Raw genomic sequence first — 56,353 nt, forward strand, 5'->3', positions numbered from 1 at the left:
TGAGCCGACGCATAATCCGAGATGAGGAGTCCTTGTCGTGCACAGACTGGACTTCCTCATTCCTTCCGAAAGATGCCTCGATAAGCCGCCGCTATCACGCGTTTTCTCGCTTAACTAAAGACGGATGGACCCCAATTCAGGGACTATCAGTGGAGGAGACGCAGAATGCCCGCAGTGTGAGGTTGTTACTGAAAGGTCGGATATTGTAGAGATATTTAAGGATGGGGAATATGAGTTCGAGGTTTGCGGGGTACGATATGAGGAAAGTATTGGGGGAAGCAAGTACCATTCGCCTACAAAGGAGGACCTCGTCGCTGTAGAGAAAGCACGGGAAGAGGTGGATTCAGACCTCCGACTCTCGACTATATTGTCGACAGAGCGGTTTGAAGGATATTATGACCGGGCGGTCCCTTACGGAGTTGAGCAATGGAGGGATGTCTATAGTCCACGTCAACTTCTGACTCACGCAACTTATCTAGAAGCTTTCGATGAAGTTTCTGACTCAATTCAGTCCGAATACACGGAAGAGAAAGCTGAGTTGATTATGACCCTACTCTCTTTCATCCCAGTGAAGTTGGTGAGTAGGAATTCAAGATTGAATCCGATGTCACCAGACTACGGGTCACCCAGCGATATGCTTGGGGACAATAACTTCTCCTTCAAGTGGCATTTTGCAGAGAGCAATCAGATGGTGGGAACCTATAGCTATCAGTCTGAAGCGAAGAATATCATTGAGAGTTACGAGGAGACTGTCGGATACGTCGAGCACGTCGATGAACCTGCTACAGTATATCAGGGTGACGCCGCAGACCTTCCTTCGGAAGACTCCTCGGTACAGAGTGTAGTTGTTGACCCCCCGTACGGAGATAACATCGTATATTCGGAAATATCTGATGCGTTCTACGTCTGGCTGAGAGAGTATCTTGGCGACACGTTCCCGACGACATTCAGCGACGTGGAAACCAATAAACAAGACGAAGCAGTCGAGAATCCGGCATTAGTAGAGGAAAGCGAAGGCGAGTCTACGTCAATAGTTGCACGACGCAGCTACGAGGCGAAAATGAGTGAGATATTCTCTGAGGTGTACCGGGTTCTGGAACCGGGGGGCACTCTAACAATCTACTTCACGGACAAGGAGATTGATGCATGGGACTCTCTTACTATGTCTATCATTCAATCTGGGTTCGTTATATCAGCTACCCATACAATCACTAGTGAAATCCCGAGCAGAATTGGGGTACAGGAAGACGCGTCGGCCGACAGCACGTTGCTGTTGACCTGTAGGAAGCCTGCTAAAGAGTCGGAAGAACGTGTACCAACTCTCTGGCGAGATATTCAACAGGAGACGAAACAAGTTGCGAGAGAAGAAGCAGAGAAACTCTTAGATTCTCAGCACAACCTCACAAAGACAGACATGATAATCAGCGCCTTCGGGCCAACTCTTCGGGTGTTCACACAGGAGTTCCCGGTGGTGGATGACAAGGATAACGAGGTGAGACCGAAGCAAGCTCTCGCAGAGGCGAGAACTGCAGTGACAGAAGTTCTAGTGGAACGAGAATTGTCGGAGGGACTTGACGGTGTAGACTCCTTGACGAAATGGTATATCCTGTCTTGGCTGGTATACGAAAGCGACAGTATACCGTACGATGAAGCGAGACAACTTGGTCTCGGTGTGGGTGTGGAGATTGATGAACTGAAGAGAGACACCAAGATATGGGGTCAGAGCAAGGATACACTGCTACTCAAGGGTCAGTCTGACCGTGTGCGTGACTACACCGCTCTTGAATCTGGTGAGAAGAGACGAAAGAGGGCGTATCCGGTGAACCCACGAGACCAGACGTTCGATTATAACATCGATGCAATTCACGCAGCCCTAAATGTGCTCCAAACTAAGGGAGGTGATTTCACGTGGAACTGGCTCCAAGACCGTGACCTCCAAAATTCGTCGTGGTTCTCCCGAATAGTCAAAAGTCTACTTCAGGTTATGCCGCAGACCCATCCAGACCATGAACTCTTAATCAACCTTGCATCGGGCGAGACGGGGGGATTACTCGAAATCAATACAGATTTTCTGAGTGATAGGGATGAGAATGGGAGCCCGCGTACTACGCTTCAGGACTTCGAATAATACATGGGATTTCGAGATTGGGATTGGAATCGGGTTTACGAGAGCGACTTCGGAGGTAGACAAACCTTAGTGGGTGCTTTTTATCGCCCGATGCTCTCTGAGGCAGTCCAATATGACCGCCTCGCCGGCTACCTGAGTCTCCAGAATCTCGCTGACGCGCTACAAGGCATCGAATCTGCATTCGAATCCGATGGCGAAATCAGAATAATTGCCTCGAAGCGTCTGAGTCAAGAAAACAAACCGGTTCTCACGGATTACGCTCCCCTATCCGAGGAAGGCGAGTCACGTCTCGCGCTCATCGCCCAGATGCTGGACGAGGGGCGACTCCAGCTCAAAATTGGAGAACCCCGGAATAACTCCGATTCGGGCATCTTCCACCCTAAGCTCGGCATCGCGACTGACGCCGACGGGAACCGAATCACGTTCGAGGGCAGCATCAACGAGACGTACAACGCGTGGTACCGCAACTACGAGCGATTCAAAGTCCACCGCTCGTGGGACGAGGTCGAGAACGAGTACGTTACAGAGGACGTAAAGACCTTCGAGCGGCTCTGGAACGAGGAGCACGAGGATGTCGAGGTCACGGATATCGACGACGCCATCGAACGGGATATCCTCGACTGGCAGCCTGAGTCCGATGAGGAGGTCGAGGAGCACGTCGAGCGCCTGAAGAAGTCGAGCGAGCCCCCGGCCACTGAAGCGACAGTTACCCGCATTGCCAACGAGCGTGGGCTCCTCCCCGGCGCGATGCACATCGCCGAGGACATCAGCTCGATTGAGCCGTGGCCCCACCAGCGTGTCATCGCCGACACGGCGGCGAGCATCTATCCCGAGAGCCTCCTGTTCTGTGACGAGGTCGGCCTCGGGAAGACTATTGAGGCCGGACTCACCATCTCTCGACTCCTCACCATCGGTGAGGTGACCGACGCCCTGTTGCTCGTGCCGGCTACGGTCCAGCCACAGTGGCAAGAGGAGCTTTTGGAGAAGTTCAACATTAACGCCTACTCCTACGAGTATAGTGGCGCACAGCGCGTCCTGCGCGACGCCTACGGTATCGAACATTCCCTTTCGGACTACGAGACCATCGACGCGTGGGAAGACTCGCACATCGGTGAGTTCGTCTCCGACCGAGACGAGCCAACGGTCATCCTCGCCTCGTGGCACACTGCACGGCGCTCGGGAAATATGGGGATGTTCTCCCCGTCGGTCCACTGGCAAGAGGAGCATCCCGGCGACCCACCGAAGGATAGCTTCGAGTGGGACCTGACGCTCGTCGACGAGGCACACCACGGTCGCGAGGGAACGAACCTCTACGAGCTACTCACGGAATTACAGAACGATACGCTGTGTAACTACGTGCTGACGGCAACGCCGATGCAGCTCGAAATCACCGAGCTGTTCGACCTCCTGCGTCTCTGCGACCTCCCAGACGGGTGGAACGACCGCGAGTCGTTCGACACGTACTTTCAGATGCAACAGGACCTCGCGGAGGCACTCGATGAAATCGATGCTGACAGTTCGGCGACTGTCGAGGAGATTCTCCCAGACCTCGCCTCGAAGTGGAACTACGAGCCGTACGAAGGCATCACGCATCTCCGCACGTGGGCAGGGATGATTCAGTCGTTCGTACAGGAGCACGAGGACGTTGCCGAGTGGGTCGGCGAACGGGTCGACGATAGCGACTTCGGGCTGAGCGAACGTCGTCGGCTGAATCGGGTGCTGGGTACTGGGAGGCTTGGCGCACGCGACTGGGAAGATAAGTTCTCGAACCTGTCTGTCGAGGCCCTTCGGTTTCTCCTTGACCTCGGTGACGAGACGACGCCCGTCAAGTCACGTGTTTTCCGGAATACACGACAGACACTCCGGATGTGCAAGGAGGCAGACCTCCTTGATGAGAACATACCACGACGCGAAATCGAGACTCGGTCCGTCGAGCTGGGAGACGCCGAGCCGCTCTACGACCGTGTTGAGACCTACATCAGCGACGTGTACGACCAGTCGAAGAAGCTGCTGGAGGGGAAGGAAAAGACTGCTCTCGGGTTCGTGATGACGACCTATCGGCAGCGGCTCACCTCCAGTCTCCACGCAATCGAGGAGTCACTCAAGCGTCGACGTGAGAACCTCCGTTCTGGGCTGACCGATGCGTCGGACGTATCGGAGAGCGACCTCCAGACTGGGGCCATTACCGACCGGGAGGAGGTGCTCCGGCGTGAATACGGGCTGCGTGTCGACCAGATTGGGGCGAACAGCTCCGCGGGGGAACGAGTTCGAGAGTTCGAACTGAGCGAGCTGGAGGACTTCATCTCCCAACTCTACGACGTTCCAGAGGACCCGAAGTTGGAGCAGTTGATGCAGGACCTGAAGGAGTTGAGTGCAAGAGCTCGGGATACGGTCATCATCTTCACACAGTACAAGGATACACTCGACGCTATCAAAGAGAAGGTCTGCCTCAGTCACAGCGACGTAGGCACCTACTCGGGAAGCGGTGGTGAAATCTACGACCCGGAGGGTCAGGAATGGAAAAACGTGTCTAAGGAGCGTGTGAAGCGAGAATTCACGGACCCAGATGGAGACCTCTCCATCCTCGTTTGTACTGACTCGGCGAGTGAAGGACTGAACCTCCAGCGTTGTAGCTCACTAATTAATTATGAGATGCCGTGGAATCCTCAAGTAGTAGAGCAAAGGATTGGGCGGATTGACCGCATCGGTCAGATGAATGATAGAGTGCTCATCTGGAACTATATCTACGACGAGACGGTTGAAGAGGACATCTACGAGCGACTTGGCGAGCGTATCAACCTCTTCGAGCAGGCGGTCGGGCCCTTGCGTCCCATCCTCGAAGGACTGGAAGGCGAGGTTCAAAATATCGCAATGGGTGAGTCGAGAAAATCTGGCGAGGATGTGGCTACCGAGGCGGAGGAGCACTCGAAGGAGGCGGAGCAGAAGGTCCGGCAGGTCGGCTTAGCACAGGACCTCGACGAGGTCCGCCCAGAGGACATTATCGAGGAAGCCAAGCTCTATGGCTGGAACACGTCGCATCCCGACGTAGGCCGTATCGGGTACCCCGACAGGCCATTCGACTCACTCGTGGACCCGGACGTGGTGAAGCGACTCTTCACTCAGAGTCAGGTTCTCAGAAACAGGGGCTGGACGTTCAAGATGCTTGACCGTCAGTTGACGGAAGACGAAGACGCCCCCTATCAGAAGCTGTATCGCCTGAGTATCCCTGAGAGCGCAGACCCGCCAATTTCCCGCAACCCTCCGGATGACACGGTGCAATCGATGTATGCTGATGACGATGAGGTGTTGGTGTCATTCGACCCCGAGGTGTTGGAGTGGTATCCCTCGGTCGTGATTCCGCTCCCGCAGCAGGAGTTGTTCGAGTACCTCCTCAAAGAGCTCTTAGCGGAACTTGACGAGACAACTGAGGACGAGGTCGTCCGTGTCGCAGGCGACTTCGACGAAAACGGTACTCGTGTCTGGACCGAATCATCTGCCGCTTCCGATGCTCGTGTCGCCACCTATGCGACAGAGGCCCAGCGCCGGCTAACGCTCGATGTACCGTTACCCGATGAAGAAGCTGGCCGGCAGGAAGTCAGCGAATGGCTGGAGAAGTACGAGGAATTAGTCCAGTAGACCGTCGGATTTGGGGTGTGTATGGCGAACTTCGACCCGGTCGCTTCTGGATTTGAGAGATTGCATAGCCTCTTGGGTGTCGGAACGCCGGGCGAGGTCGAAATTCGCGAAGACGAGACAGTACGTGTCGACGTGGGCAGGAAGGCTATCCAGCCGGTCGATATCATCGGCAATCAGGTTGTATCGCTCGGAGCCCTCACGGAGGTACTTCGCGTTCTTGATGTACTTGAACTCGACCGCTGTCACGAGGTCTTCGACCCGGAACTTCTTGCTCCCGCCCTCTAGTGAGAGGTTCACTTCGTCATCGAAAAGTACGAGGTCAAGCTTCATTTGCTGGCTTCCAAGCCCGAAATTGCTGCCACTCGCCTCGCAATGTGCTCGGTCGATATCTGCCGTCGAGATGATTTCATCAGCGTACTCGCTATGGTCTGGGGTGTCCCCACGAGCACCTCCTGAATCGTGGCTTCCTGTGAGACGAGCGGGCTGGAGCTGGTCGTTGAGAAGTTGCTTCAACTCGAACGCGAGCTCAGCTTCGACGAGATAGTTTGCTGGCCTCTCCACGAAGTGCCGTTCGAGCTGGTCGATTGAAGCAGAAATATCGGCCATTACGGATTCACCTGTATCATTGTATAGCGTGCGCAAAAACCATATCCACGACCACGGTTCGTAAGTCAACTCCAAGAGGTTGTGCGGGCTAAGACGATTTTGCAAACCAAACGCAATCTAAACATATTGCCAACACCCCCTCTAAACGGGCGACGTGGCTCCCTAAACGCCGATATTCTTCGAATTATCCTCAGTCGAAATACGCTTCTCCCCCATAGAACGGGGCACCTCAGGGTTCTGTTCTGAATTCTTTGTTAGCGGCTTAACGACTAAGGGGGTATTGCAAGCGAAGGGAATTGAGTGAAACGGTCCGAATACTGAAATGGCCGAATTCTCCCGGCAGTTACACCGTCGATGCCCCCGAAACCACATATTCGAGAGTTACTGTATTTCTGGACAACTGAGGGAGAGAGACAGCACATCTACATACAGAAGAAGAGAGAGTACGCGTGTAGTAGTATGGTACGATTTGAGAAATCTACCATGTACCCCCAACTCGATGAGTAAAAACCGAGATAAAGACGATAGAATTGGGTGAGCTACAGCTCTATACCGGGGTGTTCACGAGCTGAGTTCCGCCGCTAGTCGATTCCACCGTCTGTCATAGCTGGACGGTTCCAAAGTCGTCCCATTCGCCGGCCTCCATTCGCTTGCGGGCTTCTTCGAAAACTTCTTCGAGTCCGGCTCGAACGTCGTCCTCAAGCATGTCGTTACTGGAGATATCAATGAAGTCGTCGTTATTTTCGTCGACTTCTTCTTCGGGTTCCTCTTCAATTTCCTCGGACTCGTCGTCGTTATTTTCGTCGACTTCTTCCTCGGGTTCCTCTTCAATTTCCTCGGACTCGTCGTCTTCACCGGCGCGGGCAGCGACTTTGGACTCCGCGCGTTTTTTGATATCGTTGAGAACCCTCTTCGGGTCGAAAAAGTTGCGGAGCCATTCTCGGACGCGCTCGAAGGCGGCTTGACTGGCCCACCGGACGAAGATGCAGCCATCGTTTATCTTGTGGAGGATTCTGGCGTCGGTGAGTTTTGTAACGTTCCGTTGAACGGAGCTGTAGGAGAGGCCGGTCTTCTCTTGAAGATATTTGTAGGTGACGGAGGTCCCCTGATGTTCGGGGTCGAACATGAGGATGTTGAGTATGTCCTTGTACGACTCGGTGTTTGAATGGAGGATGAACCCTTCAAGTTTGCGTCGGGCGTCTTCTCCCTCCCACGCTTTCCGAAGTGAGACGATGCGACCTGTGGGTGCGTGATACTCGCGGGACTCGAAAGTCTCGTCGTTCTCAGGTTCTCCGTTCTTGTCGATGGGCCGGAAGTAATCGTCCGCGACGAGGTCCTCCTCACCGATTGCGGCCATATCGAGGTGGTGGAGGAGGATGGAATCAAGCCGGTCGATGACTTCACCCCATGCGCTCGCGTGGAGTTTACCTTTCACCGCCTTTGTCTCTGTCTTCGGGTGGTGACGATAATTGGCCTCAGAGTGTCGGTTCGCGTTCTTCGCTCTGTAGGTCTTGATTTTGTCCTTCTTGACGGCGAGTTTCCCGTCGCGTCGCGGCCCGATGGTGTATCCGAGGTGCTCGAATTCAGTCGAGGAGACGGAGAAGAGGGAGTGGTCACCGTGTCGAATGTCTTCCTCGATGGTTCCTTCTTCGCCTTCGTTGCCAGTGTGAATGAGACGGGAGGTGTTTCTTTCCGTGTGGATGATGCGACCCATAGACCCGAGGTTGTGGCGGACGTAGCGTTCGAGGCCGGAGAAGTAGAGAGTCTCCGCGATGGGGTCCCAATGGGTCATTAACGACGTACCGAGTTCGTCGTCGAGATGTTGGAAGTATTCGCTAATCCAGTCGAGGACTTCATCGAGGTCTTGTGCGTAGGAGATTTGAGCTTTAATGTACGTCCCGGCATAGCGATGACCGTCGACGGCCTTCGGGTAGCCAAAGGAGTCTTTCTGCTTGTTGACAAGATGGGGCCCACGGGGTTCGAGCGTGAGGGTACACTTCGCGGCGGTGGTAGCACCTTTCCCGTCGTTAATATCCTCAAAGAGTCGGAGTCGCTGGTCGTCGTAGCCAACGAAGTCTCGGTTCTTGTTGAGGTGGCCGATTCCTGTCGAACTGGAGTAAAAGCCGACGTGGTGTTCGTCGTCGTCGGGTGTCCATGAGGGAGAAATATCGCCGACGTGGTGGGGGTGGTCGCTTCGACCATTGTAGCCGACCTCGGTGCAGAGTTTACACTGTAGGTCAGCGAGAGCGTCGTAGAGACGATTTTCGTCCCGAAGCTGGAAAAATACGTCCACGCCGTGCGTTCGAGGTGTGTAATTGGCGTGTTCAGTCGAGGTATTGGTGCGGTTTTCGCGGGATTCAGGCGTGTTCTCGCTAGATTTATGCGGGTTCGAGTTGTTCCTTTCCATGGTTATCCAGACCAACCCGCGGCGACGCCGATTCGGGAGAGTCGAGTTGGAGCCTCGATTCTCCTTCCTTACCGAATAATTGCCGACTGGAAGGTCTAGCCTGTGGAGATGGTACATCCGACTAAAGCCGTGACGCCAGACCAAATGGTTGACAAAGGAATTCAGTCTTCTTCAGCCCACCAACGGTGTCTCCGATTGGGCGTGGAAATCGGCCTATTTCCAAGTGTGTAGGTGTGAACCGCGAGCTCATCGACTTCCCACGCTCTGCGATATTCATCATCTACGGGAAATGGGACTGAAAGTATCGCTCTGACTCCCCCTCTCTTTGTCGGGTCATCGCACTCAGGATGCCGTCGTAGTACCGAAGAAATCTCACTGCCACGACTAATCACATCCAGACCGAGCATCTGGTAGATTCGTGTGATATCCTCAACTTTGCCAACTTCGACATAGTGGCCTCTCGGAACACACGCGACATCTGCTATTCGCGCACTCTCGGGGTACTTCTGCTCGTAGGTGACTACCTCACAATCTTTCCGTTGTAGAAACCATGTTGCAACTGCCTTCAGGTCGGCATGTAGAGGAGTGATGATTGCAGCCTCTGCTACTTTGCGACGGGCCTCTGCGAATTCTGTGGTTGAAATCTCTTCGAACTCAAAGGTGACTGTTTCGAGCGAGAGATAGCGTTTCGCAACGAGATACTTCAGCCGCTCATTCTCATGTCTTCCGGGAGAAGGAATCGATAGAGTGGCTTCCGGGCTTCGCTTCTTCGATTTCATTTCACTCCCTCGCGAGTCTAAGCTTCTCCTCACTGAGATTCATCAACATCTCTGCCTTCGGACCTGCCCGCCAAATTGAACTCCCTTCTGAGGACCGCTGGAGCCAATCGTAAGCCTCTGCCTCTCGGCACACGCGGCGAACGGTTGAACGTTCGTTTTCCTTGAATGGGAGGTCGGTGAGTTTGAATTTGCCTGTGCGAACGGTCTGTTCAAGTGTGGCATTCCAAGCCGCGTCACGTAAGGTCATGATGCTCGACTCTAGTAGGGTGGCTACGTATTTGAATCAGGAACTTTATTTCCTACCTATTTCCGGGAACAAACCATAGCAGTTTGCCTGTGTTCTGGAGGATATGCCGTCCTACCCTCCAACTTTGACAGATGGTACTCATCGCTATCTGCATGAAGAAGGTGAATTCTATATTTGCCAATCGTGTGGTCGCAAAACGAGCGCTCGTGCCATCCGTGAACGACTGCACTTCCATCGCTGTAAATCCGGAAGACGTTGAGAAGTCAGTCTAAGTCGACTGCAAGTCCTAGACGACGATATTATCCGACCGCACAATCCGGGCAAAGCTGAGTTCGACGGTCAGCGACCCGTTTGCAATCGAAGTGATGCGTCAGTAGAACGTCGACGTACTCGATATACCCGTGAATGACCGTCTCGAACATCGCGCACGCCATTTTCATGGCCTCGGTATACCGGGGGGTAAGCATTCGTCACAGTAGGAGACGAATCCTGAGCCAGTCGGCGGTCCTTGGCCGTCGTACGCCCACCACCTGCATTGTATGATAGTCGCATCAGGGGATATCATAGTGCCGCAGTTGTTACACTGCGTCTCGACGAGCTTGCGCTTCCCCCGGTCTTCACGGAGCATCCTTGTAGCCCGTTTGTTTTTGTCTTCGTCGCTCATCGGTGTTCGGCGAAAGCAGTTACTCGTTCCTTCGTTCGGAGCCACTTCCACTCGTTGTGAGCAGCGGTAACTACGTCTTTGAGATTATCTTCGTGACCTCCGCTCACGAGGACGATTGTTCCGTCGTTTTGTAGGAGACATTGTCTCTCCATACGAAGCGGAGGGGTCCATCGAGAAATAAGAGCGAGAGTTTAGTCCATACTCGTAACTAGACCATGAAAAGAAGGATGTACCACTATTGGTCAGGTTCTACCCATCCCCATAACCCGGTATTTGTATTAGGGATTACACAGGCCGTAGCGAATTTGGCGGGACATTCAGGGTCTCAGCCTTAGAAGGCTGAGAGGTAAATCTAAAGTGCCGAATTCGGCAGGTAGAAGCTTAGGTCCGGGTGCGAGAATCGAACCCGCGTCTCAGCCTCCACAAGGCTGAAGGATAGTCCACTACCCTAACCCGGACACGCACCAGAACGTACCCGGGTCGAACTAAAATACGTTACGACTCGATTGAGGCTCCGTCATGCGGTGTCACGGTCCGAACCGCGACGCTTTTGCCCGTCACGACGCTATCGTGGGCCAAGCGTGGCCATCACGGACAAGATCTACGTCAAGAACCACCGGCAGCTGAGCTCGCAGCTCGACACGAACATCCCGAAAGGCGTGTTCAAGGGCGCGACGCTCGACATGCTGTTCAACGGTGGTGAGGCGCTGGAGAAGCTCGACGAGACGACGCGCGAGCGCATCCTCGACTTCTCGAAGGACTTCATGGACTGCGGCTGCGACAACAGCCCGTACTGTGGCCACCCCGAGGAGAAGTTCGTGCGGTACCTCCTCGAACTTCGCGCCCAGGGCCTTCGCCCGTCGGCCATCGTCGACGTGATGGGTGACGACTACATGGTGTACGCCTACGAGGGGGACGTCCTCTCGTTCCTCGACAACTCGGTCCGTACGCTGGAGGCGATGGAGGAACTGGCCCGGGTCGACGGCGACGAGGACGCCCGGAAGGCGGCGAAACGCGAGAAGGAGACGCTGTCGGGTTAGCCGAGCTGGTACGGTTCGTCGTCCTCGTCCTCGGCCCCGTCGAGGTCCTCGAGGTGGATGACCTCCTCGTCGTTCTCGTCGTCGACGCGCTCGCGGAGATAGGTGACGTACTGCTTGTACTCGTCGAGCTGGTCCCGCAGATGCTCGGCTTCGAGTTCGAGCCGCTCGTGCTCGCGGACGAAGCTCTTCGGTACTTCGACCTTCGGCGGCCACGCCTCGTCGACCGACGCCTCCTCCGGCGCTTCGTGCTCGGGCACCACCGCGACCTGCCCGTCGTGGGCGACGAGCATGTCGACGTAGTCACGGAACACCGCCGACAGCGAGATGTCTCGCTCCTCCGCGATCTCCTGTAGCGTCTCGAACGCGTCCTCGTTGACGCGGAACGAGACCGTCTTGTTCTTGTTGCCCATGCTACCCGTAACTGTCACACAGCCACTTGAACGTTCGTCAGACGCTAGACGCGGTCCTCGAAAAAACGGTGTTCGTCAGCTCAGGCCGTCGCTTCCGGCTCGTCCTCGGCGACGCCGTCGAGGCTCTCCAGCGCGGTCAGGACCTCCTCGCGGTAGCTGTCGAGCAGGCTCGCGTCGTAGCGTTCGGTCGCCATCGCGGCGTACTCGTTGGTGTCGTCGTCGAACGCCTCGATGCGGTCGAGAGTCCGGTCGGCCGTCTCGACGACCCAGCGGTCCCGGGTTCCCTCGTCGACGGCGGTGATGGACTCCGGCCGCAGCGAGACGTTGATGCTGCCGTCGTCGGTCTCGAACGTCCGGGGCTTGCCGACGACCGAGACGTACGCCGGCGGCTCCGTGTCCCGCAGGAACGCCGCTGCCTCGGGCTGGTACTGCCCGGCGTAGATGAAGAACGTGCCCGTGGGGTCGACCACGCGGCCGCGCCAGTACTCCGAGTCGTCGCCGATGTCCTCGGTCTCGGTGAGCGTGCCGACGACGAACACGCGGTTCGCGCGGTCGCCCGTCGGCAGGAGCGCGAAGTTCGGGGCGCGCTCCTCGTCGGACTCCTTGAACGTGTACGTCGCGTCGTTGAACTCGCGTGCGAAGACGCGCTTGGCGACTTCGCGGGTGGGTGCCTGGCTCATGTCACATCGACCTCGCTCGGATGAGCGTCGCCTCGGTGTCCGGACGCTCGGTAAGTTCCTCGACGGAGTCGGCCAGCACGTAGCGGCCGAACGTCGGGCCCGTCACGCGGTAGTACACTCCCATGACCTCGTCGGCGATCTCCTCGGCGACGACGGTCGTGTCGAGTGCGTCCATGGCCATGTCCTTGGCCTCCTCCAGCGAGATCTCCGCGACGTCCTCCGTCGCGGCCTCGTTGAAGATGACCTCGTGGGCGTCGACGCCGTCGTCGACGACCGCCTTGATGCGCAGGTCGAAGGTCCCCTCGACCTCGCCGTGTTCCGCACAGCGCCCGTTCTGCAGGACGCGCGTGCAGTCCTCCTCCGGACAGCGCTTGATGAGGCCCGAGCCGGACTGGATGTCGACGAGCGCGCCCTCGATGGTCACGTCGTCGTCGCCGACCTCGATCTCCTCGTCGAGCTCCTCGATGGTCGTGGTCCGGTTGAGCTTCACGGAGTACTGGCCCTCGTACTCGTCGGTGACGACGTTCGAGAGGCGGTAGACCGTGCCCTCCTCCAGTTCGGGTAGCTCGGAGGTGGTGAAGGAGACGAACTTCTTGGTGCCGGACTCGTCGCCGACCAGCCCGACCTGGGCGATGGAATCGGAACGGGGCTCCCAGAGCTGGGTGACCTTCACCGTCAGGTCGACCCACTGCTCGTCCTGGTCGATGTCGCCCAGTTCGACCGCCTGGCTGGAGCCGCCCGCGAGCTCGTCGCGGTCGACACCGGTCTCGTCGACGTAGTGGCTCCGGACGCTGCGCGTTGCCTCGTCCATCGGCACCTTGAACTCGTCGACCAGCCGTTCCAGCCGCTCCTCGATTTCGTCGACGGACACGTCCGCGTGTCCGGAGAACTGTTCGTGTAAGTCTTCGGCGTGCTGTCGCACATCGGTCATGGTTGGCTCTGTCTCCGCGTGTGTTCAGTGGGAGACGTATCGACGTTGGGCCGCGATGGTATTTAAACTGTGCCAAGCGCGGTGAAAGTGAAACGGGTGTCGAGACGCCAGACCGGGACATTCGGGCCGGAGCCGTCGGAATACGCCGGTTCGACGCGGGCGGAGGTGGACGACCGACGCGACTTTGTGGCCCGCCACGTTACGGTCGTCCATGTCAACGGGCTCGTGTCGACCCCGCGCCGGAACGCCCGCCACCTGGCGGTGGTCACGGTGAGCGACGACTCCGGCATCGGCGGCTACCTCCGGCGGGCCATCCGCTCGGCCGGCCGGCAGCACGAGGAGTCCCGCGAGCAGTTCACCGCGGGCCGGACGGTGAACCGGCTCCCGGCCGACGAGCACGGCCGGGCGAAGATCGTCTGCCGTCGTCACGCCGACAAACGCGCCGTCATGCTCTCCGAGGAGGGCGTCCCGCCGTGTTTCGACGGCGAGAACCGCGACTGCCAGGGCTGTCTGGAGGACATCCGCGAGGGAGTGATAGAGACGTGGTGACGACGGTCGCGCTGGTACTCGCCGGCGGCACCGGCACCCGGCTCTACCCCGCCAGCAGGGCAGACCGCCCGAAGCAGTTCCTCGACTTCGGCGGCGACCGCTCGCTGCTCGCCCGCACGGTCGACCGCGTCGCCTTCGCCGACGAGACGTACGTGCTCACGGGCGAGCGCTACGCCGACGCGGTCCGCGAGCACGCCCCCCGCGCCGGCGTGCTGGTCGAACCCGCGGGGAAAGATACGGGACCGGCACTCGCCTACGCTGCCCGCCGCATCAGGGAGCAGGTCGACGACGCCGTCCTCGTCTGCGTGCCGAGTGATCACCACGTCGACGGCGATTTCGCGACCGTCGCGGAACACGCCTGCGACGTGGCGGTCGAGACGGACGGGCTGGTGACGATGGGCGTCGAGCCGACGCGTCCCGCGACTGGCTACGGCTACATCGAGCCCGCCGGGGGCTTCGAGGGCGGCGGCGGCGACCCCGCCGGCGGCGTCGCCCGCGTCGCGTCCTTCCTGGAGAAACCCGACGAGGCGACCGCTCGCGAGCTGGTCGATGCGGGCTGCCTCTGGAACGCCGGTATCTTCGCGTGGACGCCCGACGCCTTCCTCCGTGAGTGTCGGAACACGCCGCTTGCACCCATCGCGACGGCCGACGACCCCGCCGAGGGCTTCGCCCGCGCCGAGAGCGTCAGCGTCGACTACGCCGTGCTCGAACGCACCGACGAGGCGTACGTCGTCCCGGCGACGTTCGACTGGGACGACCTCGGCGCGTGGGACGCGCTGGAGCGGCTGACCGACGCGGGGCTGGGGGTCGAGGAGCTGGACGGGAACGCGGTGCTCGGCGATGGGCTCAGTATCGACGCGTCGGGGAACGTCGTCGCCAGCGACGGAAAGCACGTCTCGCTCGTCGGCGTGGACGACCTCGTCGTCGCGGCCTTCGACGACCGGGTGCTCGTCGTGCCGAAAGCGGAGGCACAGCGGGTGCGCGAGGTCGTGAGCGAACTGCGGGATGAGAACCTGTTCTGACGGTCACCCGTCCGGATTGACGGTCTGCAATCCACGGTCGCTCGCGATTGCGACCAGGTCGGAATCGGCGGAGACGAACACGACGTCCGTCTCGTCCCCATCCAGCGCGAGGGCGGCGGCGAGCTGGAGATTGTCGAGGGTGCGGAGGTCGTCCTCCAGTATCAGGTCGAAGGAGAACTGCTGAATCGACTCTTCCATCGGGACGATGACGAAGTCGTCCAGCGCCTCCCTGAAGAACCCAGCGAGCAGGTCGTCGGTGTCGGACTTCGATATCTGGTCGGGATTGTGTCTGCCTGAACGCCGAGATGGTCTCGATGACGGCGAGCGGGTGATGCTCACCCGGCGGTCGTCCTCGACGAGGTCGTCGACCAGCTCGGTGCCAGGTTCCTCGTAGTACCGCTTGACGAGTGCCGACGTATCGAAGAACAGAACCTCCGTGGCCGCTACAGCCGTTCGTCGCGGTCCGCCCGGACGATCTCGGACAGGTCCTCACCCTCACTGACCTCTCGGCGGAGTTCCTTCAGGTCGGCCTCGTCGCGGTCCGAGAGGAACTCGCGCATCCGCCGCCGGAGCGCCCCCGTCTTCGCCTTGTCCAGGAGCCGTCGCCCGTCGAACTCGGGGTCGTCCGCGGTGTCGCTCATGCCACAACGTCGGTCGTCGCCTCTTAAATTCCTTCGCCGGCCCAGCGACAGCGGCCGAGAGTTCGGGGAGTAGGTATATCAACTCGTAATCACAAGCGACCGAGAGAGGAGTTCCCAGTGAGCGAGGACGATTCTGCCGACGTTATCGAGGAGTGCCCGGGTGGCGAGGCCGTGTGGACGCGACGGCGCGCGCTGAGTGCGCTGGGCGCAGGTGGTGTCGGCCTGCTGGCCGGGTGTACGGGTGGGTCAGACGAACCAGCGCGGACCAGCGAACGAACGGCGACGGCCGCGACCAGCGCCCAATCGGAGACCGCGACGCCCACCGCGACGGAGGAAACGACGGCGACGACCGAGCGACCGCGAAACTACCGACTGCACCTGATTCCGGGACGGAACCGGAGCGTTCGGGCTGAGGTCTCGACCGACCAACTCGACCAGTACCGGGAGGAGTTCGGCACGGATGTCGTGACGGAGGCCGGGGTGTTCTCGGAGCCGGCCGAGGACCACTGGCGGAACATGGAGGTCGACCTCCTCGCGCTGGAGTGGTGGCACGACAACGACTACGAGAACATCCAGCACGACGAAGGCTCGCAGTTCGTCGAATCAATCGGAACAGAATCAGAACCAGGAACGATTGAGCACGAAGCCAAAAACAATCCACGTATACCTTATCTTAATTCCGAAGGAGAATCAAATACTTACGGATACTTCAGCTATCAAGAATTCTCCGACTCAAACAGCGTTGGAGAAGCATTAGATTGGATACAGCGCTATCTATTCAACTTCCAAAAGAACTGGAATGATTCTGGGCCAATATCAACCGAAGATGAGCTATACACTGCCGTACTACAAGAAAGCTTAGATAACCATACCGAACTGGGGTCTCATTTCTGGGCGTTCGATCTGCCAGAGGCCAGTAGAAGCACACACGGAAACGGACTAGCATACGACCAAACTAACAACGAACTCCGAATCATAGAAACAGTATCAGGTCCAGAAACCGCTGAATCAACATCAAACGGCCTTGATCTTCAATACCATCCCCTTGTAGAAGATTCGAACTATCTGAACGAAGACCATGACGCGTACAACAGCTGGTGGCATCCGCTCCGGTTCGCAGACGACCACCGAGAAGATACAGTAGAAGGACACCACGACAGCCTAGACTTTGAGACGCGTAAGCTGTTCGCAGCTGATATACTGGCCGGAATCACGGGGGGTTACCACGACGAAGAAGACTTTGATAACAGTAAGACGAATGTGGAAGCCGGAATAGCTATATCGACAGAATATATTGTCGGCTTAACAGATAAGCTTCTAAACTGGAACACAAACGACGAATATGACGCCGAACTCTTCAATGAAATCAAAAACCAGGCCAAAACATACAGTAAACTAAGAAAAGAGGGAGAAAACTACGTTATGTATGGAACTGTTGAAAGCCCGAATGTCGCCAAAGTCGAATCAGCAAACCTCCTCGACCGTATCTGGAGAGACCAGCGCGGCCAGTACGACGACTTCGGCGAACATATCGAAACCTGAGCACGTCGCGAGGCCCCGAACCGCTACACGGCTGTGATTCTCACCCTCTAGCTCCGCAGCCGCCCGCCGTCCACCGGCACCGACGCCCCGTTCACGAAGCTCGCCCGGTCCGAAGCGAGGAACGCGACCACGTCGCCGAGTTCGCCGGGATCGCCGATGCGCCCCATCGGGATGCCGTCGGCCCAGTCGTCGAGCCCTTCCTCGTAGCTGTCGTACTCGCCGCGGTCGAGGCTCTGCTCGACCAGCTCCTCGATTCGGCTGGTCTCGTGGGCGGCTGGGAGGACGACGTTCGCCCGCACGTCCGGAGCCCATTCGCGGGCCACGGTCTTCGCGATGCCGACGACCGCCCGGCGAACGCCGTTCGAGAGCACCAGCCCGTCGATTGCCTCCTGCACGCTCGTGGAGGTGATGGCGGTCCAGCTGCCGGCGTCGCTCGCCTCGAGGTGCGGGTACGCCTCCTTGACGGTCCAGACGGCGCTCATCACGAGCAGGTCGTACGCCTCGTAGAAGTCCTGGTCCGTCATGTCGAGGAACGGTCCCGAGCGCGGCCCGCCGGCCGAGGTGACGACGTGGTCCAGCGCGCCGAACTCCTCGACCGTCGCCTCCACGATGGCCGAGATGTCCTTCGGGTCGGTGATGTCGGCCTCCAGTGCGAGCACGTCGCCGTCGAGCCCCTCGAACGCGGCCTCGGCGTCGGCGAGTCGGTCGGCGTCCCGACCGCAGATGGTGACGTTCGCGCCCTCGCGGGCCAGCGCCCTCGCGCTCGCGTTCCCGAGGCCGGCCGAACTCGCCGTGACCAGTGCGGTGTCGCCGTCGAGATGCAGGTCCATGGACGTGACGACGGGGGCCGAGGACTAAGGGTTGGGGACGGCGGAATGTTCAGTTCGGGTCGTAGGGGTCGGTCGCGGTGTCGAGTCGATACATCTCGTCGACAGCGTCGAAGTCGTCGTCGAATGCGTAGAGGTATCCCAGTCCCTCCGTCCGCATGTACCCGACGAGGCACGCGTCGACGAACGAGAGGGGTTGCTGCTGACGGAACAGTGCTTTTCCCGTCGCCAGCGCGTCGCCGTTGAGGGAGTCGATGTGGAAGCGGGTGTTCTCCTCGATTCGGTCGAGGAGGTCGACGGCTGCATCGTGTCCCGCGTGTGTCGTGAGCCCGTTCAGCGTCTCCGCGAGAACGTAGTCGAGGACCACCCCTTCCGGGAGCGACCCGTCGTCGATTCCACGGAGGATGGGGAGCGCGTCGTCGTGGGCACTGTCCCGTCGATAGGCCGCGGCGAAGAGAACCGACGTGTCGAGCAGTGCGCGTGGCATCTACTCGACGTCGACGCCCCAGGCGTCGTGCTCGGTCGTCACGTCGGTCTCGTCGTCGCCGTCGTACCCGTCGAACTCGGCGAAGGTGCCAGTTCGCTGTTGAACGACCCGGACACGGACGCTCCCATCGTCCTCGATCTGCCAGCGGAGCTGGTCGCCGTCGTCGATGCCGAGTTCGCGACGAATCCGCGCCGGAATGTTCGCCTGGTTCCCCGACACTTTGCTCTCGGCGTCGGTGTGGTCGCTGCTCATACTCGGAGGGTGGCACTGGAGCGTGAAAAGAATAGTGTGGCGCCACACTAGGCTGGATGGAACGGCCCAACGATAGGACGGTGCGGAGACGCGGTCAGAAACTCGAAGAAGGCCGGTCGGTGGACTGTCCAGGTGCCTCGACGGGGGTTCGTTCGGCCGTCAGTTGCCCCAGAAGTTGTCGCGGCTTCCGAGGCGTTCGCGCTTTGGCGGCCGGTTGCTCGCTTCCTCCTCGTCCTCGCCGTCACCGTCATCCTCGCTGTCGTCTGCGTCGCTCTCCTCGCCCTCGCTCTCCTCCTCGTCGAGCTCGTCCTCCATCGGGAGGCGCTCGACCTCGTCGGCGCGGGCGTGGTTGTTGTGGACCTTCGTGATCTTCACCTTCGCGCGGGCCTCGGGGAGGACGCCGTCGACCATGACGATGAAGCCGTCCTCGGTCCGGCCGACGCCGGCACCGGATTCGTGGATGTCGGTGACCTCGACGACGATCTCCTCGCCGCGCTTGACGGGCTGGGTCTTCAGGTCCGAGATGGGCTGGTCGTAGTGACCACACCACTCCATGCCACCACGGTCGCCGTAGTGGTTACAGCCCATCCCCGAGATCCGCTCCTGAAAGCTGGGGCAGTCGTCTGCGAGTGGACAGTCCGGCATGGACTCGTGTAGCGGGGCGCGGGTCTAAACGCTTGCGCATCGGGGGACTGGCCGGCAGGACCCGCCAATGTGGCGGACCGTCGCCCGCCAACGCGCCGGCGGGACCACTCTCGACCCCTCCGCGTTCGCGCTGCTCCCAGTTCGCCCCCAGCGCTGGTTGATATCGACCCTCGGTTGCTGCAAAAATGTCTGATAGCGGTGCTCTACGGCCCGAATCGTTAACAGTGGCCCCTGCCTCGAATCCGGTACAGACGGATTGCGGACACCAGATGACAACTGCCCGCCCGCCACAGTCTGTGGCGGCGGTGCTCGTCCTGCTACTCGTCGCGACGCCGCTGGTTGGGGCCACGGTGGTCGAGGCGGGCGCGGCCACGCCGCGTCTGGACGAGGCATCGCCGACGCAGCAACGGTCGGGGGTTGGGGGAGCGTCCGACGCCGGTATGGTCGTCCGGTACGAGCTGTCGCCGGTCGACGCGGCCGACGGACGCGTTCGCGTGAGCGCCCAGTTCCGGCTCTCGGAGTCGGTCTCACGGGTCGCTATCGCCGTCCCGGACGGCGCGAGCGTCGAGTCCGTCACGGGCTTCGACGCCGCCGAGGACGGCTACGACTACCGCTGGGACCGGCAGGGGAACGCGTCGATCACGTACGTCGTCGACGCCACGCGCTTCGCCAACGGCGGGCTGGAGTCCATCTCGACCGCGGAGTGGTCGTTCCTCTACGAGGATGCCGTCGACCTCGCGACCCTCGACTGGTGGTACTACGGCGAGAACCCGGGGAACAGCCGCACTCTCGCGCTCGCCGACGGCGTCGACGGGTGGGCCGGTGACGACGTGGCCGTGACCGGGGCGGTCACCGTCGCCGAGGAACGCCGCGATGGGCACACCTACCGCGTCGTCAGGCCCGACCGGGCCGACGGCGCACGCCCGGCCGACGAGGTGGTGGACCTGCTCGCGAGCGCCGACGACTCCTTCCCGGTCGGCGACCGCGGCGAGGTCACCACCGTCGTCCTGCCACCGGCGGCCATCCGCTCGGGTGGGCTGGCGACGGTTCGCCGGGGTCCCGACCGCGAGCTCTGGGCGCACGGCTCCACGGCGGTGTTCGCCCACGAACTCGTCCACGTCCGGCAGACGTTCACGCTCGCAGACGGCGACGACGGCCCGTCGATGCGCTGGCTGCTGGAGGGCATGGCCGAGTACCAGGCCGCAGTCGTCGAGATGCGGGCGGGGCGACTCCCCGAGGACCGGTTCCACGAGCGCGTCACCACCGACGCCGGGGCCGACGCGACGCTCGCCGACCGGTCGACCTGGGCCTCCGCGAACGTGCCGTACGACAAGGGCGAGCGAGTCGTCGCCGCACTCGACGCCGAGATACGTCGGGCCACCGACGGCGAGCGGAGCATCGTGGACGTGTGGCGGCTGCTGAACGCTCACGACGGCACCGTCAGCTACGCCGACTTCGTGGCGGCCGTCGAGGCCGTCGCGGGGACCGAGATGGAGAGCTGGCTCGACCGGTACGTCCGGACCGATGCGGTCCCGAGCGTGCCCGCGGACGCACCCGGGCTGTCGGCGATGCCGGACGAGCGGCCGACGTCGCTCGACGCCGACGCCATGGGGGCCGGCATCGACGCCGTTGACCCGGCAGCGGCCTCGCCCGCCGAAACGACTACCGTCACCGCACTGGGGGTCGAGCGCCCCGTCGCTGGGGCGCTCGTACTGCTCGCGGCGTTCGCGAGCGTGGCGTTCGGCCTGGTCGTCCTGCGCGAGTAGCCGCGGCGAGGGACCGCCCCGAACGCAACCGTTTCACCCCTCGCACCCCGAGCAGCAGGTATGTCACGGCGCGTCCCCGAGATGGCTATCGTCGTCGGCGTGCTGTTCGCGTCCGGCTGGCTCGCGTTCGTCCTCCTCGTGGAGGGCGACCGGCTGCTCCGCGAGCCCGCCGGCATCCTCCCGGTCGTGCTCGTCGCCGCTGCTCTCTGTTACCCCTTCGCCGCCTGGGCGGTGTACTTCGACGACGACCCCGCGGGGACGTTCCCGCCCGAACCGGTCGCCGTCGTCGGTGGCCTGCTCGCGCTCGTCCCGGTCGTCGCCGGTGCGCTCGGCGGTCGGGCGCTGTTCGGTCTGTTCGCCGGCACCGCCGTCGCACTCCCGCCGGCGGGCTACGCACTGAAGTACGGCGACTCGCTCCCGCCAGCACGGGCGAGCCTCGCCGGCGGGACGGTCGTCGGCGTCGGCGTGGTCACGGTCGGCCTGCTCGTGGAGCAGCCGTACCTCGCCGCCCCGGTCGCTCTCGCAGCCTTCCTCGGCGGCGTCGCCGTCCACGACCGCGCCGGCGCCCCGCTGCTATCGGCGACGCTCGTCTTCGGCGGGACCGCGCTCGTCGCCGCCGCGCTGGTCGGTGCGAGCGTCTCCCTGGGACACTCGCCGTCGGTCACGCTGGCGACCGCGCTCACGGTCGGCTTCGGCGGCGCTGTGGGTGCGCGGTTCCTCTCGAAACCGTCGCGCTGGTAGCGGGCGGGCTACAGCAGGCTGATACCCCACGCAACCAGCGCGATGGCTGCGAAGACGGCCATCAACACCAGTCCCGGCGTCTCCGGGACGGCCGGGTCGTCGTTCGTCAGTTGCTCGTAGGCGCTCGCGAGAACCATCCCGCCGCCACCGACCGCCATCAGCACGCCGCTGACGCTGAACTCGCCGGCGACGAGCGAGGGCACGCTGACGGCGGCGAGGACGAACCCGCAGACGACGAGCGAACCGTGATAGAGGAGGGCTCTGTTCATCAGTCACGGTTTCGCACCGGCAGCTGATAATAGTTTGGTGACATTTCCGCCGTTATTATTTTGCCAGACGCCCATCAGCGTTATTAAAAGCCACCGTGTCAGTCGGGAGACATGGGGAAACGTTCCACCAGACGACACTTCTTGACACGAGCGACGACGACCAGCGCGGTCGGCGCACTCGTCGCGAGTGGGGCGGGGTACAGCGACGGGCGAGCGAAGGCGGGAGCGGACCCCGAAGTCGGGCTCCGGGACGGTGCCCGCACACAGGAACGGGCGCTCGTCTTCGTCGGGTCCAAAGACGGGACGTTGCACGCAGTCGGGGCAGGCACAGGCGAACGTCTCTGGGCGGTCGAGGGTGCCGCCGAAACAGCGCCGACGGTCGTCGACGGAACGGTTTACGTCGGCTCCGGGAACGGTTCGGTACACGCACTGGACGCCGCAACTGGCGAGACCTACTGGACGTTCAACCAGGCCTCCGGCAGGGTGACCTCACCGACGGTCGTCTACGGCTCGGTGTACGTCGGAACGAGGGACGAGTCGCTGTACGCACTCGATGCGGCGACGGGCGAACAGCAGTGGGCGTACACGACCAGTATGGAACATTTGTCGCCGATTTACTCGGCACCGAACGTCGTCGACCAAACGGTGTACTTCGGAACCCACCACTCCACGTCGGACAGCTGGTATCCCAGCACGGTCCACGCCCTCGACGCACAGTCCGGTGACGAACGCTGGGTGTTCGACGAACCGCAGGAGCCCGTCGACGCCTCGCCCGTCGCGGCCGATGGGACGGTCTACGCGGCCTCGCTGGACTACAGCCTGTACGCCATCGACGCGGCCTCGGGTGAGGAGCGCTGGCGCTTCGACGAACCCGGGAACGATGGATTCGGCGGAGCACCGGTTGTCGTCGACGACACCGTCTACGCACGGAGCTGGGGGACGAACCTGCACGCGCTCGAAGCCGCGACCGGCAGCAAGCGGTGGACGTTCTCGGAGCTCCCCGGACCGTCGGACGCCGCACCGACCGTCGTCGACGGCGTCGCCTACGTCGACCAGTACGCGGTGGACACGACGACCGGCGAAGCCGAATGGGAGTTCGAAACATCGGCCGACAACTTCTCCACCCCGACGGTGTTCCGTGGGACGGTCTACGTCGGCGCGACGGACGGGCGACTGTACGCAGTCGACGCGGGAAGCGGAGGCATCGAGTGGACGTACGACACGGGTTCGGAGATTTGGACCGCCCCGACGGTCGCCCCAGATTCGGCGGGCGGGCACAGTCGTGGGTCACGTGTCGCGCTCGGGACCGTGGGGCACCACCACAGCTGGGCCGGTGCCGAGCCGACGAGTGTGGAGACGGAAACCGCGACGGCGGTTCCAACGACAGTCCAGTCGGGCGACGGCGGGCCCGGGCCGACTGACCGGGGCGTCGACGCTGTCGGGTCGGGTGGTGGTCCGAACGTCCTCTGGCTCGCGCCAGCAGCCCTCGGGCTGGTCGGACTCGGCGGCGCGGCGTGGGCAGTCCGCCGCCGGTCCGTCGACGACGGTCCCGACCCCGGTGACGGCAGCGGCGGCGACCGGCCGGTCCACGGTGATTCCCCGGGGGCAGCGAGCCGAACGGAGACTCGGACGCGGGTCGCCGAGGAAGACCCAGCGCCAGTCGGCGGGCCGCCCGCGTGCCCCGATTGCGGTGGGCAGAACGACCCGAACGCCCGGTTCTGTCAGCACTGTGGGGCGGGACTTTCGATACACTGTCCGTCGTGCGGGTCCAGGCTCACCGGCGACGAGGCGTTCTGCCCCGCGTGCGGTGACCCCGTCCAGTAGTGGGTGTTCCGTCGCCACTGCCGTCTCGTCATCCTCGAAAGAATGGGCCACACAGGTGCTCGCTGCGGCTCACGACCACTTCCTCGAAAAAGCTGGGTAAAAGGCTCGTCCCGGCGTCCGGGTCGCGGGCTCCCAGTTCAGGCCAGCGGCGTCCGCTCGACGACCTGTCCGTCGTACGTCGGGTACTGCTCGACGATCTCGCCGTCCTCCACGTCGCCGTCCTGTATCATCTCCTCGAGCAGCCACCAGGCGACCTCGACGTGGTCCGACTTGACGGTGTAGAACTCCTCGGGGACGCCGAGTGCCTCGAACTCCACGGGGTCGGCGTAGGTCTTGCCGTAGACGAGCGTGCCGTCGTCGGTCACGTCGTCGAACTCGCGGCGGACGTTCCGGGCCATCCGTTTGAGGCGGCGACGGTGCTGGGCGGCGTCCTTGAAGACGCTCGTGCAGAAGTAGACCTTGTCGTGGTCGCCCATCACGTCGAGGATGGCCTCGCGCGAGCCGTCGACCGCGCTCATGTGGTCCTCCTTCAGCTCGAAGCCCTCCTCCTGCATCCGGCGGTAGTTCCCGTCGCTCATCTCGAACTCGTTGACGTTACAGAAGTCGGCTGCGCCCTCGTCGAGGAACTCCAGGAACTCCTCCTCGGGCCGGATGCCCGGAATCTCGAACGCCGGAGTGAGGCCCTCCTCGCGGGCGATGTGGAGGATCTCTTCCCACTCGGTCCCGTGCATGTCGCCCCAGAGCTCCAGTGGCGGGTGGAAGCGGATCTCGTCCAGTCCGGCCTCGCTCAGGCGGCGCATGTTCTCTCGGCCGCCCGTGATGCCGGTGTAGAGGTGCGTGTGGTGGTCCTCGCCGAACTCGTCTTTGAGCAGCGAGAGGTAGTGACACGTCCGGTCCATCGCTTCCTGGGGCTCGCCGCCCGTGATGGAGGTGCCCAGCGCGTCCATCCGCTTCGCCTCGGTGATGACGTCCTCGTCGGACTCGACGAGGCGCTCGTTCGCGTAGACGTCGGTGACGTTCTTGCGGTTCTCGCCGAGCGGGCAGTAGAAACAGTCGCGCTGGTCGCAGTAGCCGTAGACGAACATGACCATCTTGCCCCCCTCGGCGCACTGTTCACAGCCCTTCGATATCATTCGTTGTACTGTTCCACTACCCCGAGCGGGAAAAAGCGTGCGAAACGCGGTCGAGGGCCCGCACCCTTGAGTCCGGTTCCCCCGCGCTCATGATGTGCCAACACGTAGCATTCGTGTGTCCGACGAGGGAAGCACGGACCGGGTCGAGGAGGACCGCTTCGACCGACTGGTCTCCATCTCCGAGCGGCTGCTCGGTGGCATCGAGATGGTCGCGGCGTACGTCCTCGTCGTCCTCTTCGCGGTCGGGGTGTTCGACCTGGGCCTCCAGATCGTCCAGCGGACGCTCTCCGGTGCCATCACCGACCCGCTGGTCGTCGTCGGCTTCATCGACACCGCGCTGTTGCTGTTCATCATCGTCGAGGTGTACCAGACCGTCGTCGCGTACGCACAGGAGAGCGAGACGCGCGAGATCGTCCAGCTCGTCGCCTACACCGGCATCATCGCGATGGTCCGGAAGATCATCATCTTCCGGAGCGAGGTGTACGACGACAAGGCCGACGCGCTGCTGACAGCGGGCTCCTACGGGCTGTTGTTGCTCGTGCTCGGCGTCCTCCTCTATATCGAGCGGACGACCAGACAGTGACTCAGGACAGCAGGTCTGCGGTCGACACGACCGCGGCGAACTCCCCCGACAGCTGCGCCAGCGCGGCGCGGTGGTTGGCCGCGGCCGAGATGGTCCCGCCACCCGCTCCGTCCGGCACCTCGCGGGCGTAGGTCGCCGTCGCGTCCGAGACCACGACGGGCGAGAACCCGCGATTCTCGGCCATCCGGGTCGTCGTCGAGACGCAGTGGTCGGTGGTGAACCCACAGACGACGATGCGGTCGTGGGGCGTGTCGCGGAGCCACGGCTCGAGGTCGGTGCCGACGAACGCGCCGTTGACCGACTTGGCGAACACCGGCTCGCCGTCACGGGGCTCCAGGCCCTCGATGAAGGCGTTCCCGGGCACCCCGGGCCGCAGCGTCGAGTTCGACTCTGCCGAGTCGTGTCTCGCGTGGGCGACGGGCCAGCCGCGCTCGCGCCAGGCGGCGAGGAGGTCGGCGATGCGTGCCTCGGCGTCGGGGTTGTTCCGAGCGCCGCGGTCGGGGTTCCCGAAGGCCTGCTGAGCGTCGACCACGAGCAGCACGTCCGGGCTGTCGGTCGTCTCGTCGCTCACGCGCGGACCTCCAGCGGGCAGTCGTCGAGGTCGCGTTCGTCGTTCGGGAGGACGTACTGCTTCCACTCGTGGCTCTCGTCGTCTTCCCAGTCGCCGAGGTGGGCGTGCGGGCAGACGTCGTCGTAGCCCTCCAGCCGGTCGTGGATGACCTCGCGGGCGCGCTGGCCGGCCTCGGTGTCGCCGGTCACCCCGTCGAACACGCTCCGGGGCTGCACGGTGACCTCCAGACCGTGTGGGTTGAACCGGCTGTGTCGCCGGTCGTGGGCCGGCGTGCGGGCGGTCGGGAAGATGGGCTCGCCGGCGAAACAGAACTCGAACTGGTGGTCGTCCGGGTCGGCCGGGAACTCGTCGGGCCAGGGTTCGGGGTCGTTGTCGTGGAGGAACTGGAGCACCTCCCAGTAGCGGTCGTGCCAGTGCTGTTCGGGTCGCTCACCGTCGGTGTTCTTGAAGAAGGCGACCATCGAGGTTCGGGGCGAGTGGTGCTCCTGCGTTCGGAGGTACGCCCGGGTCACGTCGGCGAACCGGGCCAGCGACTCGTCGTCGAAGCCGGGGACGAACGTGTACAGCGCCCAGCCCTCCTTCTCGGAGTCGACGCCGAAGAAGCAGGGGAACGGCGTGCCATCGCGCTCGCCGAGCATGTCGGCGCGGAACGTCTCGTAGTGCTCGCGCGCCCAGTCCGGGAGCGCCCCTGCCGCGAGGCGGTCGTGCAGGCGCTCCTGGTCGAACAGCCGGACGACGTCGGTGTCGGCCAGTGTCGGGGTGGTGGCCGTCTCGCTCATGCGAACGTGTTCGGGCGTGCGGGCTTGTACCTGTCGTGACTTCCCAGGAACTGGAAGAACGTCAACTTCCCCCGCCGTCCCCGTCGAAGCCGGAGACGAGCGTCGCCACCCACTGCGCCGGGTCGGGGTCGTGGCGCACCTCGACGGCCTGGACCCATTTCACCCACTGGAACCCGCGGCGCCCCGGTGCGACGAGTCTGCACGGGAAGCCGTGGCCGTGGGAGAGGCGCTCGCCGTCGACGTGGGTCGCCAGCAGCGCGTCGCGGGCCTCGCTCGTCGGGAGACTCCACCGGTAGCCCGTCACCGACCGGAAGCGGACGTAGCCGGCGTCGGGGTCGGCGCCGGCGGCGTCGAGCAGGTCGCCGACGCGCACCCCACGCCAGTCGTGCTCGGAGTACCAGCCGCTCGTGCAGTCCAGCAGCGCGCGCTCGTCGTCGGTGGCGGTCGGGCCGCCAGCGTCGGGGGCGAGCAGAGCGGCTTCGGAGAGCGACAGCTCCTCCGCGACCGCCCCGCGAACGTCGAGGCTCCAGGCGGCCGCGTCGACCGGCTCCGGGTCGTCGGCGACCCACGAGGTGACCGGGAACGCGTTGCCGCCGTCGCTGCCCTCCTCGCGAGAGCCGGTGAACCGGCGGCTCGGAACCAGGTCACCCGCGACCGACTGTTTCAGCCGCCAGGCGGCCGCGCCGCCGACGAGCAGCCCGCCGACCCGCAACGCTTGCCGGCGTTCTGTCACCGTCTCGCGGTCGGGGAGCCGGAACCGTGCCGCGAGATGTATCAGCAGCACCGGGAGGACGAGCGCGCCGAGGTAGCCGTGAAGCACGAGTAGCGTCACCCCCGAGACCGGCGACTCTGCGCCGAGCGTCCACGCCACACCCGTCACCAGCGCGGCCACCGCCAGCACCGTGAGCAGGACGCTCACCGCGACAGTCCGGGTCCACGAGCCCGCGACGCGCCGCCAGACGCGCCGGAGCTTGAACCCGAGCAGCACGACCAGCGTCAGCCCGATGACGCCGTGAACGACGAACACCCAGCCGTCGTCGGGTCGCGCAGTCAGGCTCAGGAGCCCCGTCGCGCCGGCGACGAGCACCGAGACGAGGATGCCCGCGTCGACCACCCGGGGCGACGGTTCGAACGGGAGACGCCGCATACCCGTTATCTTGGGCCGAACGCGTAAGAGCGCTCGTGTCGTCGGGGGGCGATGGACGCCACCGTCGAAGGTTTACACCTGGCGTAAACTCCCACCGACGACTGGCGGCCGCAATGCGTGTCGAGCACTGCGAGACCACCACGAACGAGCGCTCCGGCGACGCCGGTCCCGGCGCTCACTCCACGTCGAGCGACTCGTCCCCCGTCAGCGCCTCCAGCCGTTCCGCGCCGGAGCGGGTCCCCTTCGCGATGAGCACGTCGCCGGGATGGAGCAGGGTCTCGGGGCCGGGAGAGATCTCCCAGTTGTCGCCGTCCTCGTCGGTGTGACGGACCGCGATAACACGCATTCCGGTCTCGGTCCGGACCATCTGTGCGCCGAGCGTGGTGCCCGAGAGCGCCGAGTCGGGGACAACCGCGAGTCGGACGACGACCTCGTCGGACTCGAAGACGGCTTCGGCCACGACCGGGTGGGTACCCATCCCCCGGAGCACCCCCTCGGCGATCTCGAGGGCCGCGTCGGAGATGACCTCGGTTGCCTCCGCGATGTGCATCAGCCCGCGGAGCGAGACGGGGTCGTCGACGCCGGCCGCGGCCTGGAGCACCCACGCCTCGAAGCGGGACTCGAGCGCGTCCACCTCGGCCTCCAGCTCCGCGACCTCCTCGGCGAGCCCGTCGCTGTCGTACAGCACCGAGCCGTAGGCGACGTCGACGCCGAGCTCGCTCATGTTCTTCATCAGCACGATGGAGTCGACCGCCCGTTCGAGGTCCCCGATGCCGGGCTCGGCGGGCTCGGGGGCGACGTACTCGCCGCCGGTCACGTCGGCGTAGACCTCCGCGAGGTTCTCCTCGACGCCGCGCAGGAGGAGCACGTCGCCGGCGCGGAGGTAGTCGTCGCGGTCGGGGCTGAGCAGCCAGTCGCCACCCCGCCGGATGGCGATGACGCGCACCCCCGTCTCGGTCTCCAGGTTGAGCGACTCCAGCGTGTGCCCGGCCAGCGGCGAGTCGTCGGCGACGATGGCGCGAGCGACCGTCTCGATCGCCTCCGGGAGCGCGGCCCGGAGCGCGTCCGGCAGCCCGATATCCTCGATGACGACCTTCGCGACGTCGCCGGCAGCGTCGCTTATCTTCTCGGTCGCGCCGACGACGCCCAGCACCGGAGCGAGCGCCTCGGCGTCCTCGGGCGACCGGGCAGCCATCATGAGGCTCATCCGGGCGCGCATCTGGAGCACGTCCATGCGCTCTTCGAGTTCGAGCACCTCTTCGGCGACCTCGGTGCTCCCGAGCAGCACCGCCGAGAACGACATATCGATCATCAGCTCGGCGGTGTCTTTCATCTCCGCGAGCACGGCCTTGACGCTCACGGGCTCGTACTCTACGTCACCGGCGTCCATACATCGGCCTTCTCCGGGGCGGGAGAAAAGCGTTCGGCCGGCCGTTCGGCCCGGGAACCGGCAAGATTCTACGGTAGGGTAACAGCGTAAACGACAATGTTTTTCGGTTAAGGTACTGAAGCTCAGGGTATGTCTGACGACCTCAAGAAAGGGCTGGAGGGTGTTCTCGTTGCCGAGTCCGAACTGAGCTTCATCGACGGCGACGAGGGCCGCCTCGTCTACCGTGGCTACGACATCGAGGACCTCGCCCGGGACGCCAGCTACGAAGAGGTGCTCTACCTCCTCTGGCACGGTCGACTCCCGAACCGGGATGAACTCGACGAGTTCAGCGAGTCGATGGCCGCCGAACGGGAGATCGACGACGGCGTCATGGCGACGGTTCGCGAGCTCGCCGCCGCCGACGAGGAGCCGATGGCTGCGCTCCGCACGACCGTCTCGCAGCTCTCGGCGTACGACGACGACGCCGCGGCCGACCCGACCGACGAGGAAGCGAACCTCCGGAAGGGACGCCGCATCACGGCGAAGATCCCGACCATCCTCGCCGCGTTCGTCCGCGTCCGCGACGGCGAGGAGCCCGTCGCCCCGCGCGAGGACCTGAACCACGCGACGAACTTCCTCTACATGCTCAACGGCGAGGTGCCCGACGACGTGCTCGCCGAGACGTTCGACATGGCGCTCGTGCTCCACGCCGACCACGGTCTGAACGCCTCGACGTTCACCTCGATGGTCATCTCCTCGACGCTCGCCGACGTCCACTCCGCCATCCCCGGCGGCATCGGCGCGCTCTCGGGCAGCCTGCACGGCGGCGCGAACCAGAACGTGATGGAGGCGCTGCTCGAGCTCGACGAGTCCGGCAAGGACCCCGTCCAGTGGGTCGAGGACCGACTCGACGCCGGCGAGCGCGTCCCCGGTTTCGGCCACCGCGTCTACAACGTCAAGGACCCCCGCGCGAAGATCCTCTCGGAGAAGAGCGAGGCGCTGGGCGAGGCCGCCGGTACGCCCCAGTGGCACGACTACTCCGTCGGCATCGAGGAGTACCTCACGGAGGAGAAGGGCCTCGCGCCGAACGTCGACTTCTACTCCGCCTCGACGTACTACCAGATGGGCATCCCCATCGACATCTACACCCCCATCTTCGTCATGAGCCGTGTCGGCGGCTGGGTCGCACACGTGCTGGAGCAGTACGACGACAACCGACTCATTCGGCCGCGCGCCCGCTACGTCGGGCCGATGGACGAGGAGTTCGTGCCGGTCGACGAGCGGTAGAGACACGTCGGCGTCCGATTTTCCGTACTAGCCTCCTGCGAGCGCAGTGAGCAGACCGAGCGACGACCGTAGGGAGTCGCGAGGATTTTGGTCCAGTTTTTGCCGAGGGAGGGAGCCGGGAGGCGACCGACCGCAGCGCAAAAAGTGGTGGCGTTCGTGCCGGTCGACGAGCGGTAGAGACGCGTCGGCGTCCGATTTTCCGTACTAGCCTCCTGCGAGGAGCGCAGCGACCGACGAAACCCGCGGCTACGCCTCCTCGACGCCCCGTATCTCGAACCGCGCACCGCCATCGGCGCTGTCCGTGACGGACACCGACCAGCCGTGGGCCTCCGCGAGCGCTTGGACGATCTCCAGCCCGAATCCGGTGCCGTCCTCGCTGGTCGAGTAGCCGGGGTCGAACACCTGGTCGTAGGCCTCGGCGGGGATTCCCACCCCGTCGTCGGCGACGTAGAAGCCGTCCCCGAGGTCGCCGACGGTGACGGTGAGCGTCCCCGCGTCCGGGCTCGTCGAGCCATGCTCGACGGCGTTCCGGAACAGGTTCTCGAGGAGCTGTGAGAGCCGGGTATCCTCGGCGAGGATCTCGCGGTCGGTCTCCGTCACGAGGTCCGCGTCGCCCGTCTCGACGGTTGCCCACGCGGTCACCGCGGCCGTCGACAGGGAGACGGGGTGAGGGTCCCTGACGGCGGTGCCTTCGCGGGCCAGCGAGAGCACGTCCTCGACGAGCGACTCCATCCGCTGGAGGGCGGTGGCGATGGGCGGCACGTGTTCGCTGTCGACCTCCTCCTGGAGCAGTTCGAGGCGGAGCGACGCCACGTCGATGGGGTTGCGGAGGTCGTGGCTGACGATGCGGGCGAACTCGTCGAGACGCTCGTTCTGGCGTTCGAGCCGTCGTTCGTCGGCGCGGCGTTCGGTCACGTCGCGCGAGATGATGACGGCGCCGTCGGAGGTCGCCGGATCAGCGTCGTCGTCGGGTGGGAGTGGGGTCATCTCGAGCTCCAGGACGACGGTGCCGGTCGGGAGCTGAATGTCGACGTCGAGACGTTCGTCCTCGCCGGCGAGCGTGGCCGAGAGCGCCGCCCGGAACCGCTCGCGGTCGTCGGCGCCGAGCATCTCGTCGAGGTACGCCTCGACGGAGTCCCCGACGATATCCGAGGGCTGCATGTCGACGTAGTCGGCGACGGCGGGGTTCACGTGCGTGATGGTCCACGAGTCGTCCACGGTGTAGACGATGTCCGTGATGTTCTCCACGATGGCCTCGTAGTGGCGGAGCTCCTCCTTGCGGGCCTTCCGGTCGGTGATGTCGCGGGCGTAGATGACTACCCCGCCGATGTCGGGGTCGTCGATGTGGTTGCGTGCCCTGGCCTCGAGCCACTGCCACGAGCCATCGGCGGTGGCGAGGCGTATCTCCTCGGTGACCTCGATGGTCGGGTCGGCGATGGCCTCTGCGAGTCGCTCCTCGGAGACCGCGATGTCGTCGGGGTGGACGTACTCCAGGGCGTCGTCGCCGACCGTCGCCGCCGGGTCGAAGCCGAGGATGGGTTCGATCGACGGTGAGACGTACGAGAACGTGAAGTCGGTGTCGATGACGACGATGATGTCCACCGAGTGCTCGATGAGCTTGCGGAACCGACGCCGGGTCCCGTCCAGTTCGACTTCGGTGCGCCGGCGCTCGACCGCGCTCTCGATGCGCTGTGCGAGGAGGCTGTACTGCTCGCGACCGCTGCGTTTCTGGAAGTAGTCGGTGACGCCGGCCGAGATGGCGTCGGCGGCGACCTCCTCGCTCCCCTTTCCGGTGAACAGCACGAACGGCACGTCGGGGTAGTCGGCACGCACCGACTCGAGGAACTCCAGTCCGTTCGCGCCGGGCATGTCGAAGTCGGAGACGATGCAGTCCACGTCGGCGCCGTCGAGTCGATTCAGCGCGGCCGTCGCGCTCGGCTCGGAGATGACCTCGATGCGGTCGCTCTCTCGGGTCAGGAACTCGGTGGTCAGGTTCCGGAAGCTCTGGTCGTCGTCGACGTGTAAGACCCTGACCGTGTCGTTCATCACCGATACCAGTGGGTCCGTGAATAAAACTCGTTCCCTGACCTCGACGCTCGATTCGGCGGCGAGTGCGGGTCGTGCGGTGGGAAGTGCGGTCGGATGAGTGCTCTCCTCCTGGTTGGGCAGCTCGGTTCAGCGGTTACCGAGCGCAGCCCAATAGGTGGTCGTCAGTCGGCACCGGCACGTTCTCGCCAGCCGCAGGCGGGACAGAGTAACGAGCCGCCGGCGTCGTGGGCGGCAGTCGTACAGCGTGGACACGTCATGTGGGTCACCTCTTCGCTGCACGCAGGCGACCGGGGGGCTTGACGGTTGCGTGAGTCTGCGACGCGTGGGCGGGCCCAGTGCTGACACCGGTCACGTGGTGAGCTCGCGGGTGACCTGGGCAACGCCGACGAGTGTCAGGCACAGCAGCACGAGGGAGACGGCGCTACGGACGATGGAGCGGTACTCGGGGCCGACCCAGTCCGTGATGGCCTGCATGGCGCTGCCGTAGAACTGAAACAGCAGGACGACGCTGAACAGCCCGAGGACGGCGAGCGCCGCCCAGAGGACGTACGTCCGGATTTTGTCGTCGGACTGCTCCGAGGGGTTGGCGTCGCGGCTCGGGTCGCGCCGGGCGGGGGGCTCTCGTGGTGCACTGGGGTTGCTCCGTGGCGGGGTGATGTCGGCCCGCGCAGCGGCGGGTTCGCCCCGCGACTCGCCGCCGCCGGGCGTGGACTCACCGCTGGTGTCGGCGGACGCGCCGGTCCCCGCAGCGCCGTCGTCCTCGCCGTCGAAGCCGAAGCCGGCGTCGTCCTCGCGTGGTTCGTGGGCGGACGGCGCGTCGGTGTCTTGGTGCGGTTCATCGCTGGGCGGTGCGTCGGTGTCGTGGGTGGTGTCGTCGTCGGTCATCGTCGGAGCCTCCGTGCGAACAGGGCGGTCGCGAGCAGTGCGGCGAGGGCGACGGGCACACCGAAGCCGGGCTGGCCGCCGTCACTCTCGGGGCGTGTCTCGGTGTCGTAGTCGCCGTCCGTCGAGCCGCCGGTGTCGGCGAAGTCGCCGCTCTCGAAGCTGTCGTTCTCGCTCGTCTCGTCGACGCTGAGCCCGGTGCCGGGGCCGAGGTTGGCGACCGAGCGCTGGGTGTCGATGACGGTATCGCCGTCCCAGAGGATGGCGTCGAGGTAGTAGTCGTAGCCGTCGGGGACGGTGAGGTCAGCGCCCGGGGTGACCGTCTCGCCGGGGTCGACCCGGCCGACGTCGACGGTGGTTCGGTCGGCGACGACGTTCGAGCCGTTCTGGCGGGCCTTCAGGACGAAGTGCAGGTCCTCGACGGGCTCGTCGCCGGTGTTGGTCAGGTAGGTCGTCACGCCGAGGGTCGCCTGCCCGTCGGTGACGTCCTCGATGCTGTACTCGATGACCGGCATCTCCTCGCCTCTGAACTCGTGGAAGGCGACGGGCGTGCGTTCGTACTCGGGGGTGAGGCTTCCGACGCCGGAGATGGTCCGACGGCCGGTGTCGAGGCGCTCCCCGTCGCGGTAGAGCAGGGCCTCGATGGTGTAGTCACCCTCCCGGGGAACGGCGAGCGTCCCGGTGGCGTTTACCTCCCGACCGTCGGTGAGTTCTCCCAGGGAGAGCGTCCGTGTGGCGGCGACGACGCCGTTCTCCTCGTCGACGGCCCGCAGGAGGACGGTGACGTTCGGTGCGGTGTTCCCACGGTGTTCGACGTACGGCGTCACGGCGAAGGTGGCCGTCCCCCCGGAGACGTTCTCGACGGCGATTGTCAGGTCTTCGAGGGAGCCACCACCGGGGTCGGTCGGTTCGTTCGGCGCGGGGGACTGGACCGCGTCAGGGACGGCAACGAGGACGCCCGTGGTCGCTACGATGGCGACCACGGCGACCCCCGCGAGAACTGCTTCGATTCGCATACGGTCATGTCCAATGGTTTGTATAAGTGCTTTGTGCGTTCGACCGTGGGAGTCCTAGCCGCGATTCATTTTCATTCCAACACACATCTGCGGACTGTACTCAGAGCCACGACTGGCTCGATGTCAGATACCATCCGTCCTCCGTGTCGTCGCGGCCGACGAGCGACCTGCCTCGCTGGTGGCCGCGTTCGACGAGAGTGTCGAGTGGGTCGATGGTGAGCCCGAGCGGGCGAACCGGACGACACGGCGCGGGACGGAACGGCTGACGGGACGCAGGCTCAGTCCGCCGCGCTCCCGCGTTCCGCCATCATCCGCGCGGCCCGGTCCGCCCAGTCGCCGTACCAGAAGCCGAGCGCGACGACGACCGCCGCGAGCCCGTAGTAGCCGACGATACCGCCGTACGCGCCGATGACGCCGTAGTCGAGGACGACGCCGACGACGTAGCTGAAGCCGAGGAAGAAGACGCCGAGGCCGAGGACCCGAGCGAGGAACGGCGTGCGCGTCTCGCTGCCGCCCTGCAGGCCGCCGGAGAAGACGACGAACGTCACGAGCGCGGGCGCCGCGAGCCCGTAGGCCCGGGCGAAGTCGACGGCGTAGCCGACAGTCACGGGGTCGCGGGTGAAGATGCGCACGAACAGCGGTGCGGCCACGACCAGCACGAGGCCGATGGTCCCGACGGTGACGAGTCCGAGCAGCGCGGTCGCGTAGCCGTTCTCGCGGGCGCCCTCGGGGTCGCCGTCGCCGAGGGCCTGTCCGACGACGACGCTGGCGGCGACGCTGTAGCCTCGCGAGAGCGGCCCGGTGACCTGCTGGTAGAGCCGACGCCCAACCTGGAACGCGGCGTTGACCTCCGTGCCGAAGCCCAGCAGCAGCGCGTTGAACGGGAACTCAGCGAACGTCTCCACGAACCCTTCGAGGACACGGGGCGCGGAGACGACGAGCAGCTGTCTGGCGATGACGGGGTTCGTGGGCCGGGCGAAGCCCGCGCTCGTCCGTCCGGCGACCATCACCGCACAGAGCACGACGGCGGTGAACACGTTGCTGAACGCGGTCGCTACGCCGACGCCGACGATCTCGTAGCGCGGGACACCGAACAGCCCGAGGCCGAGGGTGACGCTCCCGACGATGTTCAGCCCGTTCGAGACGACGTTGACGTACATCGGCGTGCGCGTGTCGCCGGTTCCCTGCAACGACCGGGCGGCGATGAGCGACACCTGGCGGGCCGGCGCGGTCGCGAAGACGATGGCGAGGTAGGTGCCGCCGAGGCTGGCGACGGTGTCGTTCGCGCCGAGGATGGCGAGTGCCTCGTAGCCGAACGAGAGCCCGAACAGGACGAACGGAATGCCCGTGACGAGCCCGAGGAGGATGGCCTGCGTGACGGCCTCGTCGCGGTTGGCCGTCGCGTCAGCGCCGGTGTCCTGGCTCGACAGCGCGATGGCCCCACCGCCGAGGCCGAGACCGATGCGGAGTGGGAACCGCGAGTAGAGGTCGGCCAGCCCGATGGCGGCGATGGCCGCGGGCGAGAACAGTCCGGTGACGATGATGTCGGTGGTCCGCATCGCCGTACGCACCGTCTGCTCGACCATCACCGGCCACGAGAGGCCGAGGACCCGCCGCCAGACAGCGTACAGCCGACCCCGTTCCATGGTCCGGTCTGGGTCGCTCGGTGTCTTCGTGCTGTCGGAAGCGGAAGCGTGCGGGAGCCGGCTCCCGTCGTCAGAAACGATGGACGTCCTCGTCTACGGGACGTTCATCGACGCAGACTGGTCGACGTGGCCCGACGGCGACTCACCGCCGCTCGCCGCGCTGGCCGAACTGATTGCGGCCGACCGTACCGTGACAGCAACCCTCGAATGACACCCGGCAGACGGCCGTCTGACGGCCGTTCGAGGGAAGCGCAGTCTTGCGGTTATACTTTCACTCCGGATGGCTGGCGTTTATATACATTCGGGTCGACAATTCAGTTGCACGTCACACGCGTGCTACCCCGTATTCCCCTTTGGACGACCTCGGCGGGCTCCCCGTACCCCCGACGGGCGTCTCTTCGTGCGTCACCTGCCGAGCCGTCGCGCTGTTGGTCGTTGCTGCCAGGAGCACGAGACGCGGGTCTCCGGTCGTGGGCGGTCTGCTGAGTGGCACTGCCGGTGCGATACGCCGGCCGTCGAAACCGCGAACGCGGCCGGGTGCTCGGCTCCCGATACGGCAATATTAACCGGGCGGCGGTCGAACTCCGTGATTATGCTCGAACTCGACGACGTTCTCGCCGCGGAGCCGCGAGTCAGGGAGACATCCCGGCACACACCCATCGAGTACACGCACACCTTCTCGGACATGACGGGCGCGGAGGTCCACCTCAAGATGGAGAACTTCCAGCGGACCGGCTCGTTCAAGATCCGGGGCGCGACGAACCGCATCGCGACGCTCTCCGAGGAGGAGAAGGCGGCCGGCGTCGTCACTGCGAGCGCGGGCAACCACGCCCAGGGCGTCGCGCTGGCGGCGACCCGTTCGGGGGTCGACTCCAAGATCGTCATGCCGGAGTACGCCCCCATCTCGAAGGTCAAGGCGACACAGAGCTACGGTGCCGAGGTCGTCCTCCACGGCGCTGACTACGACGAGGCCGCCGAGAAGGCCCACGAGCTGGAACGCGAGGAGGGCCGGACGTACGTCCACGCGTTCGACGACGAGAAGGTGATGGCGGGGCAGGGCACCATCGCGCTGGAGATCCTGGAGGACCTGCCCGAGGTCGAGACGGTACTCGTCCCCATCGGCGGCGGCGGCCTCATCTCCGGCATCTCGACCGCGATCAAGGCCAAGAGTCCGGACACGCGCGTCATCGGTGTGCAAGCCGAGGGTGCCTCCAGCGTCGCCCAGTCGCTCTCGAAGGGCCACCGCGTCGAGCTCGACCACGTGGACACTATCGCCGACGGCATCGCGGTCCGCGGCCCCGGCACGCTCACCTACGAGGTCATCAAGGAGCGCGTCGACGAGGTCGTCACGGTCTCTGACCCCGAGATCGCGATGGCGTTGACGTACGTACTCGAACGCGGGAAGACGCTCGTCGAGGGGGCCGGCGCAGCTCCGCTCGCGGCCCTGCTGTTCGACAAGTTCGACTACGAGGAGGACGAGGTCATCGTCCCGGCGATGTGCGGGGGGAACATCGACCTCAACATGCTGACGACGGCTATCATGCGTGGCCTCGTCGCGACCGGGCGGTACGTGAAGATAAAGACCGTCCTGCGCGACCGCCCCGGCTCGCTGGAGGACCTGCTCCACATCATCTCCGAGAAGAAGGCGAACATCTACGCCATCCAGCACGACCGGACCTCCCGGCAGATCGGCATGGCCGACACGGAGGTCGAGGTCGACCTGGAGACCCGGGGCCGGGACCACATCGACGAGCTGCTCGAGGCCATCCGGGACGCCGGCTACGAGGTCGAAGTGCTGGTCTGACCGGCGTACCGTACAGTGAGAAACTGCTGTCCACAGAGCCACATCTCGTGGGTGGCGACGATGGCCGCCCCCGCCGCTCGCGGCACGTCCGTCGGCACTCCTGGTGCATCCGCGGGCCACACACGGAACCGTTGTGCCATCGGTAGCTCGAACGCGCCCGCCGGCGTCACCAGGTAGAGGCCGGGGTCACCCGCTGCCTCGGTCGTCAGCTCGACCGCGCCGTCGTCCAGGTTCCGGAGCGAGAGCACCGTCGAGAGGTTACAGCCCGGCAGGGGTACCGCGATGTTGACGTAGCGCTCGCGGTCGGCGACGTGCGAGCCGTACGCCGCGACGAACACGCCGTCGCCAGTGTCGGCGTCGGTGCGGACCCACATTCTCGCCCCGTCGCGCGGGTCCAGTGCGGGGTCGATGCGTTCGAACTCGCTGTGGAGGCTGACCGTCCGGCCGTCGCCCGGCGCGGGGAGGTTCAGCTGCTCCATCCTGCGGGTCAGGAGAGTCGCCAGCCAGGCACCCGTCCGGAACGGCCGGTGCCACTCGGCGGTGAGCGAGAGTGCGTACTCGCTGGTGCGCTCGTAGAACGTCCGCACGTCGGGGCCGACCAGCTCGGGGTCGAAGCCGTCGCGGGCGAACGCGGCCATGTCGTCCATCTCGCCGACCGGGTGCTCACCGGTGCCGACACCGGCGCGCGAGACCCAGTCGCCGCCGATTCGCCCGCGGGCGGTCAGCGGACTCAGGGGCACGTCGGTCACGCGCGTCCCGGCGAGCCGGCGGGCAGCGTAACTGAGACCGGCCACCGCGACGACACCGGCTGTCGCCCGACGCCAGGGTCCAGAACGGTCGTCCATCGTCACGATGTTGGGCCGGGGCGTCAAGGAACGACCGGTTCTCGTCGGTGGCCCGGCGTCGGGGAAGTCGTCGGTTTTTAAGTCGAAGGCCTCCGTCGCCCAGCATATGAAGCGAACCATCAGCACTTCCGACGCCCCCGCGGCCGTCGGCGCGTACAGCCAGGCGACGACCAACGGCGACGTCATCTTCACGGCCGGCCAGATTCCGATGACGCCCGACGGCGAGCTACTCGACGACGAGTCCATCACCGTCCAGACACGCCAGTCCCTCGAGAACATCGAGGCAATCCTCGACGAGGAGGGCTGCAACATGACCGACGTGCTCAAGGTGTCCGTCTTCATGGACGACATGGAGGACTTCGACGAGATGAACGACGCCTACAAGGAGTACTTCGTCGACAACCCGCCGGCTCGCTCGGCCGTCGAGGTCGCGAACCTCCCGAAAGGTGTCGGCGTCGAGATCGAGGCCATCGTCGACGCGGAGTGAACGAACGCACGAAATCCGCCCTGCTGTGGGGCGCGGTCGGCGTCTTCGCCTTCCTCGCGCTGCACCAGGGCTACGTGGCGCTGGGCGGCGATAGCGTCGGCATCCTCCCCGCCATCGGCGTGGGTGTCGTCGTCGGTGCCGCCGTGGCTGTGGCGGCGTACGTCGGTGAGGCCCGGCTGCTCCGGCGCGGTCGGTGACTGCCAGAAGCTACTTTAACCCCGACAATTTTGTCGGAAAGTAATGAACGACAAATTGGTTGCCTGTTGTATCGTGTTGTTGCTACTCGGAGCTGTCACACCGGTCGTCGGCGGCGTTCCGTCGGCGACCACAAGCGATGAACCCGGTGGCTCGGCGAGCGAACCGGACGACGCCTCGTCGACGGCCCCGAACGAGTCGACACCGGTCCACGAGATTCTCACCTTCGACCGGACGCCGGATCGGGAGGGACACGTTCGGGTCACCATCGCGTACGAGGTCCACGAGAGTATCGACCGGGTGCAGGTCTGGCCCCCGATCGACGGGACGGTGACGAGCACGACCGGACTGCACGAAGAGGGTGTGACGTACGTCTGGGAGCGGGGTAACCCGGAGCCGTCGATGACCGTCGTCTTCGAGTCGCTGAACTCCGATTTCGGAGAGGACGGCTTCATCGAAGCCGATGGCTGGGCCCTCGCGGACGTTCGAGTGCTGGCCCGGGCGACCTCCTCGGTCGAGGGGGAGCTCGACTTCTTCGGGACCACTGACTGGAAGCTCCGCACGACGCACTTCGAGAACGGCGACGGCCACGCCGGTCGCCAGGCGGTCTACATGGGCCCCCATCGAACCGCAAAGTGGGAGACCGAGGACGAGCAGTTCACAGTCGTGCTCCCCGACTCGGCGGCCCGCGATGGTTCCGACATCCGTGCGAGCCTGACCGACGCATCGGGGAACTACGTCCCGTTCTGGGACACTGAGGGAGTGACCGTGTTCGCGGTGGACCGGGAGCCCGGCGGGATGAAAGTACCCGGGAATCCGGATACGATAGTCTCGAGCACAGCCCGGGTCGACCATCCGAACAACGTCTGGGTACACGAGTATGCCCACGTCAGACAGTGGTTCAACGCCGACACGGACCTCGAATGGTTCGTCGAAGGGTCCGCGGAATACCTCGCCGCACTCGAAACGTACCAGCAGGGGCAGACGTCCTTCGGTGAGTTCCACGACTGGGTCGCACCCGACGACGACCGGTCGGTCGTCCTCGCCGAGCCGGATACCTGGGACGACGACTCGGACTACCGGAAGGGGTCGCGGGTCGCTGCCGCGCTCGACGCGCGAATCCGGCAGGAGACCGGTGGGAACTACACCCTCCGTGATGTTATCTACGTCCTCAACCAGGAGGCGGGCAAGTACTCGAGTGCCATGACGCACGAGGACCTCACGGCCGCGGTCGAACGGGTCGTCGGGCACTCGATGGACGACTGGCTGGACCGCTACGTGACGACGAGCGATGCGCCCGCTGTACCGGAGGACCCAGACGTGCTCTCGGCACCGTCGACGGAACGGGACGGTGACGGGGACGGCGTCACGAACATGGCCGAGAAGCAGCGCAACGTCTCCTCGCCGTTCTACGCGGACACCGACGGCGACGGACTCGACGACGGCGCGGAGTTCGAAAGCGGGGGCGATCCGACGGACCCCGATACGGATGGCGATGGTCTGCGCGACGTCGCCGAGGTACGAGACCACGGGACGGACCCGAACGCGACCGATACCGACGGCGACGGTCTCGACGACCCGGTCGAGCTGGACCAGTACGAGGCCGACCCAGCGACCGCCGACACCGACGGCGACGGCCTCGATGACGGTGTGGAGATCAGCGAGCACGGCACCGACCCAGCAACCGCCGACACTGACGGCGACGGTCTCGATGACGGTGTAGAGGTCAGTGAGCACGGCACAGACCCAGCAACCGCCGACACTGACGGCGACGGCCTCGACGACGGTGCGGAAGTCAACGAACACGGCACCGACCCCATCCTAACCGACACCGACGAGGACGGGCTCACCGACGGTTCCGAGGTCGCCGACCACGAGACCGACCCGACCGCCGCCGACACGGACGGCGACGGTCTGGACGACGGCGAGGAGGTCAGCGAGTTCGAGACGGACCCCAACGCCGCGAACGACGAGGCGGCGGTACGGGAGACACCGACTGCGACCCCGACGACAGCGCCGACGGCGACACCGTCGGGCGACGGCGGCTCGCCCGGGTTCGGTGCGCTCGCTGCGCTCACAGCGCTCGGCTGCTGGCTCGTGGCCGGGCGCAGCGCCGACCGATAGGCGCCCGAGAGAAACGTAGCCGTTAAATGCAGCACCCGACAATCGACGAACGAGCCAGGATGGCCGAACGGTAAGGCGCACGCCTGGAAAGCGTGTTCCCATTCGGGATTCAGGGTTCAAATCCCTGTCCTGGCGCTTCTGGACCGCAGTAACTGAACGAGGAGCGCTTGGTCCGAACGCAGTGAGGACCACGATTGCGAACGGGACGCGGAGCGACCCGTGAGCGGCCGCGACGAGTGATTCCCGCGGTCCAGAACGCCCACGGAGATCTGAAGCAGAGAGGTCGCGCGCAGCGAAGCGAGCACGTCCGACCGTGGTTCAAATCCCTGTCTTGGCGTTTTTCGCGACGCAACACGACCAGCGCCGCGTCACGACCCCCGGCAGGTCGTGCGCCTGGCGGTGGTTACAAGCGCCCGCACGTCGAACCGCCGGACATGGACACAGCGGCATTCGTCGAGGCAGTCGAGGACGGGAACCGGACGGAGCTGTCGCGGCTCGGCTCCTCGAAGTCATTGTACGCGCTGACGGGCGGGGAGATGGACGAGGACAACGTCTTCGCGGTCGTCGAGGCGCTCGCGACTGCGCAGGCCGACCGGTACGAGTCGTGGGCCGAGCACGCGGACGGCGAGCTGGCCGACGCGCTGTCGGCGGCGGCCGACGCTGAGGGCGAACGAGCGGGCGACGCGGCCGGGAAGACCGACGAGACGGTCGAGGGCGGCGTGTTCGGTGGGCTGGACGACTGCGAGGGCGCGGCGGAGCGAGCCGGCGGCCTCGTCGCCGCGACCATCGTGACGAAGAAGCTGCAGGAGCAGCTCGTCGGCTTCTTCGTCGGGCAGGCGGACCCGACGACGGCGCAGACGTTCCGGAGCTACGGCGACGAGCTGGACGAGCGACGGGAGGCGGCGCTCTCGGCGCTCGATTCGGTCTGTACCGACGACGCGGACTGGGAGGCCGCGGTCGAGGCGGCGAGCGGCGTCGTCACTGCGGCGTACGACGTGTACGTCGACCGGCTGGAGGCGATGGGCGTGAACCCGAAGCCGGTCTGCTGACTCAGACGCCGGGCAGGTTCTCGCGGTAGGCGTGGACGTGGTCGAGCGCGGCGTCGACCTCCTCGCGGACCTCGCCGCCCTCCGCGGTCGCGATGTCGTCGAGGATGCGCTCGTGGCGGGCGAGCCGGCCGTGGTCGGGGCCGCGTTCGGCCTCGGCATGGCGTTCGAACTCCTCTGCCTGTCGATACAGTCGTTCTCGAGCGTCGGCGTCGGTAGCTGCCTGTGCGGCGGCGCGGACGTGCTCGCCGGCGGTCTGGAGTTGCTCGCGTGTCATATGTGGGCGTACGCCGGCTCGGGGGTTGTCGTTTGTGGTGCCAGCGATGTCTGCGCGAACTGACGACGCGGGGTCGTGCGGAGGGCCGGTAGTGCGGACGGCCGCTCGGCAGTCACGGGTCCCGTCGTCGCCGTGGTGACTGCAGGTGCGGCGTCGATGGTCCAGATGGTGTTCGCCGCCGACTGGTTCGTCGTGAGGACGATGGTGTCCCGGTCGAGCGACAGGTCGAGCGCGTCGAGCAGGCCGGCGTCGCCGACCGTGACGACCACGGTGGTGTCGCCGGGACGGTCGGTCGTCGCGCGTGCATCGCCGTCGAGTCGCCAGCGGTCGCCGGTTCGCTCGCCGCCGGCGCCCAAGGTGGCGTTCATCGCGTCGCGGAACTCGGTGGCGTCGGCGGCAGTGTCCCACCGGGTCACCCAGACGAAGCTGGCGTTGGCGGTCGGCCGCTCGCGATAGCTGACGAGGCGGTCGTTCCCCCAGCCCGCGGCGGCATCGACGGAGTCCGGGATGGAGACACCGTTCTCCAGGACGACGCGTGCGTACGCCTCGCCGAGCGTGTCGGTGGCGGACCCGCGCCACGTCGTGCCGTCGGCGATGGTCCGGACGGACAGCTCCGCCGGGGGTTCGCTGCTCGGGTCGAGCCCGTGGAGCACCTGCTCGCTGGTCGTCGGTGGCCGCTCGTAGAGTCGCTCGACTCTGTCGAGCCCCGGCGAGTTGTTGCGGACGTAGTCGTACCCGAACCGGTATGCGCCCTGGCCGTGCCGGAAGGGCGTGCCGGGGGTGGCCTCGGTGTAGAGCGTCGTCGTCCGCTCGCCGCCGGTCGGGGCGTCCAGGCCGTAGGTCTCGACGTACTGTGTCTCCGTCCAGACGGCGACACCCTCGACGATGCTCCGGGCGGTCCAGCGGGCGTCGGTGCTCGTGCCACCGACGTTGCGCCGGACCGCAGACACCTGGTTGCGCTGGAACTGGACGACGTGGACGAACTCGTGGGCGAGCACGACCTCCAGCGCGGCCGGCGAGCCGCTACCGGGGTAGAGCCTGACGCTGCCGAAGGGACTGGTCGCGCCGTTGGGTGTCTCCCGCAGGTCGGCGTAGCTGCCGGCGGTCTCGACGCCGACCAGCGCGCCGAAGCGGCCGGTCCCGGTCGGGGCCCGGCGCTCGGTCACGTTCGTCCCGAACCACGTGGAGGCGTTCTCCACGGACACTGCGTTCGGCGGGTCGGCGGTCACGCCGAGCAGTGACTCGACGCGGTCGAACACCGGTGCGGCCTCGAAGGAGAGACTGTCACCTCGGTACCGGATTCCGGGGTCGGAGTCGTCACCCGGAGCGTCGGTGGTTCCGACGGCCGGCTGTTCGGTCGTCGTGGTCGGCTCCGTCGTCGCGGTGGCCGTCTCCGGGCGGTCGACCCCCTGTGCGCCACAGCCCGCGAGGACGACCAGCAGGGCACAGGCGAGGACGCCCAGACGACGGCCGCGACTCATTCAGGCAGTCACCTGCCGTGCGGCCGTGGTGACGCTCTGGTTCCCACCGATGGGGACCGCACCGTCGGCCTCGGGCGGCAGCGTGACGTCGACGCCCTGGTCGTAGGCGACGAAGTCACGGCGGACGTCAACGACCTGCTGGAGCTCCTGTCCCCTGACGGTGACGGTCTCGTTCACGTGGATGGCCGAGCGCACCACGCGGTCCGTCTCTGTCGAGACGTAGAGGGTGGCGTCGAACCGGTGGACCTCGCCGGCACCGAAGTTGACGCCGCTCAGCTCGGCCAGTTCGGCCTCACTCGGGCGGAGCGAGAGCGCGTACACCTCCTCGCCGTGGACGGTCTCGGTGCCGGTGACGCTCACGTTCTCGGTGACATCCAGCAGGTTCGTGTGCAGCTGGAGCGCGCTCCGGTTCCGCCAGAGGCCGTCGTAGCGGTCGGCGACGTTCTGGGTCACCCACTGCGAGCCGTACTGCCGCTCGAACGCCGGGCTCCGGATGTACAGCGAGTCGTTCAGCAGGTACGTCGTCTGGTTCACGGCCCGTCCCCCAGTCCGGGTGGTCTGGTCGACGACCAGGCGGCGCTGCTCGGCGTCGATGGTCACGGCGAACGTTGCACTGGTCGACTGGCTGGCGGTCGCCGTCGAGACGGTCTGGTTGAGCACGCCCTCGACCCGGACGTCCGAGACGTCCCGAAGCGCGGACAGGGCGGACTGCCGGATTTCACGCTCCTCGGCGTCGGAGAAGGCGTCTCCGCCGTCGTCGGTCTGGGTGCCGGTGGTGTCGGTTGTCGGGGCGTCGGTCGCGGTTCCGTCCGTCGGTGCTGTCGTCGGTTGTTCGGCGTCGCCCTGATTCGCACAGCCGGCGAGCACCGGCGACGCGAGCAGGACGACGACCAGGAGGAGGGTCTTCGTTCGTTGCATCGTCTAGTCCCGGCTTGGGACTGGGCACCTATAATCCTTCGAGCGGCTTTTCGGGCCTGGAAAACACGAGCGTCCGGCGCTCCAATCGTCAGCCGCCGTCGTCGAGCAGGGAGCCGACCTCGTCCGGCGACCAGTTCGCGGGCGTCGGCGACCCCCGGAGCGCGAGCCCGAGCGCGACCCAGGCGAGTGCGAGCGGGACGACGGCGGCCGCGCCGGAGACGGCGACGATGTCCACGAGCGCCAGGGCGACGGCCAGCGTCCCAAGCGCCGAGAGACCGGTCGCCGCGTCCGCGAGCGTCCCGAGCTCGTGGCGGGCGACGGCCGCGAGCAGCGTGGTCCCGACGGCGAGCGTGGCGACACTGCCGGTGAACGGCGTGAGCGCGGGCTCGATGGACGCCCCGAGGAACGGCGCTGGTTCGAGGAGCGCGGCGACGTGGACGCCCGCGACGCCGGTGGTCGCGAGGACGGTACCGACACGGTCGAGCGGACTGTCGAGTCGCTTGATGCGGGTGTGGGTAGCCCAGATACCGCAGACGACGAGGAGCACGGGAACCGAGATCCACGGCCGGACGGCGTCGGCGGCGGGGGCGACGCCCGCGAGGGTGCCGGCGGTCCAGAGCAGCCCCCCGGCGGCCGCGAGCGCGCCGCCGCGGCGGACCCACTTCGGCGGCGAGGCGACGGCCCGCGCGAGGGTGCGGACGGTCAGCACGGTCGTGACGAACAGCGCGGTGGCGACCGCGACGACGAAGCCGAGGACCGCGAACAGCAGCGGCGACTCGGGACGGTCGCGGACGCCGGGGACGACGCTCGGCCCCGCGACGAAGAACCCGTACAGGCCGACGGCGAGGACGATGCCGGAGACGACGCCCACGCGGGCGTGGCGGCGGAACCCGAGCGCCTCGAAGAACCGGAGCAGTGGCGGCCGGCCGGGCCGGTGGTCGTCGGACGATGGGGCGTCGGCCTCGGCCGCCACGTCGCCGTCGGTCTCGGCTGTCGGCTCGCCGTCGACCTGGTCGACTGACTCGGTGGCGTCTGTCACGTCCGGGGGTTGGGGCGAGAGGGACAAATCGGCGTCGGTCTCCGGTCAGGCGTAGGCCCCGAACTCCTCCCCGCGGAGGAGGAAGTACACGGTCCCGAGCAGGCCGACGACGGTGGCGAGGCCGAACGCGACCGCCGGGCCGGAGTAGCCGAGATAGCCAGCCGAGCCGTACAGCAGCCCGCCGAACGCGGCGCTCGGGATGGTGAGCGTGTTCCGGACGAGGTAGTACGAGCCGGTGACGCGCCCACTGGTGTTCTCCTCGGCGGGCCCGACGATGAGCGCCTTGTGCGCGGGCAACCCGGCGAATCGGAGCCCGGAGAACGCCCAGACCGCGCCGACGACGACGGCCTCCGAGAGTGAGACGGTGCCGAGGAGGGGCAGCGAGTCGAGGACGACACCGCCGTCGGGCGCCGCCACGAGCATGACCGGGAAGACGGCGTAGACGAAGAAGCCGAGGCCGACGACGGGTTTGAGCCCGACGCGCTCTGCCAGGTTCGCCACGGGCACCATCGTCACGAGCGCGACGGCCATCTCGACCGCGAGGAACACCCCGAACAGGGCTTCCGGCGTGAGGTACACGCCGAACAGCGTCGCGTCGGTCGCCAGGTAGCGCGTGACCACGAGGACGGCGAAGCCGTACACCATCCCGTTCGCGAACCGGACGAGCGTGTCGCCGACGAGCAGCGGGCGTAGCGGGTCGGGCAGGTTTGCGAGGTCGTCCCGGACCCCCGAGAGCCCCTCGAACTCCTTCCCCAGCGAGTCCTCCTCGGCCTCGTACAGCACGTGCTGGGCGAGCGTTCCGACCAGGGCGAAGCCGACCGCGACGGCGAGCACGTACTGGAACCCGGGGTCGAAGCCGTAGACCGCGAGCAGGCCGGCGGCGACGAGCGGCCCGACGAGGAAGGCGGTCCGGCGGAACGTCTCCGTGCTGGCGAAGCCAGCCGCGAGCCGGTCGTTCGACACGCTCTGTTTGACGACGGCGAACGTCGCGCCCAGTCCGAACGACTTCCAGGCCTGCGCGAGGAGTAGCCCGACGAACACCCAGGCCCACGCCGGGATTCCAGCGACGGCGAGTGCCGGCGCGAACACCCAGGCCGCGAAGCCGAGCGCCGAGGCCAGCCCGAACAGGGTGAGTGCGGACCGGGAGCCGATACGGTCCGAGATTGCACCGCCGGGATACGGATAGGCCGCACCGATGAGGCTCCCGAAGCTGCCGTAGAGGCCGACGACTAGCTCCGAGCCGCCGAGGAAGAGGATGTACTCGCCCATGTACCGCCCCGTCATCTGGAAGCCGAGGCTGAACGCGAACATGGCGACAGAGAGCACGAACACGTCCCGCTCCAGCGCGAAGAACTGCCGGAAGTAGGTGAACGCGCCGGGCGTGTCAGCGTCCGCCATGATGTTGGCTGGAGGTGCGTCCGATACGGGTATAGTAGGTTCGGTCGCGGCGTCGGGCGGGGAACGTCGTCGTCCCAAGACGAGGTCGTGCAGAGCGACGAGGTGGCGGGATAGCTGGCTATGGGACTACGACCGGACCCTGCTCCGTTTCCCGAGCCACCAGCCGAAGCCGATACCGGGGACGCCCAACAGAACCAGTGGTACCAGCAAGTAGAGGCCCGAGAGCGTGTCCCCCGAAAAGAGGACAATCACCGACAGAGCGAGCGTTCCAGCCGAGACTGCACCGATGCGGCGGCTTCGTCGTCGAACCGCGACGCCCGCCTGAATCGGAACACCTGCCGCCAGGCCGAACAACGTGTTCCCGAGCCACGCGACGACCGACGGGTCTGGAGCGGCAATCGCGTTCATTCCGACGACTGCCGCGGTTGCCCCGACGGGAAACGCAGCCAGGGTGACGAGACGGCGCTTCCGGTCCGCCAGATACACCGCTGTCCCGGCCAGTAGCCCACCGATTGCCAGTGACAGGTCACGGGCGATGGCAGCGAACAGACCGTCGCCATCGTCACCGGACGTCGTCCTGATGCGGTAGACCTGTCCGTTCTTTCGGATGTACTTGTCTCCGCGAAGTGATTCGGACGCGGCGTAGTTATCGTACGACGAGAAGAACGTGTAGTCCTCAGCTATCGTCTCGTCGACTACCGTCTGTGCTGGCTCTGGGAGGTCGGTGTACTCGACGATGTCGGCATCCGGCGGGTGGTCTCCCTCGCTGACGAGTTCTGACACCATCACTGTCTCGCCAGCGGGCTGGTGCATCGACCCTGCAAGCACCACGATGAGGAGTCCGACGAGGAGGAAGGAGATAGATTCGGTTCCGATGTCCATAATCAGTAGTTTGTCGATTTCGTTAAATGTTTTCGGTAGCAATCGCCCCTGCTCGGGGGACCGATTCGCGGGACGAGTGACGCGAATCTATTCTTCACCGGGCGGTTCCGGGGTCGCCGGAGCGACTTCCCTGTCGAGTCCCGGATAGCTGCAGGCTCACCACTCCATCCCACCGCAGACAGAACACCTAAAGGCGGACCGACCTATGGCTACGCTAATGACGACTCTGGGAACGGCCAGCGCGGCTCCCGGCGAGGTCGACACCGGTCGCCTCACCGTCGGTGAGACCCGCGACGGCAGTCCCGTCGGCCTGCCCGTCGCCGTCGTGAACGGCGAGCGCGACGGCAAGACGCTCTACATGCAGGCGGCGAGCGACGGCAACGAGTTGAACGGCGTCGGTGTGATACGGGAGGTGTTCCCGAAGCTGGACCCCGCCGAGCTCGCCGGCGAGATCCGCATCGTCGGCATCGTGAACTACCACGGCTTCCAGATCGACTCCCACCGGAACCCCATCGACGACACGAAGCTGAACCGGACCTACCCCGGCGACTCCGAAGGCACCTCCTCCGAGCGCATCGCGGCCGCGACGTTCGACGCGGCACGCGACGCGGACCTCATCCTCGACCTGCACCAGGGTTCGGACAGCCGGATGATACACGAGGCGCGGGTTCGCTGTGGCCGCCGCCACCGGATGCACCAGCGCTGTCTCGAACTCGCGAAGGTGTTCGGTGCGGGGCACATCCTCGACCAGAAGGGGCCGGACGGGCAGCTCGCTCGCGCGGGCCCGGACGAGGGCATCCCGACCATCGACCCCGAGCTCGGCGGTACCGTCGGCTTCGACCCCGAGAGCGTCGCCGTCGGCGCCGAGGGTGTGTTCAACGTGCTCCGGCACTACGAGTTCGTCGACGGCGATACCGACCTGACGCCACAGACCCGTGCGTCGGGCTTCGACCAGTACGGCGCGCCGGCCGGCGGGCTCGTCGACTTCACGGTCGACCTCGGCGACCGGGTCAAGCGCGGTGACACGCTGTTCCGCGTCACGGACCCGTTCGGCCAGCTCAAGGCCGAGGTGACCGCGGACTCGAACGGCCTGTTCTGGCGGACGCGCCGCCTCCCGCAGGTCGCGACCGGCGAGTACGTCTGCTCGGTCGGCACCGACCTCGACAGCTACTGACCGCCCGGCAAACCTATCTGCCAGCCCTGCGACCACCCAGTCAGACCCGTCATCGGTCACACGCCTCCGACATCAGCCACATCCCTTCCATGACACTACAGAACCTCTACTGCCAGGCCTGCGGTGCGGAGTACGACGCCGGTCCGGACGAGCCGTGGCGCTGTTCCTGCGGCCACGCGCTGGACCTCGAGACGCCACCGCTTCCCGACGGTGAGCCGCTGCCGGTGAGCCAGCTCGACACCCGACGCGGGCTGTGGACGTTCCACGAGTTCCTCCCGGTGGACCGCGCCGTCACGCTTGGCGAGGGCTTCACGCCGGTCGTCGATTCGGACCGCTGGGACGCCGAGTTCAAACTCGAGTACGTCTCCCCGAGCGCCTCGTTCAAGGACCGCGGCGCGACGACGACGCTCTCGCGCGCGGCCGCCCTGGGCGTTGACAAGGTCATCGAGGACTCCTCCGGCAACGCCGGTGCGGCGATCGCGACGTACGCGGCCCGCGCGGGCATCGAGGCCGACGTGTACGTGCCCGCCGACGTGAAGCAGTCGAAGCTGATGGCCATCCAGCGCTCGGGTGCCCGCCCCGTCAGAGTCGAGGGGTCGCGCGAGGACGTGACAAGCGCAGCCGTCGACGCCGTCGAGTCCGGCGAGGGCTGGTACGCCAGCCACGCCTGGAACCCCGCGTTCTACGCCGGCACGATGACCTTCGCCATCGAACTCGCCGCCCAGCGCGACTGGACGGTGCCCGACGCGGTCGTGCTCCCCGTCGGCCACGGCACGCTCGCCCTCGGCGCGTACCGCGGCTTCGACCTGCTCGAGCGGGCGGGTATCGTCGACCGGACGCCCCGGCTGCTGGTCGGACAGGCCGCCGGCTACGCGCCCATCGCGGACGAGTTCCGGGGACTCGTCGCCGAGGACGAGGACGACACCGAGAACGAGATCGCCGACGGCATCCAGATATCGGAACCCGCCCGTCACGATCAGCTGACGGCGGCCATCGAGGACTCCGGAGGCGACGCCATCGCCCTCGGCGAGCACGTCGTCGAGAACACGCTCGACACCCTCCACCGGGACGGTTTCTACGTCGAGCCTACCTGTGCCGTCGCCCCGGCCGCGCTCACCAAGTACCGCGAGCTGGGCGTCGTCGAGGAGGACGAGGACGTGGTCGTCGCGCTGACGGGGAGCGGGCTCACGACGCTCTGACCGTGACGACCTATCCCGCCAGCTTCTGCCCGGACTGTGGCACCGAACTCGGCGAGCGTCGGCTCGACGGGCGCGAGCGTCGCTACTGCGAGGCCTGCGAGCGGGTCGTCTGGCACAACCCCGCACCCTGTGCCGGTGTCGGCGTCGTCGGCGAGGAGGGCGTCTTGCTCGTCCAGCGCGACGTGCCGCCCGGCCGTGGCGAGTGGAGCATCCCGGGCGGCCATCTGGAGGCCGACGAGCCCGCACCCGTCGCCGCCGCACGCGAACTCGATGAAGAGACCGGGCTCCGCGTCGACCCCGACGCGCTCGAACTGCTCGACTGCTTCCACACCAGCAACGGCGACGGCAAGTACGTCGTCTCGGTCGGCTACGTCGTCCACGCGCACCGCTGTGACGGGACGGCGACGGCCCGCGACGAGGTGCGAGCCATCGGCTGGTTCACGCCCGAGTCCTTCGCGCCGTACGAGGGCGTCCTCCACGGCGACCACACGGGACGGTTCCGCGCCGTATGGGACTGGTTCCGGCGGGACGCTACGGCGTGACGACCGTCCGGTTGAGGCCCGTGCCGACGGTCGTCTCCGCGAGGACCGCGGTGAAGTCGTCGCCGCGGTAGATGACGGTGACCGACTCCCCCGGCTGCAGCACGTCGTAGGTCTGGCCCGCGTTCCGCTCCTGGATGACTAGGCGTTGGCCCGCGCTCACGTTCTCGGCCCACTCCAGGACGACGCCCGAGTCCGACCCGTTGCTGTCGCCGGGCGGCCCCCCGCAGGTCCCCACCGGCGACACGCGCTCGCCGTCGACCCGGCAGGGCTTGTTCAGGTCGTTGAACCCGTCGTCGTCGACCTCGACGACTAGGCCCGGCACGTCGAACGTGGACGACGAGCTCTCGCTGTCCTCGGTGCCGTTGTACACGGTCTCGCCGCCGACGAGGACAGTCAGGCGGTCGCGGTCGAGCTCACTGCCACCATCGTGCGTGATGACGAGGGTGTCGTTCTTCGCGACGCCGTCCCCGAAGTTCGCCTCCTCGAACGTGATCCGTGCCGACGGTGCGGGCTCGGGCGGTTCTTGGAGAAACTGCGGGACGTACACCGCCACCGTCACGACGGTGACGAACACGAGGCCGACCATCAGCACGACGGCGATCGGCGACGTTGCCGCGTCGTCGTCGCTCGACTCAAGCGTGTTCACCGTCGGCACCCCTCGACTGCGTCTGTGTCCCCCAACACACCTCTATCGAGCGGCGGAATGGGCAAATAGTTGACGGCGAATCGACATTCGTCCGCGCTCAGAGCGGCCGGACATCGTCACCACGTCGAACTCGAACGTCCACGCCGATTCGGGCTGCGTGGGAACGTGCCAGACCGCGTCGGCAATGACCGCTGTATCGGGCTCTATACCGGTGAGTCGTGACGTCAGGGCCGTAAATACTAGCTCCGTGGAGTCGCCGCAGTGGCGACTCCGGCTGTCGACCGGAGGCGAATCGCCCACACCTATATGGGACGCAAGCATTGCCCCAACTATGAGCTTCGCCGAGATGGACGTGGACACGATATGGATGGACGGGGAGTACGTCGACTGGGAGGACGCACAGATTCACGTGCTCACCCACGGACTCCACTACGGAACCGGCGTCTTCGAGGGCGCGCGGTGTTACGACACGGAGAAGGGTCCGGCCATCTTCCGCTGGGACGACCACGTCGAGCGGCTGTACGAGTCCTGCAAGCCGTACGACATGGAGATCGACCACGAGCCCGCCGAGATAACCGAGGCCACGAAGACGCTCATCACCGAGCAGGACCTCGCCTCCTGCTACATCCGGCCCATCGTCTACTACGGCTACAAGAGCCTGGGCGTCTCGCCGGGTGACTGCCCGACCCGGACCGCCGTCGCGTGCTGGCCGTGGGGCACCTACCTCGGCGAGGACGCACTGGAGAAGGGCATCAAGGTGAAGATCTCCTCGTGGCGCAAGCACTCCTCCAGCCAGATCCCGACGAACGCGAAGACGACCGGCCTCTACGTCAACAGCCTGCTCGCCGGCGAGGAGGCCCGCCGCAACGGCTTCCGCGAGGCCATCGTCCTCAACAAGGAGGGCAACGTCGCCGAGGGCCCCGGCGAGAACATCTTCCTCGTCCGCGACGGCGAGCTGTACACGCCCGGGCTCTCGGAGAGCATCCTCGACGGCATCACCCGCGATAGCGTCATCACGCTCGCCGAGGAGCTGGGGTACGAGGTCCACGACAACGTCTCCATCTCGCGCGGCGAACTCAACACCGCCGACGAGCTGTTCTTCACCGGCTCCGCCGCCGAGGTCACGCCCATCCGGCAGGTCGACAACGTCGAGATCGGCGACGGCTCGCGTGGGCCGATCACCGAGGAGATCCAGCAACGCTTCTTCGACGTGGTCAACCGGCGCACCGACGACCACGAGGAGTGGTTCGACTACGTCGACGCCTGAGTGGGCCGACGGCTCACTGCCCGAGGTAGAGCTCGCGGACGCGCTCGGAGTCGCGGATGGTGTCGGCGTCCGCCTCGAACCGGTTCTCTCCCATGTCGAGGGCGTACGCGCGGTCAGTCACGTCGAGTGCAGCCAGTACGTTCTGTTCGACCATCAGCACGGCCGTTCCGGCCTCTCGGATGCGGTCGACGTGGTCGAACGCACGCTCGATGAGCTTCGGTGCGAGCCCGGCCGACGGCTCGTCGATCAACAGCAGGTCGGGGTCGGGGACGAGCGCCCGCGCCATCGCGAGCATCTGGCGCTCCCCGCCCGAGAGCGTGGAGGCGTCCTGGTCCTGTCGCTCGGCGAGCCGCGGGAAGAGGTCGTACATCGTCTCGCGGCGCTCGGCCGGCGCCTCGGCGTGTATCGAGCCGATATCCAGGTTCTCGGAGACGGTCAGGTTCGGGAAGACGTTCTCGGTCTGTGGGACGTAGGCGACGCCGTTTGGCACCATCTCGTTCGCGCTGACCTCGGAGAGGTCCCTGCCGTCCATCTCGATGGTCCCGTCCCAGAGCGGGAGCTGCCTGAACAGCGCCCGCATCAGCGTCGACTTGCCGGCACCGTTCGGGCCGAACAGCAGCACGACCTCGTCAGTCTGCACGTCGACGTCGACGCCGTAGAGCACCTGGAGGTCGCCGTACCCCGTCTCGATGTCGCGCGCGGAGAACAGCGCGTCGTCGAACCGGCGCACGGCCTCGATGCCGCTCATCGGTCGCCACCTCCGAGGTAAGCTTCGACGACGCGTTCGTCCTGCTGGACGATCTCGGGCGGGCCGACGGCGAGGGTCCGGCCGTCGTGCATCACGACCACGCGGTCGCAGTGCTCCATCACGACGTCCATGTCGTGCTCGATGAAGAGGATGGTCCGCCCGCGGTCGTTCAGCTCCTCCAGTCGCGCGAGCAGTTCGTTGGTCAGCGACGGGTTGACCCCAGCGACCGGCTCGTCGAGCAGGATGATCCGCGGGTCCATCATCAGGACCCGCCCGAGTTCGAGCAGCTTCCGCTGCCCGCCGGAGAGGCCGCTCGCGTACTCGTCGGCGAGGTGGTCGAGTTTCAGGAACTCGAGGGTCTCGTCGACGGTGGCCTGGATGTCGCCTTCCTCCTCGCGGATGGTGCCCGGTCTGAACAGCGCACCGAGCGCGCGCTCGCCGGTCTGCTCGCGGGCCGCGAAGGCCATGTTCTCTCGGACAGTCATCCCGCGGAACGTCTTCGGCGTCTGGAACGTCCGCCCGACGCCCCGCTTTGCGACCTTCGTCGGTGAGAGCCCGTGGATGGGCTCGCCGTCGAGGCGGACCGCGCCGTCGTCGGGCGTGTAGACGCCGGTGATGCAGTTGAACAGCGTCGACTTGCCCGCCCCGTTCGGGCCGATGAGCCCGGTGATGGACGCCTCCTCCACGTCGAAGGTGACGCCGTCGTTCGCGACGAGGCCGCCGAAGTGCTTCACGACGCTGTCGACCTCGAGGAGGTCCGTCCCGTCGTCGGTGGCGCTGCCGTCCGATGCGCTGCCGTCGGTCGATCTCTGCTGGTCCGTGCTCATGGTTCAGTCCTCCTCCCCGAGCGCCTGTATCTCGGAGGGGTCGCCGAACAGCCCCTCCGGCCGGTACCGGATGACGAGCACGAACAGGACCCCGATGACGACGAAACGCATGCTGGGAATGAACGATGGATTGTTCGGGAGCGGGCTGAAGACCGTGGGGAGGACCCCGCTGAGTGCGTCCGGCAGCGTCGACTGGATCCAGTTGTACACCGTCGTGATGAAGCGGGTCGACTCCCGGAACGCGACCACGGTGAATGCGCCGACGACCGCCCCGGTGTTCGAGGCAGCGCCGCCGAGCAGCATCCCGGCGTAGACGGTGAACGTCACCGCCGGGATGAACTGCGCGGTCACGACGCTCCCGAGGTAGTGGGCGTAGACGCCGCCGGCGAATCCGGCGACCATGCCGCCGATGACGAAGGACTTCAGCTTGACGACGTTCGTGTCCTTCCCGAGCGTCTTCGCCGCCGCCTCGCTCTCGCGGACGCCCTTCAGCAGCCGACCGAACGGCGCGTTCATGAGACGTTCGAGGAGCAGGTAGACGGCGAGCAGGCTGCCGGCGGCGAAGAGCAGGTACGAGAGCTGCCAGACGTCGGCCGAGAGCATCGCCCGCCCCGGCTTCGGGACGCTGTTCATCCCGAACGAGCCGTTCGTCAGCCACGCCTCGTTGACGAGTACGTCGCTGAACACGCCGGCGAGGGCGAACGTCGCGATGGCGAGGTAGTGGGTCCCGAGTCTGACACTCGTCAGCCCGATGAGGAACGCGAGCGCCCCACCGACGACGGCGGCGGCGGCGAGGCTCACCGGGAACGCGTACGGCATCGGGAGGTTGAACCAGATCTGGTAGCTCGCGTTCGTCACCTCCGACGGTGGCGGCATCGTCACGATGGCCGAGGCGTACG

53 protein-coding genes, 2 tRNA genes and 1 pseudogene (1 of these 56 cut by a window edge) are annotated in these 56,353 nt (G+C 65.4%); 22 read left to right on the forward strand and 34 right to left on the reverse strand.

All coding sequences use genetic code 11. The features are described from left to right. Positions 1-124: 124 nt before the first annotated feature. Together NO978_RS03075 and NO978_RS03080 are read left to right on the forward strand one after the other, a co-directional pair. Positions 125-2,128 (forward strand): DUF1156 domain-containing protein, encoded by a 2,004-nt coding sequence (locus NO978_RS03075; RefSeq protein ID WP_257298055.1) that lies wholly within the window; start codon positions 125-127, stop codon positions 2,126-2,128. A 90-nt stretch (positions 2,129-2,218) separates the two neighbouring features. Then, positions 2,219-5,764 (forward strand): helicase-related protein, encoded by a 3,546-nt coding sequence (locus NO978_RS03080; RefSeq protein ID WP_257298056.1) that lies wholly within the window; start codon positions 2,219-2,221, stop codon positions 5,762-5,764. On the opposite strand, the gene NO978_RS03085 is transcribed toward NO978_RS03080, so the two are convergent. The 4 genes from NO978_RS03085 to NO978_RS03100 form a co-directional block, all read right to left on the reverse strand. Continuing rightward, a complete protein-coding gene (locus NO978_RS03085; protein ID WP_257298057.1) occupies positions 5,753-6,370 on the reverse strand; it encodes a hypothetical protein in 618 nt (205 codons plus the stop codon). The genes NO978_RS03080 and NO978_RS03085 overlap by 12 nt on opposite strands. Before the next feature lie 601 nt (positions 6,371-6,971). Beyond that, positions 6,972-8,777 carry a hypothetical protein gene (locus tag NO978_RS03090; protein WP_257298058.1) on the reverse strand — a complete coding sequence of 602 codons (1,806 nt, stop codon included), beginning with the start codon at positions 8,775-8,777 and terminating at the stop codon, positions 6,972-6,974. A gap of 161 nt (positions 8,778-8,938) precedes the next feature. Beyond that, the gene (locus NO978_RS03095) at positions 8,939-9,556 is read right to left on the reverse strand and encodes a hypothetical protein (RefSeq protein WP_257298059.1); all 618 of its coding nucleotides are present in this window, start codon (positions 9,554-9,556) and stop codon (positions 8,939-8,941) included. A gap of 1,296 nt (positions 9,557-10,852) precedes the next feature. After that, a tRNA-His gene (locus tag NO978_RS03100) sits at positions 10,853-10,925 on the reverse strand. Positions 10,926-11,048: 123 nt separating this feature from the next. Here NO978_RS03100 and NO978_RS03105 point away from each other — a divergent pair. Continuing rightward, entirely contained in the window at positions 11,049-11,507 is a 459-nt protein-coding gene (locus NO978_RS03105; RefSeq protein ID WP_257298060.1) for a DUF5814 domain-containing protein, read from the forward strand. Here the strand turns inward: NO978_RS03105 and NO978_RS03110 are convergent. The 3 genes from NO978_RS03110 to NO978_RS03120 form a co-directional block, all read right to left on the reverse strand. Further along, on the reverse strand, positions 11,504-11,917 hold the full coding sequence (locus tag NO978_RS03110) for a ribbon-helix-helix protein, CopG family (RefSeq protein WP_257298061.1): 414 nt from the start codon (positions 11,915-11,917) through the stop codon (positions 11,504-11,506). The genes NO978_RS03105 and NO978_RS03110 overlap by 4 nt on opposite strands. A gap of 80 nt (positions 11,918-11,997) precedes the next feature. Next, positions 11,998-12,597 (reverse strand): RPA family protein, encoded by a 600-nt coding sequence (locus NO978_RS03115; RefSeq protein WP_257298062.1) that lies wholly within the window; start codon positions 12,595-12,597, stop codon positions 11,998-12,000. Position 12,598: 1 nt separating this feature from the next. After that, positions 12,599-13,528, reverse strand: coding sequence for a replication factor A (locus NO978_RS03120; protein WP_257298063.1), 930 nt, complete (start codon positions 13,526-13,528; stop codon positions 12,599-12,601). A 186-nt stretch (positions 13,529-13,714) separates the two neighbouring features. Here NO978_RS03120 and NO978_RS03125 point away from each other — a divergent pair, with 186 nt between their 5' ends. Further along, positions 13,715-14,077 carry a hypothetical protein gene (locus tag NO978_RS03125; protein ID WP_257298064.1) on the forward strand — a complete coding sequence of 121 codons (363 nt, stop codon included), beginning with the start codon at positions 13,715-13,717 and terminating at the stop codon, positions 14,075-14,077. Then, positions 14,071-15,099 (forward strand): sugar phosphate nucleotidyltransferase, encoded by a 1,029-nt coding sequence (locus tag NO978_RS03130; protein WP_257298065.1) that lies wholly within the window; start codon positions 14,071-14,073, stop codon positions 15,097-15,099. Before NO978_RS03125 ends, NO978_RS03130 begins: the two co-directional genes overlap by 7 nt. A gap of 3 nt (positions 15,100-15,102) precedes the next feature. Here the strand turns inward: NO978_RS03130 and NO978_RS03135 are convergent, their stop codons facing one another. Next, complete coding sequence (locus NO978_RS03135; RefSeq protein ID WP_257298066.1) at positions 15,103-15,438, reverse strand: PIN domain-containing protein; 336 nt, start codon at positions 15,436-15,438, stop codon at positions 15,103-15,105. A 104-nt stretch (positions 15,439-15,542) separates the two neighbouring features. Continuing rightward, a complete protein-coding gene (locus NO978_RS03140) occupies positions 15,543-15,740 on the reverse strand; it encodes a hypothetical protein (protein ID WP_257298067.1) in 198 nt (65 codons plus the stop codon). A 117-nt stretch (positions 15,741-15,857) separates the two neighbouring features. Between NO978_RS03140 and NO978_RS03145 the strand changes: the two genes are divergently transcribed. Beyond that, positions 15,858-17,282 carry a hypothetical protein gene (locus NO978_RS03145; protein WP_257298068.1) on the forward strand — a complete coding sequence of 475 codons (1,425 nt, stop codon included), beginning with the start codon at positions 15,858-15,860 and terminating at the stop codon, positions 17,280-17,282. A 47-nt stretch (positions 17,283-17,329) separates the two neighbouring features. On the opposite strand, the gene NO978_RS03150 is transcribed toward NO978_RS03145, so the two are convergent. The 4 genes from NO978_RS03150 to NO978_RS03165 form a co-directional block, all read right to left on the reverse strand. Continuing rightward, a complete protein-coding gene (locus NO978_RS03150; RefSeq protein ID WP_257298069.1) occupies positions 17,330-18,112 on the reverse strand; it encodes an SDR family oxidoreductase in 783 nt (260 codons plus the stop codon). A 49-nt stretch (positions 18,113-18,161) separates the two neighbouring features. Beyond that, positions 18,162-18,596, reverse strand: coding sequence for a PIN domain-containing protein (locus tag NO978_RS03155; protein ID WP_257298070.1), 435 nt, complete (start codon positions 18,594-18,596; stop codon positions 18,162-18,164). Continuing rightward, complete coding sequence (locus NO978_RS03160) at positions 18,597-18,848, reverse strand: AbrB/MazE/SpoVT family DNA-binding domain-containing protein (protein ID WP_257298071.1); 252 nt, start codon at positions 18,846-18,848, stop codon at positions 18,597-18,599. A gap of 159 nt (positions 18,849-19,007) precedes the next feature. Continuing rightward, positions 19,008-19,493, reverse strand: coding sequence for a TRAM domain-containing protein (locus NO978_RS03165; RefSeq protein ID WP_257298072.1), 486 nt, complete (start codon positions 19,491-19,493; stop codon positions 19,008-19,010). A gap of 269 nt (positions 19,494-19,762) precedes the next feature. Between NO978_RS03165 and NO978_RS03170 the strand changes: the two genes are divergently transcribed. Together NO978_RS03170 and NO978_RS03175 are read left to right on the forward strand one after the other, a co-directional pair. Continuing rightward, a complete protein-coding gene (locus NO978_RS03170) occupies positions 19,763-21,259 on the forward strand; it encodes a hypothetical protein (RefSeq protein WP_257298073.1) in 1,497 nt (498 codons plus the stop codon). Positions 21,260-21,319: 60 nt separating this feature from the next. Then, a complete protein-coding gene (locus NO978_RS03175; protein WP_257298074.1) occupies positions 21,320-22,000 on the forward strand; it encodes a hypothetical protein in 681 nt (226 codons plus the stop codon). Between the two features lie 8 nt (positions 22,001-22,008). Here NO978_RS03175 and NO978_RS03180 read toward each other — a convergent pair whose 3' ends face one another. Continuing rightward, entirely contained in the window at positions 22,009-22,269 is a 261-nt protein-coding gene (locus tag NO978_RS03180; protein ID WP_257298075.1) for a hypothetical protein, read from the reverse strand. A 111-nt stretch (positions 22,270-22,380) separates the two neighbouring features. On the opposite strand from NO978_RS03180, the gene NO978_RS03185 reads away from it, so the two are divergent. After that, positions 22,381-24,093 carry a PQQ-binding-like beta-propeller repeat protein gene (locus NO978_RS03185; RefSeq protein ID WP_257298076.1) on the forward strand — a complete coding sequence of 571 codons (1,713 nt, stop codon included), beginning with the start codon at positions 22,381-22,383 and terminating at the stop codon, positions 24,091-24,093. Between the two features lie 137 nt (positions 24,094-24,230). Here the strand turns inward: NO978_RS03185 and NO978_RS03190 are convergent, their stop codons facing one another. Next, positions 24,231-25,226: a radical SAM protein gene (locus NO978_RS03190; RefSeq protein WP_257298077.1), complete on the reverse strand. Its 996-nt coding sequence runs from the start codon at positions 25,224-25,226 to the stop codon at positions 24,231-24,233. Between the two features lie 115 nt (positions 25,227-25,341). On the opposite strand from NO978_RS03190, the gene NO978_RS03195 reads away from it, so the two are divergent. After that, the gene (locus tag NO978_RS03195; RefSeq protein WP_257298078.1) at positions 25,342-25,809 is read left to right on the forward strand and encodes a phosphate-starvation-inducible PsiE family protein; all 468 of its coding nucleotides are present in this window, start codon (positions 25,342-25,344) and stop codon (positions 25,807-25,809) included. 1 nt (position 25,810) lies between these two features. Here the strand turns inward: NO978_RS03195 and NO978_RS03200 are convergent, their stop codons facing one another. From NO978_RS03200 to NO978_RS03215, 4 genes are all read right to left on the reverse strand, one after another. Next, positions 25,811-26,380 carry a cysteine hydrolase family protein gene (locus NO978_RS03200; RefSeq protein ID WP_257298079.1) on the reverse strand — a complete coding sequence of 190 codons (570 nt, stop codon included), beginning with the start codon at positions 26,378-26,380 and terminating at the stop codon, positions 25,811-25,813. Continuing rightward, entirely contained in the window at positions 26,377-27,159 is a 783-nt protein-coding gene (locus tag NO978_RS03205) for a YqcI/YcgG family protein (protein ID WP_257298080.1), read from the reverse strand. Before NO978_RS03205 ends, NO978_RS03200 begins: the two co-directional genes overlap by 4 nt. Positions 27,160-27,220: 61 nt before the next feature. After that, complete coding sequence (locus tag NO978_RS03210; protein ID WP_257298081.1) at positions 27,221-28,306, reverse strand: molybdopterin-dependent oxidoreductase; 1,086 nt, start codon at positions 28,304-28,306, stop codon at positions 27,221-27,223. A 175-nt stretch (positions 28,307-28,481) separates the two neighbouring features. Continuing rightward, positions 28,482-29,696: a potassium channel family protein gene (locus NO978_RS03215; protein ID WP_257298082.1), complete on the reverse strand. Its 1,215-nt coding sequence runs from the start codon at positions 29,694-29,696 to the stop codon at positions 28,482-28,484. A 129-nt stretch (positions 29,697-29,825) separates the two neighbouring features. Between NO978_RS03215 and citZ the strand changes: the two genes are divergently transcribed. Continuing rightward, positions 29,826-30,962: a citrate synthase gene (citZ, locus tag NO978_RS03220; RefSeq protein WP_257298083.1), complete on the forward strand. Its 1,137-nt coding sequence runs from the start codon at positions 29,826-29,828 to the stop codon at positions 30,960-30,962. Between the two features lie 246 nt (positions 30,963-31,208). On the opposite strand, the gene NO978_RS03225 is transcribed toward citZ, so the two are convergent. From NO978_RS03225 to NO978_RS03240, 4 genes are all read right to left on the reverse strand, one after another. Next, positions 31,209-33,008: a PAS domain S-box protein gene (locus NO978_RS03225; RefSeq protein ID WP_257298084.1), complete on the reverse strand. Its 1,800-nt coding sequence runs from the start codon at positions 33,006-33,008 to the stop codon at positions 31,209-31,211. Between the two features lie 351 nt (positions 33,009-33,359). Next, positions 33,360-33,896 (reverse strand): hypothetical protein, encoded by a 537-nt coding sequence (locus NO978_RS03230; RefSeq protein ID WP_257298085.1) that lies wholly within the window; start codon positions 33,894-33,896, stop codon positions 33,360-33,362. Further along, positions 33,893-34,909, reverse strand: a complete 1,017-nt coding sequence (locus NO978_RS03235; RefSeq protein ID WP_257298086.1) for a PGF-CTERM sorting domain-containing protein — start codon at positions 34,907-34,909, stop codon at positions 33,893-33,895. Before NO978_RS03235 ends, NO978_RS03230 begins: the two co-directional genes overlap by 4 nt. A 278-nt stretch (positions 34,910-35,187) precedes the next feature. After that, positions 35,188-36,555, reverse strand: a complete 1,368-nt coding sequence (locus NO978_RS03240) for an MATE family efflux transporter (RefSeq protein WP_257298087.1) — start codon at positions 36,553-36,555, stop codon at positions 35,188-35,190. On the opposite strand from NO978_RS03240, the gene NO978_RS03245 reads away from it, so the two are divergent. Both NO978_RS03245 and ilvA read left to right on the forward strand, forming a co-directional pair. Continuing rightward, a complete protein-coding gene (locus NO978_RS03245) occupies positions 36,554-36,766 on the forward strand; it encodes a hypothetical protein (RefSeq protein WP_257298088.1) in 213 nt (70 codons plus the stop codon). The genes NO978_RS03240 and NO978_RS03245 overlap by 2 nt on opposite strands. A 381-nt stretch (positions 36,767-37,147) precedes the next feature. After that, complete coding sequence (gene ilvA / locus NO978_RS03250) at positions 37,148-38,359, forward strand: threonine ammonia-lyase (RefSeq protein ID WP_257298089.1); 1,212 nt, start codon at positions 37,148-37,150, stop codon at positions 38,357-38,359. Here ilvA and NO978_RS03255 read toward each other — a convergent pair. Next, entirely contained in the window at positions 38,335-39,204 is an 870-nt protein-coding gene (locus NO978_RS03255) for a hypothetical protein (protein WP_257298090.1), read from the reverse strand. The two genes, ilvA and NO978_RS03255, sit on opposite strands and share 25 nt — an antisense overlap. A gap of 106 nt (positions 39,205-39,310) precedes the next feature. Here NO978_RS03255 and NO978_RS03260 point away from each other — a divergent pair, with 106 nt between their 5' ends. From NO978_RS03260 to NO978_RS03280, 5 genes and pseudogenes are all read left to right on the forward strand, one after another. After that, positions 39,311-39,691: a Rid family detoxifying hydrolase gene (locus tag NO978_RS03260; RefSeq protein ID WP_257298091.1), complete on the forward strand. Its 381-nt coding sequence runs from the start codon at positions 39,311-39,313 to the stop codon at positions 39,689-39,691. Next, the gene (locus tag NO978_RS03265; protein ID WP_257298092.1) at positions 39,688-39,888 is read left to right on the forward strand and encodes a hypothetical protein; all 201 of its coding nucleotides are present in this window, start codon (positions 39,688-39,690) and stop codon (positions 39,886-39,888) included. Before NO978_RS03260 ends, NO978_RS03265 begins: the two co-directional genes overlap by 4 nt. A gap of 1,318 nt (positions 39,889-41,206) precedes the next feature. Then, positions 41,207-41,845 (forward strand): annotated as a pseudogene (locus NO978_RS19895) (hypothetical protein); the annotation flags it as partial. 218 nt (positions 41,846-42,063) lie between these two features. Further along, positions 42,064-42,145 (forward strand) — tRNA-Ser (locus tag NO978_RS03275). 299 nt (positions 42,146-42,444) lie between these two features. Continuing rightward, positions 42,445-43,059 (forward strand): rubrerythrin family protein, encoded by a 615-nt coding sequence (locus NO978_RS03280; RefSeq protein ID WP_257298094.1) that lies wholly within the window; start codon positions 42,445-42,447, stop codon positions 43,057-43,059. A gap of 1 nt (position 43,060) precedes the next feature. On the opposite strand, the gene NO978_RS03285 is transcribed toward NO978_RS03280, so the two are convergent. From NO978_RS03285 to NO978_RS03310, 6 genes are all read right to left on the reverse strand, one after another. Then, positions 43,061-43,333: a hypothetical protein gene (locus NO978_RS03285; RefSeq protein ID WP_257298095.1), complete on the reverse strand. Its 273-nt coding sequence runs from the start codon at positions 43,331-43,333 to the stop codon at positions 43,061-43,063. Continuing rightward, complete coding sequence (locus NO978_RS03290) at positions 43,330-44,814, reverse strand: hypothetical protein (protein ID WP_257298096.1); 1,485 nt, start codon at positions 44,812-44,814, stop codon at positions 43,330-43,332. Before NO978_RS03290 ends, NO978_RS03285 begins: the two co-directional genes overlap by 4 nt. Beyond that, positions 44,815-45,732, reverse strand: coding sequence for a hypothetical protein (locus NO978_RS03295; protein WP_257298097.1), 918 nt, complete (start codon positions 45,730-45,732; stop codon positions 44,815-44,817). 88 nt (positions 45,733-45,820) lie between these two features. Continuing rightward, positions 45,821-46,771, reverse strand: coding sequence for a hypothetical protein (locus NO978_RS03300; protein ID WP_257298098.1), 951 nt, complete (start codon positions 46,769-46,771; stop codon positions 45,821-45,823). A 45-nt stretch (positions 46,772-46,816) separates the two neighbouring features. After that, positions 46,817-48,169, reverse strand: coding sequence for an MFS transporter (locus NO978_RS03305; protein ID WP_257298099.1), 1,353 nt, complete (start codon positions 48,167-48,169; stop codon positions 46,817-46,819). Positions 48,170-48,295: 126 nt separating this feature from the next. Further along, the gene (locus NO978_RS03310; RefSeq protein ID WP_257298100.1) at positions 48,296-49,051 is read right to left on the reverse strand and encodes a hypothetical protein; all 756 of its coding nucleotides are present in this window, start codon (positions 49,049-49,051) and stop codon (positions 48,296-48,298) included. 217 nt (positions 49,052-49,268) lie between these two features. Here NO978_RS03310 and NO978_RS03315 point away from each other — a divergent pair, with 217 nt between their 5' ends. The 3 genes from NO978_RS03315 (at position 49,269) to NO978_RS03325 (ending at position 51,966) form a co-directional block, all read left to right on the forward strand. Beyond that, positions 49,269-50,225 (forward strand): succinylglutamate desuccinylase/aspartoacylase family protein, encoded by a 957-nt coding sequence (locus NO978_RS03315; RefSeq protein WP_257298101.1) that lies wholly within the window; start codon positions 49,269-49,271, stop codon positions 50,223-50,225. An 89-nt stretch (positions 50,226-50,314) separates the two neighbouring features. Beyond that, positions 50,315-51,424 carry a pyridoxal-phosphate dependent enzyme gene (locus tag NO978_RS03320; protein WP_257298102.1) on the forward strand — a complete coding sequence of 370 codons (1,110 nt, stop codon included), beginning with the start codon at positions 50,315-50,317 and terminating at the stop codon, positions 51,422-51,424. Positions 51,425-51,426: 2 nt separating this feature from the next. Then, positions 51,427-51,966 (forward strand): NUDIX domain-containing protein, encoded by a 540-nt coding sequence (locus NO978_RS03325; protein WP_257298103.1) that lies wholly within the window; start codon positions 51,427-51,429, stop codon positions 51,964-51,966. Here NO978_RS03325 and NO978_RS03330 read toward each other — a convergent pair. Continuing rightward, the gene (locus NO978_RS03330) at positions 51,956-52,612 is read right to left on the reverse strand and encodes a type IV pilin (RefSeq protein ID WP_257298104.1); all 657 of its coding nucleotides are present in this window, start codon (positions 52,610-52,612) and stop codon (positions 51,956-51,958) included. The two genes, NO978_RS03325 and NO978_RS03330, sit on opposite strands and share 11 nt — an antisense overlap. A gap of 331 nt (positions 52,613-52,943) precedes the next feature. Here NO978_RS03330 and NO978_RS03335 point away from each other — a divergent pair, with 331 nt between their 5' ends. Beyond that, positions 52,944-53,879: a branched-chain amino acid transaminase gene (locus tag NO978_RS03335; protein ID WP_257298105.1), complete on the forward strand. Its 936-nt coding sequence runs from the start codon at positions 52,944-52,946 to the stop codon at positions 53,877-53,879. A gap of 13 nt (positions 53,880-53,892) precedes the next feature. Here the strand turns inward: NO978_RS03335 and NO978_RS03340 are convergent, their stop codons facing one another. The 3 genes in view from NO978_RS03340 to NO978_RS03350 are tightly spaced (at most 3 nt apart) and all read right to left on the reverse strand, a layout consistent with a single transcriptional unit that may run on beyond the window. Further along, entirely contained in the window at positions 53,893-54,627 is a 735-nt protein-coding gene (locus NO978_RS03340; protein WP_257298106.1) for an ABC transporter ATP-binding protein, read from the reverse strand. Further along, complete coding sequence (locus NO978_RS03345; RefSeq protein WP_257298107.1) at positions 54,624-55,454, reverse strand: ABC transporter ATP-binding protein; 831 nt, start codon at positions 55,452-55,454, stop codon at positions 54,624-54,626. Before NO978_RS03345 ends, NO978_RS03340 begins: the two co-directional genes overlap by 4 nt. Before the next feature lie 3 nt (positions 55,455-55,457). Continuing rightward, positions 55,458-56,353, reverse strand: the 3' portion of a protein-coding gene (locus tag NO978_RS03350) for a branched-chain amino acid ABC transporter permease (RefSeq protein WP_257298108.1). Its footprint extends 148 nt past the window's final position; the window shows 896 of its 1,044 coding nt (coding positions 149-1,044); its start codon lies beyond the right edge, outside the window; it ends in the stop codon at positions 55,458-55,460.

Origin of the sequence: Haloarchaeobius sp. FL176 (genome assembly GCF_024609245.1) — an archaeon.
Classification (GTDB): Archaea; Halobacteriota; Halobacteria; order Halobacteriales; family Natrialbaceae; genus Haloarchaeobius.

Coding starts and splice junctions, on each gene's coding strand:
- NO978_RS03075 (WP_257298055.1), top strand. CDS start 125: ATGGACCCCAATTCAGGGACTATCAGTGGAGGAGACGCAGAATGCCCG.
- NO978_RS03080 (WP_257298056.1), top strand. CDS start 2,219: ATGCTCTCTGAGGCAGTCCAATATGACCGCCTCGCCGGCTACCTGAGT.
- NO978_RS03085 (WP_257298057.1), bottom strand. CDS start 6,370: ATGGCCGATATTTCTGCTTCAATCGACCAGCTCGAACGGCACTTCGTG.
- NO978_RS03090 (WP_257298058.1), bottom strand. CDS start 8,777: ATGGAAAGGAACAACTCGAACCCGCATAAATCTAGCGAGAACACGCCT.
- NO978_RS03095 (WP_257298059.1), bottom strand. CDS start 9,556: ATGAAATCGAAGAAGCGAAGCCCGGAAGCCACTCTATCGATTCCTTCT.
- NO978_RS03110 (WP_257298061.1), bottom strand. CDS start 11,917: ATGGGCAACAAGAACAAGACGGTCTCGTTCCGCGTCAACGAGGACGCG.
- NO978_RS03115 (WP_257298062.1), bottom strand. CDS start 12,597: ATGAGCCAGGCACCCACCCGCGAAGTCGCCAAGCGCGTCTTCGCACGC.
- NO978_RS03120 (WP_257298063.1), bottom strand. CDS start 13,528: ATGACCGATGTGCGACAGCACGCCGAAGACTTACACGAACAGTTCTCC.
- NO978_RS03140 (WP_257298067.1), bottom strand. CDS start 15,740: ATGAGCGACACCGCGGACGACCCCGAGTTCGACGGGCGACGGCTCCTG.
- NO978_RS03150 (WP_257298069.1), bottom strand. CDS start 18,112: ATGGACCTGCATCTCGACGGCGACACCGCACTGGTCACGGCGAGTTCG.
- NO978_RS03155 (WP_257298070.1), bottom strand. CDS start 18,596: ATGCCACGCGCACTGCTCGACACGTCGGTTCTCTTCGCCGCGGCCTAT.
- NO978_RS03160 (WP_257298071.1), bottom strand. CDS start 18,848: ATGAGCAGCGACCACACCGACGCCGAGAGCAAAGTGTCGGGGAACCAG.
- NO978_RS03165 (WP_257298072.1), bottom strand. CDS start 19,493: ATGCCGGACTGTCCACTCGCAGACGACTGCCCCAGCTTTCAGGAGCGG.
- NO978_RS03170 (WP_257298073.1), top strand. CDS start 19,763: ATGACAACTGCCCGCCCGCCACAGTCTGTGGCGGCGGTGCTCGTCCTG.
- NO978_RS03175 (WP_257298074.1), top strand. CDS start 21,320: ATGTCACGGCGCGTCCCCGAGATGGCTATCGTCGTCGGCGTGCTGTTC.
- NO978_RS03180 (WP_257298075.1), bottom strand. CDS start 22,269: ATGAACAGAGCCCTCCTCTATCACGGTTCGCTCGTCGTCTGCGGGTTC.
- NO978_RS03185 (WP_257298076.1), top strand. CDS start 22,381: ATGGGGAAACGTTCCACCAGACGACACTTCTTGACACGAGCGACGACG.
- NO978_RS03190 (WP_257298077.1), bottom strand. CDS start 25,226: ATGATATCGAAGGGCTGTGAACAGTGCGCCGAGGGGGGCAAGATGGTC.
- NO978_RS03205 (WP_257298080.1), bottom strand. CDS start 27,159: ATGAGCGAGACGGCCACCACCCCGACACTGGCCGACACCGACGTCGTC.
- NO978_RS03210 (WP_257298081.1), bottom strand. CDS start 28,306: ATGCGGCGTCTCCCGTTCGAACCGTCGCCCCGGGTGGTCGACGCGGGC.
- NO978_RS03215 (WP_257298082.1), bottom strand. CDS start 29,696: ATGGACGCCGGTGACGTAGAGTACGAGCCCGTGAGCGTCAAGGCCGTG.
- citZ (WP_257298083.1), top strand. CDS start 29,826: ATGTCTGACGACCTCAAGAAAGGGCTGGAGGGTGTTCTCGTTGCCGAG.
- NO978_RS03225 (WP_257298084.1), bottom strand. CDS start 33,008: ATGAACGACACGGTCAGGGTCTTACACGTCGACGACGACCAGAGCTTC.
- NO978_RS03230 (WP_257298085.1), bottom strand. CDS start 33,896: ATGACCGACGACGACACCACCCACGACACCGACGCACCGCCCAGCGAT.
- NO978_RS03235 (WP_257298086.1), bottom strand. CDS start 34,909: ATGCGAATCGAAGCAGTTCTCGCGGGGGTCGCCGTGGTCGCCATCGTA.
- NO978_RS03245 (WP_257298088.1), top strand. CDS start 36,554: ATGGTCCGGTCTGGGTCGCTCGGTGTCTTCGTGCTGTCGGAAGCGGAA.
- NO978_RS03240 (WP_257298087.1), bottom strand. CDS start 36,555: ATGGAACGGGGTCGGCTGTACGCTGTCTGGCGGCGGGTCCTCGGCCTC.
- ilvA (WP_257298089.1), top strand. CDS start 37,148: ATGCTCGAACTCGACGACGTTCTCGCCGCGGAGCCGCGAGTCAGGGAG.
- NO978_RS03255 (WP_257298090.1), bottom strand. CDS start 39,204: ATGGACGACCGTTCTGGACCCTGGCGTCGGGCGACAGCCGGTGTCGTC.
- NO978_RS03260 (WP_257298091.1), top strand. CDS start 39,311: ATGAAGCGAACCATCAGCACTTCCGACGCCCCCGCGGCCGTCGGCGCG.
- NO978_RS03280 (WP_257298094.1), top strand. CDS start 42,445: ATGGACACAGCGGCATTCGTCGAGGCAGTCGAGGACGGGAACCGGACG.
- NO978_RS03285 (WP_257298095.1), bottom strand. CDS start 43,333: ATGACACGCGAGCAACTCCAGACCGCCGGCGAGCACGTCCGCGCCGCC.
- NO978_RS03290 (WP_257298096.1), bottom strand. CDS start 44,814: ATGAGTCGCGGCCGTCGTCTGGGCGTCCTCGCCTGTGCCCTGCTGGTC.
- NO978_RS03295 (WP_257298097.1), bottom strand. CDS start 45,732: ATGCAACGAACGAAGACCCTCCTCCTGGTCGTCGTCCTGCTCGCGTCG.
- NO978_RS03305 (WP_257298099.1), bottom strand. CDS start 48,169: ATGGCGGACGCTGACACGCCCGGCGCGTTCACCTACTTCCGGCAGTTC.
- NO978_RS03310 (WP_257298100.1), bottom strand. CDS start 49,051: ATGGACATCGGAACCGAATCTATCTCCTTCCTCCTCGTCGGACTCCTC.
- NO978_RS03315 (WP_257298101.1), top strand. CDS start 49,269: ATGACGACTCTGGGAACGGCCAGCGCGGCTCCCGGCGAGGTCGACACC.
- NO978_RS03320 (WP_257298102.1), top strand. CDS start 50,315: ATGACACTACAGAACCTCTACTGCCAGGCCTGCGGTGCGGAGTACGAC.
- NO978_RS03335 (WP_257298105.1), top strand. CDS start 52,944: ATGAGCTTCGCCGAGATGGACGTGGACACGATATGGATGGACGGGGAG.
- NO978_RS03340 (WP_257298106.1), bottom strand. CDS start 54,627: ATGAGCGGCATCGAGGCCGTGCGCCGGTTCGACGACGCGCTGTTCTCC.
- NO978_RS03345 (WP_257298107.1), bottom strand. CDS start 55,454: ATGAGCACGGACCAGCAGAGATCGACCGACGGCAGCGCATCGGACGGC.